This window comes from Agrobacterium sp. ST15.13.015 (genome assembly GCF_027871645.1).
In the GTDB taxonomy this organism is placed as follows: Bacteria; Pseudomonadota; Alphaproteobacteria; order Rhizobiales; family Rhizobiaceae; genus Agrobacterium; species Agrobacterium leguminum.
Map to the genome: position 1 here is coordinate 56597 of NZ_JAQAHF010000015.1, position 57671 is coordinate 114267.

Annotated in this window: 49 protein-coding genes (2 of these 49 running past the window's edge); 32 read left to right on the forward strand and 17 right to left on the reverse strand. The window is 61.2% G+C overall.

The window, feature by feature from the left end:
- The 14 genes from PIB16_RS21130 to PIB16_RS21195 all read left to right on the forward strand — a co-directional run.
- On the forward strand, window positions 1–464 hold the 3' portion of the coding sequence (locus PIB16_RS21130; RefSeq protein WP_003521976.1) for an RraA family protein. It extends 202 nt beyond the left edge of the window; the window shows 464 of its 666 coding nt (coding positions 203–666); the start codon falls outside the window, past its left edge; the stop codon is at window positions 462–464.
- A gap of 62 nt (window positions 465–526) precedes the next feature.
- Window positions 527–1567, forward strand: a complete 1041-nt coding sequence (locus tag PIB16_RS21135) for an ABC transporter substrate-binding protein (protein ID WP_065654920.1) — start codon at window positions 527–529, stop codon at window positions 1565–1567.
- A gap of 277 nt (window positions 1568–1844) precedes the next feature.
- Window positions 1845–2918, forward strand: a complete 1074-nt coding sequence (locus PIB16_RS21140; RefSeq protein WP_065654921.1) for an ABC transporter ATP-binding protein — start codon at window positions 1845–1847, stop codon at window positions 2916–2918.
- Window positions 2915–3793: an ABC transporter permease gene (locus PIB16_RS21145; protein ID WP_003521979.1), complete on the forward strand. Its 879-nt coding sequence runs from the start codon at window positions 2915–2917 to the stop codon at window positions 3791–3793. Before PIB16_RS21140 ends, PIB16_RS21145 begins: the two co-directional genes overlap by 4 nt.
- A 12-nt stretch (window positions 3794–3805) precedes the next feature.
- Window positions 3806–4600 (forward strand): ABC transporter permease, encoded by a 795-nt coding sequence (locus tag PIB16_RS21150; protein WP_065654923.1) that lies wholly within the window; start codon window positions 3806–3808, stop codon window positions 4598–4600.
- 144 nt (window positions 4601–4744) lie between these two features.
- On the forward strand, window positions 4745–6142 hold the full coding sequence (locus PIB16_RS21155; RefSeq protein WP_065654965.1) for an NAD(P)/FAD-dependent oxidoreductase: 1398 nt from the start codon (window positions 4745–4747) through the stop codon (window positions 6140–6142).
- Complete coding sequence (locus PIB16_RS21160) at window positions 6139–7359, forward strand: NAD(P)/FAD-dependent oxidoreductase (protein WP_065654924.1); 1221 nt, start codon at window positions 6139–6141, stop codon at window positions 7357–7359. Before PIB16_RS21155 ends, PIB16_RS21160 begins: the two co-directional genes overlap by 4 nt.
- Window positions 7359–8804: an FGGY family carbohydrate kinase gene (locus PIB16_RS21165; protein ID WP_065654925.1), complete on the forward strand. Its 1446-nt coding sequence runs from the start codon at window positions 7359–7361 to the stop codon at window positions 8802–8804. The genes PIB16_RS21160 and PIB16_RS21165 overlap by 1 nt, the downstream gene beginning before the upstream one ends.
- A 142-nt stretch (window positions 8805–8946) precedes the next feature.
- Window positions 8947–9762, forward strand: coding sequence for a DUF2189 domain-containing protein (locus PIB16_RS21170; protein WP_065654926.1), 816 nt, complete (start codon window positions 8947–8949; stop codon window positions 9760–9762).
- 289 nt (window positions 9763–10051) lie between these two features.
- Window positions 10052–10867, forward strand: a complete 816-nt coding sequence (locus PIB16_RS21175; protein WP_065654927.1) for a cytochrome c oxidase subunit II — start codon at window positions 10052–10054, stop codon at window positions 10865–10867.
- Between the two features lie 54 nt (window positions 10868–10921).
- Window positions 10922–12700, forward strand: a complete 1779-nt coding sequence (locus tag PIB16_RS21180; protein ID WP_065654928.1) for a cytochrome c oxidase subunit I — start codon at window positions 10922–10924, stop codon at window positions 12698–12700.
- Entirely contained in the window at window positions 12697–13401 is a 705-nt protein-coding gene (locus PIB16_RS21185; RefSeq protein ID WP_271046305.1) for a cytochrome c oxidase subunit 3, read from the forward strand. Before PIB16_RS21180 ends, PIB16_RS21185 begins: the two co-directional genes overlap by 4 nt.
- Before the next feature lie 12 nt (window positions 13402–13413).
- Window positions 13414–14139: a heme-copper oxidase subunit III family protein gene (locus tag PIB16_RS21190; RefSeq protein WP_065654930.1), complete on the forward strand. Its 726-nt coding sequence runs from the start codon at window positions 13414–13416 to the stop codon at window positions 14137–14139.
- A gap of 14 nt (window positions 14140–14153) precedes the next feature.
- Complete coding sequence (locus PIB16_RS21195) at window positions 14154–14486, forward strand: cytochrome C oxidase subunit IV family protein (protein ID WP_065654931.1); 333 nt, start codon at window positions 14154–14156, stop codon at window positions 14484–14486.
- Window positions 14487–14502: 16 nt separating this feature from the next.
- Here PIB16_RS21195 and PIB16_RS21200 read toward each other — a convergent pair whose 3' ends face one another.
- Entirely contained in the window at window positions 14503–15549 is a 1047-nt protein-coding gene (locus PIB16_RS21200; protein WP_065654932.1) for a GlxA family transcriptional regulator, read from the reverse strand.
- 85 nt (window positions 15550–15634) lie between these two features.
- Here PIB16_RS21200 and PIB16_RS21205 point away from each other — a divergent pair, with 85 nt between their 5' ends.
- The 6 genes from PIB16_RS21205 to purU all read left to right on the forward strand — a co-directional run bounded on the left by PIB16_RS21205 (window position 15635) and on the right by purU (window position 23167).
- Window positions 15635–16888: a sarcosine oxidase subunit beta family protein gene (locus tag PIB16_RS21205; protein ID WP_104679855.1), complete on the forward strand. Its 1254-nt coding sequence runs from the start codon at window positions 15635–15637 to the stop codon at window positions 16886–16888.
- A gap of 10 nt (window positions 16889–16898) precedes the next feature.
- A complete protein-coding gene (locus PIB16_RS21210; protein WP_003504489.1) occupies window positions 16899–17219 on the forward strand; it encodes a sarcosine oxidase subunit delta in 321 nt (106 codons plus the stop codon).
- A complete protein-coding gene (locus tag PIB16_RS21215; RefSeq protein ID WP_065654934.1) occupies window positions 17216–20206 on the forward strand; it encodes a sarcosine oxidase subunit alpha in 2991 nt (996 codons plus the stop codon). Before PIB16_RS21210 ends, PIB16_RS21215 begins: the two co-directional genes overlap by 4 nt.
- A 116-nt stretch (window positions 20207–20322) precedes the next feature.
- A complete protein-coding gene (locus tag PIB16_RS21220) occupies window positions 20323–20877 on the forward strand; it encodes a sarcosine oxidase subunit gamma (RefSeq protein WP_065654935.1) in 555 nt (184 codons plus the stop codon).
- A gap of 17 nt (window positions 20878–20894) precedes the next feature.
- The gene (gene glyA, locus PIB16_RS21225) at window positions 20895–22163 is read left to right on the forward strand and encodes a serine hydroxymethyltransferase (protein WP_065654936.1); all 1269 of its coding nucleotides are present in this window, start codon (window positions 20895–20897) and stop codon (window positions 22161–22163) included.
- A gap of 119 nt (window positions 22164–22282) precedes the next feature.
- A complete protein-coding gene (purU, locus tag PIB16_RS21230) occupies window positions 22283–23167 on the forward strand; it encodes a formyltetrahydrofolate deformylase (protein WP_081307782.1) in 885 nt (294 codons plus the stop codon).
- 77 nt (window positions 23168–23244) lie between these two features.
- On the opposite strand, the gene PIB16_RS21235 is transcribed toward purU, so the two are convergent.
- A complete protein-coding gene (locus PIB16_RS21235; protein WP_065654937.1) occupies window positions 23245–24474 on the reverse strand; it encodes an MFS transporter in 1230 nt (409 codons plus the stop codon).
- Between the two features lie 121 nt (window positions 24475–24595).
- Here PIB16_RS21235 and PIB16_RS21240 point away from each other — a divergent pair, with 121 nt between their 5' ends.
- From PIB16_RS21240 to PIB16_RS21285, 10 genes are all read left to right on the forward strand, one after another.
- Complete coding sequence (locus tag PIB16_RS21240) at window positions 24596–25189, forward strand: TetR/AcrR family transcriptional regulator (RefSeq protein ID WP_020812322.1); 594 nt, start codon at window positions 24596–24598, stop codon at window positions 25187–25189.
- 130 nt (window positions 25190–25319) lie between these two features.
- Window positions 25320–25769, forward strand: coding sequence for a DUF1801 domain-containing protein (locus tag PIB16_RS21245; RefSeq protein ID WP_271046306.1), 450 nt, complete (start codon window positions 25320–25322; stop codon window positions 25767–25769).
- 260 nt (window positions 25770–26029) lie between these two features.
- Entirely contained in the window at window positions 26030–27082 is a 1053-nt protein-coding gene (locus PIB16_RS21250; protein WP_065654939.1) for an NAD(P)-dependent alcohol dehydrogenase, read from the forward strand.
- Between the two features lie 366 nt (window positions 27083–27448).
- Window positions 27449–28333, forward strand: coding sequence for an AraC family transcriptional regulator (locus PIB16_RS21255; RefSeq protein ID WP_271046315.1), 885 nt, complete (start codon window positions 27449–27451; stop codon window positions 28331–28333).
- 97 nt (window positions 28334–28430) lie between these two features.
- Window positions 28431–29342 (forward strand): ABC transporter substrate-binding protein, encoded by a 912-nt coding sequence (locus PIB16_RS21260; protein WP_271046307.1) that lies wholly within the window; start codon window positions 28431–28433, stop codon window positions 29340–29342.
- A 71-nt stretch (window positions 29343–29413) separates the two neighbouring features.
- Window positions 29414–30916 (forward strand): sugar ABC transporter ATP-binding protein, encoded by a 1503-nt coding sequence (locus PIB16_RS21265; RefSeq protein ID WP_271046308.1) that lies wholly within the window; start codon window positions 29414–29416, stop codon window positions 30914–30916.
- Window positions 30906–31883 carry an ABC transporter permease gene (locus tag PIB16_RS21270; protein ID WP_003522011.1) on the forward strand — a complete coding sequence of 326 codons (978 nt, stop codon included), beginning with the start codon at window positions 30906–30908 and terminating at the stop codon, window positions 31881–31883. Before PIB16_RS21265 ends, PIB16_RS21270 begins: the two co-directional genes overlap by 11 nt.
- 39 nt (window positions 31884–31922) lie before the next feature.
- Window positions 31923–32654: an SDR family oxidoreductase gene (locus tag PIB16_RS21275; RefSeq protein ID WP_271046309.1), complete on the forward strand. Its 732-nt coding sequence runs from the start codon at window positions 31923–31925 to the stop codon at window positions 32652–32654.
- A 90-nt stretch (window positions 32655–32744) separates the two neighbouring features.
- Window positions 32745–34355: an FGGY-family carbohydrate kinase gene (locus PIB16_RS21280; protein WP_271046310.1), complete on the forward strand. Its 1611-nt coding sequence runs from the start codon at window positions 32745–32747 to the stop codon at window positions 34353–34355.
- A gap of 57 nt (window positions 34356–34412) precedes the next feature.
- Window positions 34413–35138, forward strand: a complete 726-nt coding sequence (locus PIB16_RS21285; protein ID WP_271046311.1) for an SDR family oxidoreductase — start codon at window positions 34413–34415, stop codon at window positions 35136–35138.
- Window positions 35139–35233: 95 nt separating this feature from the next.
- Here PIB16_RS21285 and PIB16_RS21290 read toward each other — a convergent pair whose 3' ends face one another.
- Complete coding sequence (locus tag PIB16_RS21290; protein ID WP_003522015.1) at window positions 35234–35530, reverse strand: PRC-barrel domain-containing protein; 297 nt, start codon at window positions 35528–35530, stop codon at window positions 35234–35236.
- 275 nt (window positions 35531–35805) lie between these two features.
- Here PIB16_RS21290 and PIB16_RS21295 point away from each other — a divergent pair, with 275 nt between their 5' ends.
- Complete coding sequence (locus PIB16_RS21295; RefSeq protein WP_104679858.1) at window positions 35806–36942, forward strand: polysaccharide biosynthesis/export family protein; 1137 nt, start codon at window positions 35806–35808, stop codon at window positions 36940–36942.
- 11 nt (window positions 36943–36953) lie between these two features.
- Here the strand turns inward: PIB16_RS21295 and PIB16_RS21300 are convergent, their stop codons facing one another.
- The 14 genes from PIB16_RS21300 to tssA all read right to left on the reverse strand — a co-directional run bounded on the left by PIB16_RS21300 (window position 36954) and on the right by tssA (window position 55624).
- Window positions 36954–37859 carry a protein kinase domain-containing protein gene (locus tag PIB16_RS21300; RefSeq protein WP_104679859.1) on the reverse strand — a complete coding sequence of 302 codons (906 nt, stop codon included), beginning with the start codon at window positions 37857–37859 and terminating at the stop codon, window positions 36954–36956.
- A complete protein-coding gene (gene tagF / locus PIB16_RS21305; RefSeq protein WP_104679860.1) occupies window positions 37846–39252 on the reverse strand; it encodes a type VI secretion system-associated protein TagF in 1407 nt (468 codons plus the stop codon). The genes PIB16_RS21300 and tagF overlap by 14 nt, the downstream gene beginning before the upstream one ends.
- An 82-nt stretch (window positions 39253–39334) precedes the next feature.
- Window positions 39335–42814 carry a type VI secretion system membrane subunit TssM gene (gene tssM, locus PIB16_RS21310; RefSeq protein ID WP_065654947.1) on the reverse strand — a complete coding sequence of 1160 codons (3480 nt, stop codon included), beginning with the start codon at window positions 42812–42814 and terminating at the stop codon, window positions 39335–39337.
- The gene (tssL, locus tag PIB16_RS21315; RefSeq protein WP_065654948.1) at window positions 42811–44313 is read right to left on the reverse strand and encodes a type VI secretion system protein TssL, long form; all 1503 of its coding nucleotides are present in this window, start codon (window positions 44311–44313) and stop codon (window positions 42811–42813) included. The genes tssM and tssL overlap by 4 nt, the downstream gene beginning before the upstream one ends.
- Window positions 44310–45650: a type VI secretion system baseplate subunit TssK gene (gene tssK / locus PIB16_RS21320; RefSeq protein ID WP_059761087.1), complete on the reverse strand. Its 1341-nt coding sequence runs from the start codon at window positions 45648–45650 to the stop codon at window positions 44310–44312. The genes tssL and tssK overlap by 4 nt, the downstream gene beginning before the upstream one ends.
- Window positions 45640–46845: a type VI secretion system-associated FHA domain protein gene (locus tag PIB16_RS21325; RefSeq protein ID WP_065654949.1), complete on the reverse strand. Its 1206-nt coding sequence runs from the start codon at window positions 46843–46845 to the stop codon at window positions 45640–45642. The genes tssK and PIB16_RS21325 overlap by 11 nt, the downstream gene beginning before the upstream one ends.
- A gap of 4 nt (window positions 46846–46849) precedes the next feature.
- Complete coding sequence (tssG, locus tag PIB16_RS21330; RefSeq protein ID WP_065654950.1) at window positions 46850–47854, reverse strand: type VI secretion system baseplate subunit TssG; 1005 nt, start codon at window positions 47852–47854, stop codon at window positions 46850–46852.
- Between the two features lie 9 nt (window positions 47855–47863).
- Window positions 47864–49645, reverse strand: coding sequence for a type VI secretion system baseplate subunit TssF (tssF, locus tag PIB16_RS21335; RefSeq protein ID WP_065654951.1), 1782 nt, complete (start codon window positions 49643–49645; stop codon window positions 47864–47866).
- Window positions 49638–50147: a type VI secretion system baseplate subunit TssE gene (gene tssE / locus PIB16_RS21340; protein WP_065654952.1), complete on the reverse strand. Its 510-nt coding sequence runs from the start codon at window positions 50145–50147 to the stop codon at window positions 49638–49640. The genes tssF and tssE overlap by 8 nt, the downstream gene beginning before the upstream one ends.
- Window positions 50140–50964, reverse strand: a complete 825-nt coding sequence (locus tag PIB16_RS21345; RefSeq protein WP_065654953.1) for a type VI secretion system accessory protein TagJ — start codon at window positions 50962–50964, stop codon at window positions 50140–50142. The genes tssE and PIB16_RS21345 overlap by 8 nt, the downstream gene beginning before the upstream one ends.
- Window positions 50961–52355, reverse strand: a complete 1395-nt coding sequence (gene tssC / locus PIB16_RS21350) for a type VI secretion system contractile sheath large subunit (protein ID WP_271046312.1) — start codon at window positions 52353–52355, stop codon at window positions 50961–50963. The genes PIB16_RS21345 and tssC (PIB16_RS21350) overlap by 4 nt, the downstream gene beginning before the upstream one ends.
- 55 nt (window positions 52356–52410) lie before the next feature.
- Window positions 52411–53892 carry a type VI secretion system contractile sheath large subunit gene (gene tssC, locus PIB16_RS21355; RefSeq protein WP_035263814.1) on the reverse strand — a complete coding sequence of 494 codons (1482 nt, stop codon included), beginning with the start codon at window positions 53890–53892 and terminating at the stop codon, window positions 52411–52413.
- A gap of 99 nt (window positions 53893–53991) precedes the next feature.
- Window positions 53992–54501 carry a type VI secretion system contractile sheath small subunit gene (tssB, locus tag PIB16_RS21360; RefSeq protein WP_035263819.1) on the reverse strand — a complete coding sequence of 170 codons (510 nt, stop codon included), beginning with the start codon at window positions 54499–54501 and terminating at the stop codon, window positions 53992–53994.
- Window positions 54502–54568: 67 nt separating this feature from the next.
- Entirely contained in the window at window positions 54569–55624 is a 1056-nt protein-coding gene (tssA, locus tag PIB16_RS21365) for a type VI secretion system protein TssA (RefSeq protein ID WP_081307783.1), read from the reverse strand.
- Between the two features lie 220 nt (window positions 55625–55844).
- On the opposite strand from tssA, the gene tssH reads away from it, so the two are divergent.
- On the forward strand, window positions 55845–57671 hold the 5' portion of the coding sequence (gene tssH, locus PIB16_RS21370; protein WP_065654956.1) for a type VI secretion system ATPase TssH. Its footprint extends 828 nt past the window's final position; only the first 1827 of its 2655 coding nucleotides appear in the window; its start codon is at window positions 55845–55847; its stop codon lies off the right edge, out of view.

The window sequence follows — 57671 nt, forward strand, 5'->3', positions numbered from 1 at the left end:
ACCTGACGCAACTCGTGCGTCCGGGCGATATCGTTCTCATCGACCGTTGTGGTGATACGCGTCACGCCTGCTGGGGCGGCGTCATCACCAACACCATGAAGATGGCCGGCGTCAAAGCCGGTGTCGTCGATGGCCCGGCGACCGATTTCTCGGAATTTACCAAGGTAGACATGCCAATGTGGTGCCGCGGCCCGTCGCCGATCACCACCAAGATCCTTGGTCTGGAAGGCGCGATCAACGTTCCGATCAGCGTCGGTGGCCAGATGATCAATCCGGGCGATGCGATCCTGTGCGATGAAAGCGGCGTTGTCGCCCTTCATCCGAGCCAGGCCCGTGCCATGGCGGAACGCGCCATCGGCATGCAGGAAGCCGAGATCGTGCTTCTGGAACGCCTGCGCAACGGCGAGAAGCTGCCGGATATTTCCGGCGCCAACAAATTCGTCCAGGCGAAGCTCAGCGCCTGACACAATCTTTCGGGTGGCGGATCCGTTCGCCACTCCCAATAACAATAGAGGAGAACAGGACAATGAAGAAATCGATACTTCTGAGTGGGATTCTCATGCTTGGCGCGGCGGCCCTGCCGGCGCACGCCCAGCAGACCGTGACGTTCCTCGGCTATAGCGGCCTTTTCCAGGAGCGTTACACCAAGGCCGTCATCGAGCCTTTCATGGCCGCCAACCCGGATATCAAGGTAGACTATTTCCCGCAGCAGGGTTCCGCCGCCATGCTCGGCTCGCTGCGCGCCCAGAAAGCTGCTCCGCAATCCGATATCGCGCTGATGGACGTCTCCGTCGCCAAGACCGGCACGGATGAAGGTCTGTTCGACAAGGTCGATGAAAGCGTTACCAAGAACGTTGCCGACCTCTATCCGAACGCCCGCTTCGAAGGCGTCGCCGGTGTCGGCGTGACCTTCGACAACCTCGTTCTCATCTACAATACCGATGCAATCAAGACCGCACCGGATAGCTGGAATGCCCTGAAAGACAGCGCCTTCAAGGGCAAGATCGCCATGCTGAGCGCTCCTGACATCGTCGGTATCGGTACGACCATCATCATGGACCACATGAATGGCGGCACCGACTTCATCAAGAATATCGACGCCGGCATCAATGCCATGGCTGAAGTCGCGCCGAACGTCCAGACCTGGGAACCGAAGCCGGAAGTCTATCCAACTGTCGTCAACGGCCAGGTGTCGCTGGGCGTGGGCTGGAATGCCCGCAGCCAGGTGAATGCCGATGGTTCCAAGGGCAAGATGAAGGTCGTTCTTCCGAAGGAAGGCACGATCCTGCAGATCAATACGCTCAATCTCGTCAAGGGCGGCCCGTCGTCCGAGGCGGCCCGCAAGTTCATCGATTACGCGCTGAGCCCGGAAGCCCAGGCCGCCTTCACCGCCGCCATGTATTATGCGCCGACCAACGCCAAGGCCACGGTGGCTCCCGATGTCAGCGATCGCACGGTCGTCAAGGCGATGGACAAGGTTATCCCGGTCGACTGGATCGGCCTCTCGAAGGTTCGTGACCAGATCACGCAGGACTGGCGCCGCAAGGTCATCCCGCTCAGCCGCTAAGGCTTTCGCGTCTCTGTCGTGAAAAATGGCAAGTCTTCCGCATCCCCTTCGGGCGGATGCGGAAACGGCATAGGCCCCGGCTCATTTCCTCCGTCGGTGTTGGGATCGATGGAGGGGTGGGTGGCCCGAAGGCCTGCTTGGGGAAAGCGCCGCGCAGAGTGCAGGTGAATTTCCGCCGCGATTGCATAGATCAAGGGACAGGGCATGTCCGCGACCCCGCCGGGATGGGACATGTTCTGGAGAAAGGCAAAAAGCCAGAATGGGAACTTCAGACATCATGCAGCCAGGATTTCTCTCGATTCGTTCATTGACCAAGCGCTACGAAACCATGGTCGCCGTGGATAATCTCAATCTCGAGATTCCCAAGGGCGAACTGGTTGCCTTCCTCGGTCCATCCGGCTGCGGCAAGTCGACATCGCTGCGCATGATTGCCGGCCTTGCCCCCGTGACGTCGGGTTCGATCCTGATCGACGGCAAGGATGTGACCCAGCTTGCTCCCTACAAGCGCGATATCGGCCTCGTTTTTCAGAGTTACGCGCTTTTCCCGCATATGACGGTTCTCAAGAACGTCATGTTCGGTCTTGAAATGCGCAAGGTACCGGCTGCCGAAGCGGAACGGCGTGCACGCGAAGCGATTGCCATGGTGCGGCTGGAAGGGCGCGAGGATCGCCGGCCCGCCCAGCTTTCCGGCGGCCAGCAGCAGCGCGTCGCACTGGCGCGTGCACTGGTCATCCAGCCCTCCATCCTTTTGTTTGACGAACCTCTTTCCAATCTCGACGCCAAGCTGCGCGACGAGATGCGCTCTGAAATCCGCCGCATCCAGAAACAGCTCGGCATCACCTCCATCTTCGTCACCCATGATCAGGTGGAGGCGCTCAGCATGTGCGACAAGGTTGCCGTGCTCAATGGCGGGCGTCTGGAACAGCTCGGTACGCCGCATGATCTTTACGAGCGCCCGGCAACGGCTTTCGTCGCCTCTTTCGTCGGCCGCACCAACAGGCTGGTCGGAAACGCGGTCGGCGATCACATCACGGTCGGGGATGCGGTGTTGCGTGCGCCCGGCTCGCACAGTGGCAAGATCGACCTTATGGTACGGCCGCACCGTATGGCCATGACGGTTGCCGGTGACGCCGCACCCGATTTCGAGGGGGCGCCGGTCAATCGCATCGCCGGTGAGGTTCGCGATGTCTATTATGCGGGCGATATCCTTCACTACGAGATCGCCGCGGGCGGACAGACATTGTCGGTGGAGCGCGCGACTTCCGGCGGGGAAACACCTGTGGCGGCGGGCAGCGCGGTCAGCCTAGTCTGGCGGGTGGAGGACACGCTGGTCTTCGGAGCAGGCCAATGACAGCGGCGGTCATGATCACGGCTCCCGGCAGCCGCACATCCTCCATGGTGTTTCTCGCAACGCTTCTTCTCGGGCCGATCATTGCGGTCAATGGGCTGGCCTTCGTCATGCCCGTCTTCAACCTGCTCCTGCTTTCCTTCCGTGAAAGCCTTGGCGGCGGCGGTCTTGGCGAAGCCCACACGCTCGACAACTGGTCGTCCACCCTGACCGACGGTTTTTATATTGAACTGATCGGCCAGAGCATCCTGACCAGTCTTCTGATCACGGTTCTCACACTCATCGCCTCCTATCCCATCGCGCTTTATCTTCACCGGGCGCAGGGCCGCTGGAAGACGCTGCTGCTGGTGCTCGTCATTTCGCCGTTGCTCACATCGGCCGTGGTGCGCACCTATGGCTGGATCGCGATCCTTGCCGATGACGGCCTCATCAACAACATCCTCTTAGCGCTCGGTGCCGAAAGCGGCGTGCGGTTGCTGTTCAACAAGGTCGGCGTCGTCATCGGTCTCACGGAAATCCTGATGCCCTATATGATCCTGGCGCTGCTTGCCGGTTTCGGCAGGCTCGATCCGCGTGTCGAAGAGGCGGCGGAAACGCTCGGCGCATCGCCATGGAAGGTATTCTGGCGGATCATCGTGCCGCTCACCATGCCCGGCGTCGCGCTTGGTTGCCTGCTTTCCTTCGTTCTCGCCGTCAGTTCGTTCATCACCCCCAAGCTGCTTGGCGGCGGGCGCGTCTTCCTTCTCGCGACGGAAATCTACGATCAGGCCATCGTGACGCTCAACTGGCCGCTCGCCGCGACGCTGTCGATGATCATCCTCGTGATTTTCGGCGCTGCCCTGGTGCTCTATTCCCGGCTTCTGCGGGCCATTCTTTAAAGGAGATCGAAGATGGAAGAACGTCCCGCTCCGCTGGCGCTGAAAATCGTCGCCTTCATCATGTTCCTTTTCCTGCTGGCACCCGTGGTTCTCGTCGTGCCGATCTCATTTTCAGCCGATAGCTACATGACCTTTCCTCCCTCCGGCTGGAGCCTGCGCTGGTATGTCGATCTCATGCATAATTCGAAGATGATGGGAGCGCTGGGCACCAGCACCCTTCTCGCCATCATCGTCACCGTGCTGTCCATGCTGATCGCCCTGCCGGCCTCCTATGCCATCGTTCGCATGCGGGTCATCGGCGCGGACGCGCTTCTCGCCTTCTTCACCGCGCCGCTGCTGCTGCCGACCATCGTTCTCGGCCTCGCGATCCTGATCGTCTTTGCCGGTGCCGGCCTGCTAGGCACCTTCACCGGTCTGGTGATCGCCCATCTCATCATCGTGCTGCCCTATGCGCTGCGTGTTCTCACCACCTCGCTTGCCGGCCTGCCGCTGATTTTCGAGGAGGCTGCTTCGACACTCGGGGCATCGCCGCTCACGGTCTTCCGACGCGTGACCATGCCGATGATCGCGCCGGGTGTCGTGGCGACGGCGGCACTTTCCTTTCTGGTGTCGTTCGATGAAGCGGTAATTTCGCTGTTCCTCACCGGCCCGCGCATCACCACGCTTCCCGTCGCCATGTATCAGCATGTGGAAACGCAGGCCGATCCGCTCGTTGCGGCCATTTCCGTTCTCTTGATCGTGCTCACCCTTGCCGTCGTCCTCATCGTCGACCGCACGGCGGGCTTGACCAAAACTTTCGTGAAATAAAGTCGTGGGGCTGCCGGCTGGCGCTGGCTGCCCCTACTGGCACAGGCGCGAATTTCACTCCCGTTTATGAACGCTGCTGCTGCATCGGCGCGATCCGTCGCGCCTGCTGATTTCGCTTTGAAAGACGAAGGCAAAGGGAAGGCCATGGCTGAAACCCCCTCCACGGAATTTGATGTCGCCGTCATCGGCGCCGGTGTGGTCGGTTGCGCGGTCGCCCGCCGTTTCGCGCTGGCCGGTGCGAAGGTGGTGGTCATCGAAAAAGGCCCCGATATCCTCTCCGGCGCCTCCAAGGCCAATAGCGCCATCCTCCATACCGGTTTCGATGCGCCAGAAGGCAGTCTGGAATTGGAACTGGTGAAGGCCGGCCGGGAGGAATATCTCTCCATTCATGCGCAGATGGGCCTCAGCCTCGTCGAAACAGGCGCGCTGGTCTGCGCCTGGAACCCGGACGAGGCGGAAAAACTGCAGGCGATTGCCGATCAGGGGCGGCGCAACGGCATTGCCGGGCTTGAGCTTCTCACAGCGGGGCAGGCTCGCGAAACCATGCCGGGCCTGTCCGACCGCCTTGTCGCCGCGCTCGACGTTCCGGGTGAACATATCATCGATCCTTGGTCCGCACCGCTTGGCTATCTTACGCAGGCGGTGGCGCTCGGCGCGCAGCTGGTGCGCAACGCGGAAGTCCTGTCCGGTGCGTTCGACGGCGCGTGGCGGATCGAGACGACGGCCGGCGTTATCCTTGCCGCAAGCATTGTCAATGCCGCCGGGCTGTTCGGCGATATTGTCGACGCGCGTCTGGGGCTTTCGCCGGACTTCGCCATCAAGCCCCGCAAGGGGCAGTTCGTGGTGCTGGACAAGGCTGCCCGCCGGCATGTGCCGCGCATCGTCCTGCCCGTTCCGACCGAAATCACCAAGGGCATCGTCGTGTGCCCCAGCGCTTTCGGTAATGTTCTCGTCGGCCCGACGGCGGAAGAGCAGGAAGACCGGGAGCGCGCGACGGTCGAGACGGCGACGCTGGAAGCACTGCTGGAACGCGGCGCGGAGATCGTTCCGGCGCTTGCTTCCGTTTCCGTAACCGCCGTTTATGCCGGTCTGCGACCGGCGTCTGAAAAGAAGCATTACCGCATTTCCGCCCGGCCGGACCGGCGGGCGATCACGCTCGGCGGCGTTCGCTCCACGGGCCTCAGCGCCGCACTCGGTCTGGCGCAACATGCGCTGAAGCTTCACGAAGGTTTCGGCACGCATTTTGTCTCACCGCCCTCAGTTCCCGACGTGACGATGCCCAACCTGACGGAAACCTGCGAGCGGGACTGGCAGCGTGCCGATCACGGCGAAATCGTCTGTCATTGCGAACTCGTCACCCGTCGCGAGATTGAGGCGACCTTTTTAAGCCCGGTGCCGCCGGGCGATTTCGGTGGGCTGCGGCGCCGCACCCGCGCCGGCATGGGCCGCTGCCAAGGCTTTTATTGCAACGCGCGGCTGGCCGCGATGACGGGCGACCGCCTGGCGATCCCGCTTGCCGTTCACGAGGGAGGCGACCGATGAGTGCGGATGTCATCGTGGTCGGCGGCGGCCCGGCGGGCGTGGCGGCGGCGCTGGAGCTGAAAGCGCGCGGTATCGCCCGCGTGATGATCCTCGAGCGTGAGCCGGCCCTTGGTGGCGCAACCCGGCATTGCCTGCATTCGCCCTTCGGCATGCGTGAGTTCGGACGCGTCTATTTCGGCCCGGCCTATGCGCAACGCCTGCAGCGGCAGGCGCAGGATGCGGGTGTCGATATCCGCACCGGTCATTCCGTGGTGGAACTCGGGCAGGATGGCGCGCTGCTGGTGACGTCGGCGCGCGGCGTCGAGACGCTGAAGGCCCGGCGTATCGTGCTTGCCACCGGCGCTCGGGAAAAACCACGCTCCGCGCGTCTTCTGCCCGGCGACCGGCCGGTGGGTGTGGTCACCACCGGCACGCTGCAATCCTATGTCGCCTTTCACGGCATCATGCCCTTTCGTCGGCCGCTCATCGTCGGTTCGGAACTGGTTTCCTTTTCCGCGCTTCTAACCTGCCTGACGCATCGCGCCCGGCCTGTGGCGATGATCGAGCCGGAACCGCATCCGCTGGCGCGGTCGCCTTTCCATTGGTTTCCGCGACTGGCCGGGGTGCCCTTTCATTGTGGCGCGGTACTCACGGATATTCGCGGATGCGGCCGGGTCGAAGAAGCCGATATCCGTCTGGCGGACGGTCGCATCCTGACGGTTCAATGCGACGGTGTTCTGCTCACCGGGCGGTTCACGCCGGAGGCAGCGCTTCTCAATGCATCCCCCGTGGATGTTGCGGCAGGCAGCGCCGGGCCGCTGATCGATCAGGACGGACGGATGCCCAACCCGATATTCTTCGCCGGCGGGAATGTCTTGCGAGCCGTGGAAACGGGCGGCTGGGCGTTTCGCGAAGGCCGTCGGGTTGGCGCGGCGGTGGCTGACGATCTCGCCCGGGAACCATGCGGCGCACCGGGGGTGCCCGTCACCTTCGCCGATCCGCTCAAGCTGGCGGTTCCCGCCATGTTGCGGCCGGGTGGGCTCGACAGACCCGCATTTCGCGATTTTCAGCTTCGTTTCACCAGACGTATTCAAGGCCGGCTTTCGCTTCATCTCGACGGAACGGACGTGTGGAGCAAGACCGGCCGTTGGCGTCCTGAACGCCGTGTGCTGGTGCCCATTCCCGGCGCTGCGTTTGAAGCGGGGCAGATTGCTTTTCACTTTCAGGAGGCCAATTGATGCGCATTGCCGCAATCGATCAGGGAACGACATCGACCCGGTGCCTTGTGGTGAGCGATGGCGGCACGGCGGAGGTCGTGGCCAGCCGGCGTCACGCACAATTTTATCCGGCCGCCGGCCATGTGGAACATGATCCGGAAGAACTGCTGGGCAACATCCGCGCAGTGCTGGCTGCCGCCGGGCCGGTGGATGCCATCGCCATCGCCAATCAGGGCGAGAGTTGCCTGGCGTGGGATGCCGTGAGCGGCGAGGCGCTGTCGCCGGTCATCGTCTGGCAGGATGCCCGCACCGCCGAAGCGCTCTCCGCCCTGCCGCCTTCGGCAACGGATCGTTCGAAAGAGATTTGCGGGCTGCCGTTAGATCCCTATTTTTCGGCCAGCAAACTGGCCTGGCTGGTCAGGCACAATCCGGCAGTGGCACAGGCACGCGCGGCAGGCCGTTTGCGGCTGGGCACCACCGATGCTTTTTTTCTGGACCGGCTGACGGGCTGTTTCCGCACCGACCTTGCAACGGCGTCGCGCACGGGTCTGCTCGATCTTTCAACCGGAGACTGGAGCCCGGAACTCTGCGCGCTTCACGGCGTGCCGCTGGATTGCCTGCCCACAATCGGCCCTGTCGATGGTGGCTTCGGCGCGGTTGACGGAACGCCCATCCGCGTTTCCATCGTCGATCAGCAGGCAGCGCTTTATGGGCATGGCTGCCGCAAAGCCGGCGATTGCAAGACAACCTTCGGAACCGGGGCCTTTCTACTCGCCGTTGCCGGTCACGGGCGGCCGTTGACGGGAGAGCTTCTGCCGACCATTGGCTGGCAAATGCAGGGGGCGCCTGTGGTTTTCGCCATCGAAGGCGGGATCTATGATGCCGGCGCGGCGCTCGAATGGGCGAAAAAGATCGGCCTCTATGCTGAAAATGCCGAACTCGACGGTTTCGAGGGACCATCGGCCATTCGCCGCGGCCTTGTCTTCGTGCCCGCCCTTTCGGGCCTTGCCGCGCCCTATTGGGACAGGCAGGCGGTGCCTTTGTTCATCGGCATGGACCACGCGACCGAGCGGCGTGACATGGTGCGTGCCGTGCTGGAAGGCATTGCCCTGCTGACGGCACGGTTGATCGAGGCGGCATCGGCCGTCGCCCCCATAGGCGACACGATCTCCATCGATGGCGGCTTGTCGAACAGCCGTTATTTCGCCCGCTTTCTGGCCGCCGCCAGCGGCCGAACCATTTGCGTGCCCGCCATGCGCGAGCTGACGGCGCTCGGTCTGGCGGAACTGTGCGGCGTCGATGTCGCGGCCCTGCGAGGCGATGCCGAGATATTCGCGCCCGACGGATCGGTCGATGCCGAAGACCATGCCCGCTTCGCACGCGCCATAGACAGTGCACGGAGCTGGCAACGATCCAAAACCTGCACGAGTGCGGTTCTGCCGACCGTGCCGGCAGCGGGCGTCTGATTTCTCCAATTTAAAGAACAGGCGACAAAGGCGACAGAATTTGATAAATTACAAAACAGCCGGTTGCGGTTTGACGCGTCGATAGAAGTCACCGAGCGTTCCTGTACCGCCAGCCGGATCATGGCGCAGGAGGAGAAGTGCTATGACGGCATTCCATGTCATGGCCGGTGCGAGTGGCGAATTTGCCCGCCCGGAAGTCCGCAAGATTGGCATCCCGGATATTGTGGATGCGTTGAAGCTGGGACTTGAGGACTTTAAAGAAAAGCCGTCCCACTATGTTTTTCTCTGTCTTATGTATCCGATCGCCGGCGTTTTTCTGGTGATGTGGAGTTCCGGCGCCAATCTGCTGCCGGTTATTTATCCGCTGATGTCGGGTTTTGCACTGATTGGTCCGATCGCGGCCATCGGGCTTTATGAAATCAGTCGACGACGCGAGCAGGGGTTGGATAGCTCGTGGCGGCACGCACTGGAGGTTCGGCACTCTCCGGCCCTGCCGTCGATCATCGCGGTCGCCGTCATGCTTTTCGTGCTTTTCGTCGTCTGGTTGATTGTTGCGCAGAGCATCTACACTGCGACTTTCGATGCGACCGGTCCGGTCTCGCTCTCCACCTTTCTGTCGGACGTATTGACGACCTCGCAAGGTCTCTCCCTCATCGTCTGGGGCAATCTGGCCGGTTTCGTTTTTGCGGTCGTCGTGCTGGCGACAACGGTGGTGGCGTTCCCGTTGCTGCTCGACCGGGATGTCGGCGCAGTCGCGGCGGTGGATGCGAGCATCCGCGCCACGCTTGCCAACCCGGTTCCGGTGGCGCTTTGGGGATTGATCGTCGCGGCCTTGCTCGTCGTCGGCACGATCCCGGTATTTATCGGCCTCGCGGTCGTCATGCCCATCCTCGGCCACGCGACCTGGCACCTCTATCGGAAAATGATCGTGTCCGATTATCCACGCCGTACGCCCTGAATTCATAGAGGAAATCTATCCGTAGATCATCCTTACTGCCGTTGCGGCCCCGCTGAGGAAGCCGCAGCGGTTGGGATGACCATGGAGAGTGCGGGGATGCCATGTGGTATCGTTTCTTCCGATCTGTCTGCTTTCCGCGAGTGCCTTCCTGATTGAGGCCGTAGTACAGGAAGGGGACCCTGCCGCAGGCGCTACCATAATTGCTCGCCCGATCAATTTATGAGATAATTCTAATATACCTCGCGATGGAGTTGTAGAAGTATTCGTGGCCGGGTAACGGGAGGAGACGATGGCTGTCGTTGTGATTCTCGTTCTGCTGGTGGTGGGATCGATCGTATTCCACCTGCTAAGCCCGTGGTGGTGGACGCCGATAGCCTCGAACTGGAGCTATATCGACAATACGATCATCATCACTTTCTGGATCACCGGCTTCGTTTTCTCGGCCGTTGTGCTGTTCGTCGCCTATTGCGTGTTCCGCTTCCGGCACCGCGCCGGAAACCGGGCGGCATACGAGCCCGAAAACAAGCGCCTGGAATGGTGGCTGGCGGGCGGAACCGGGGTTGGGGTGGCTGCAATGCTTCTGCCGGGCCTCTTCGTATGGAACCAGTTCGTAACCGTACCGGACGGTGCAAGCGAAGTGGAAGTCGTCGGTCAGCAATGGCAATGGAGTTTCCGGCTGCCGGGAGCGGACGGACGGCTCGGGCGGGCGGATACGCGCGCTATTGGACCCGGCAATCCGCTCGGCCTGAACAGAAATGACCCCGCCGGAATGGACGATGTCATCGTTGAAGGCGGCGAGTTGCATCTGCCCGCCGGCAGGCCGGTTAAAATGCTGCTGCGCGCGGTCGATGTCGTGCATGATTTCTACGTGCCGGAGTTCCGGGCCAAGATGGACATGATCCCCGGCTCGGTCACCTATTACTGGTTCACGCCGACCCGGACGGGAACTTTCGAGGTTCTCTGCGCGGAACTGTGCGGTGTGGGCCATCCGCAGATGCGCGGTACCGTCGTCGTCGATACCGAGACCGATTATCAGGCCTGGCTGCAGCAGCAGCCGACTTTCTCGAAACTGCTGGCTTCGGCGGAAACGTCGGTGGCCAGATGAGCGCCGTGCAGATTGGAAGGGAAGGCCGCATCGGGGGAACAGGGAGGATGGAACATGGTCGAGATTGGATCCGGCGCCGGGCAGGTCATTCAGCCCGCTGAAGTCGAGGACGTCGAGCTTTATCACCCGAAAAACTGGTGGACGAAATATGTCTTCAGCCAGGATGCCAAGATCATTGCCATTCAATATTTCCTGACAGCCATCGCAATAGGCATGGTGGCGCTGGTGCTTTCCTGGCTGATGCGGCTGCAGCTCGCTTTTCCCGGCTATTTCTCCTTCATCGATGCGGAACATTATTATCAGTTCATCACCATGCATGGTATGATCATGGTGATTTACCTGCTGACTGCATTGTTTCTCGGCGGTTTCGGCAACTACCTGATCCCGCTGATGCTCGGCGCGCGCGACATGGTGTTTCCCTATGCCAATATGCTAAGCTACTGGCTCTACCTCTCCGCCGTCCTTGTGCTGGTGGCCGGTTTCTTCGCACCCGGCGGGCCGACGGGCGCAGGCTGGACGCTCTATCCGCCGCAGGCGCTTCTTTCTGGAACGCCGGGCGGGCGCGACTGGGGCATCATCCTGATGCTGTCATCGCTGATCCTGTTCATCATCGGCTTTACTTTGGGCGGGCTGAATTACGTCGTCACCGTGTTGCAGGGACGCACGCGGGGCATGACGCTGATGCGCATGCCACTGACGATATGGGGCATATTCACGGCGACGGCCATGGCGCTGCTCGCTTTCCCGGCGCTCTTCGTCGCCGCGGTCATGATGCTGTTCGACCGGCTGCTCGGCACGAGCTTCTTCATGCCGGCCATCGTGGAGATGGGCGAACAATTGAAGCAGGATGGCGGCAGTCCCATCCTGTTCCAGCACCTGTTCTGGTTCTTCGGCCATCCGGAAGTCTATATCGTCGCACTTCCCGCCTTCGGCATCGTCTCGGATCTGATCAGCACCCATGCGCGCAAGAATATCTTCGGCTACCGCATGATGGTCTGGGCGATCGTCATCATCGCGGCGCTGAGCTTCGTCGTCTGGGCGCATCATATGTATGTCAGCGGCATGAACCCGAATTTCGGGTTCTTTTTCGCAACCACGACGCTGATCATCGCCGTGCCGACGGCGATCAAGGTCTATAACTGGGTGCTGACGCTCTGGCGCGGCGATATCCATCTCACCCTGCCGATGCTGTTTGCGCTCGCCTTCATCGTCACATTCATCAATGGCGGATTGACGGGTCTCTTCCTCGGTAATGTCGTCGTCGATGTGCCGCTTTCGGATACGATGTTTGTGGTCGCCCATTTTCATATGGTGATGGGGGTCGCGCCGATCATGGTGATCTTCGGTGCGATTCACCACTGGTATCCGAAAGTCACGGGCCGGATGCTGAACGAGGCGATGGGGCACGTCCATTTCTGGATCACCTTTCTCGGTGCCTATGCCATCTTCTTCCCGATGCATTATCTCGGGCTGATGGGTGTGCCGCGCCGCTATTATGAGCTGGGCGAAACCGCCTTCATTCCAGATTCGGCGCACACGTTGAACATATTCATCACCATGGCCGCGCTCATCGTCGGTGCGGCTCAACTGCTATTCGTGTTCAATCTCGAGTGGAGCCTGCGCTGGGGCAAAAAGGCGGTCGGCAATCCGTGGCGGGCCACGACACTGGAGTGGCAGACGCCGCAGACCCCGCCGGTTCATGGCAACTGGGGCAAGGAACTGCCGGTCGTTTATCGCTGGCCATATGATTACAGCGTGCCCGGCGCGGCTGAGGACTTCCTGCCGCAAAACCAGCCGGCTGCGGCCGGGCCTTCCGAAAGAGCTGTGTCATGAGCGCCATCCTCGTCTTCATGGCCGGGATCGCCGGCATCATCGGCTGGTGGATGGCGCGGCAGCGGCTGGCCTCGAAGCCCTGGCTGGAAGTCGGTCTGGCAGGTGATGCGCCGCAGATGCAGGGATCGTCGGCGACAATCGCGAAAGTCGGACTTGGGATATTTCTGGCGGTTGTCGGTGCCTTGTTCACCTTGCTCATCAGCGCCTATCTCGGCCGCATGGGCGGCGCCGACTGGTGGGGTATCCCGATCCCCAGACTGTTATGGGTGAACACCGCGGCGCTTTCCGCCAGCAGTCTGGCGCTGCAATGGGCGAAAACTGAAATCCGTCCAGATCATCGCGGCAGGCTGAATGCGGCTCTTGTGACAGCCTTTGCGACGGCTGTTTTCTTTGTCGCCGGTCAATTCCTGGCGTGGCGGCAACTCATCTCCGCAGGCTATGTTCTGGCGGATAACCCATCGAACAGCTTCTTCTACATGATCACCGGCCTGCACGGCCTGCATATATTGGGCGGGCTCTTCGTGCTTGGACGCACCGCAATCCGTGCCCGGAGCGAGCCCTTGTCGGCAAGGATGCGCCTGAGTGTGGAGCTGTGCGCCATCTACTGGCATTTCATGCTGGCCGTCTGGCTGGTCCTTTTTGCGCTTTTCGCCGGCTGGGCAAACAGTTTCGTCGATCTCTGCCGTCAATTGGTCACCTGAGGAGTGTCGATCATGGCCGCATCCATAGAGGAAAGACCGGTAAGTGATCCGCATCTGCGGCCGGCGGGACTGCGCGGCGCCGCCGCCGATCTGTCATCGGACCAGCGGGCGTTCAAGAACGTCTCCTGGGGCAAGGCGATGATGTGGATATTCATTCTGAGCGATATCTTCATTTTCGGCTGTTTCCTGCTGGCCTATATGGCGGCGCGCATGTCGGCCACCGCGGCCTGGCCCAATCCGAGCGAGGTTTTCGCGCTCACGATTGCCGGCCGGCACATTCCGCTGATCCTGATTGCCATCATGACCTTTGTTCTCATCAGCAGCAGCGGCACGATGGCCATGGCCGTCAACTTCGCCTATCGCCGCGACCGTCGCAGAACCGCAGCGCTGATGGTGGCGACGGCGGCGCTTGGAGCGACATTCGTGGGAATGCAGGCATTCGAATGGAGCAAGCTGATCGCGGAGGGCGTTCGCCCCTGGGAAAACCCGTGGGGTGCGGCGCAGTTCGGTTCGGCTTTCTTCATGATCACGGGCTTTCACGGCACCCATGTGTCCATCGGCGTCCTGTTTCTTCTCATCGTCGCGCGCAAGGTGTGGCGGGGAGATTTCGATGAAGAAAGGCGGGGGTTCTTCACCAGCCGCAAGGGGCAATACGAGATCGTCGAGATAACCGGGCTCTACTGGCACTTCGTGGATCTGGTGTGGGTCTTTATCTTCGCATTCTTCTATCTGTGGTGAGTGAGGATGGCATCATGGCACAGCAACAGTCACAACAGGGACAGCAGCATCCGATAAGACTTTACATGGTGGTCTGGGGACTGCTTTTCGTCCTCAGCGCCTTCTCCTATATGGTCGATTATCTTGGCATTCAGAGCTATCCGAGATGGTCTCTCATCATCCTGTTCATGATCCTGAAGGCGGGGCTGATCATGGCGATTTTCATGCACATGGCCTGGGAACGGCTGGTCCTGGTCTACGCCATCCTGCTTCCGCCGGTTCTTGTGCTCGTCTTCGCAGCCCTGATGGCCTCGGAATCCAGCTATACGGCTCTTACCCGGGTGACCTTCATGGGTGCGGGTTCCTAGAACAGAGGCAGGATGTTCAGGATTGTGGAAGCAGCACGCCGACGGCGAATTCCTCTTCGGTTGCGACGTGGCCGGCCTGAGTCTTGCGATATTCGCTGGGGGTGAAACCGCGCTCGGCTCGTAGCGTGCGGGAAAGGTGCGGCGCATCGCAAAAACCGGTGGCGAGCGAAATCTGGGTGATGCTGTCACGCGTCGTGCGCAGCAGCGACAGAGCGCGATCCAGTCGAAGCTCGAGATAGACCTTCGAAGGCGTTGCGCTGAGGTCGTTCAGGAAACGCCGTTCGAGGCTGCGGCGGCCAAGGCCGAGATCATTCGCCAGTTCCAGCACGGTTCTCGGCACCTCGATATTCTGCTGCATCCGCAGGATTGCTTTTTTGACGAGGGGATCGTTGGCCTTGCGCGTGCTCTGCTGGCCGGGTTGAGGCTTTTCGCCGCTCAGCGCGCTGTCGATCATCATGATGTTGAGGCTTTTGATGGCGGCGGACTGGCCGACATGACGCTCGACGAGGAAGGCTGCCAGATGCGCTGCGCCGTGGCCACCGGAACAGGTCAGCCGGTCGCGGTCGATGACGAAGATCTGGTCGGAGATCATCTGGACGGTATCGAAACGGTCGAGAAAATCCTGACGGTGGAACCAGCTTACGCAGCAGCGATAACCATCGAGCAGGCCGGCCTCGTGCAGGATGAAAACGCCGGTGCATAGCCCGACGATGGGAACGCCCGCCGCCGCCCGTTCTTTCAGGAAGCGCAGCGCCTCCTGCGGCAGGGCGCTGTGATCGCTGATCAAACCGCCGACAACGACGATATAGTCGTAATGCCCGGCGTCCATCAGCCGCGTATCCGGCTGCACCTTCACGCCGCAGCTCGACTGCACGCTGCTCATGGTCGCCGAGAGCACCGACCATTCGCACAGGATAGGCCGTGAACGGTCCGCCTCATCGGCCGCAAGGCGCAGCACATCGACGAAATTCGCGAAGGCCGACAGCGTGAAGCGGTCGGCAAGCAGGAAGGCGACGCTGAGGCGTTTTCTGGCGCGGGGTGAGGTCATGACGCAAATATTCATGCAAACAGACGCGATTGTCCAGCCGGGGCGCGGCAAATGCTCCTAGCTTTTGCGACACGAGATTTTCCAACCATCGGGTCCGCTCATGACGCGTTTTAATGCTTTCAATCTTTTGCAGAATGCCCTGACCGGCCACAAGAACTGGGACGAGCAGTGGCCCGACAGTCAGCCGAAAGCCGAATATGACGTGGTCATCGTCGGCGCCGGCGGCCATGGTCTGGGCGCTGCCTATTATCTGGCCAGCCAGCACGGCATCACCAATGTCGCCGTCATCGACAAGGGCTGGCTCGGCGGCGGCAATACCGGCCGCAACACCACGATCATCCGCTCGAACTATCTCTATGACGAGAGCGCCCGTCTTTACGATCACGCCGTCGATCTGTGGGAGAACTTGAGCCAGGAATTGAACTACAACGTCATGTATTCAAGGCGCGGCGTGCTGATGCTGGCGCATAACGTCCATGACGTGCAGAGCTTCAAGCGCCACATCCATTCCAACCGTTTGAACGGCGTCGACAATCGCTGGCTCACCCCGGAAGAATGCAAGGAATACTGCCCGCCGCTCAGCATTGCGCCGAATGCCCGCTATCCGGTCATGGGCGGCGCGCTTCAGGAACGGGCCGGCACGGCGCGCCACGATGCGGTCGCCTGGGGTTATGCGCGCGGCGCTGCCGCCCGCGGCGTCGATATCATCCAGAACTGCCCGGTCACGGCCATTCGCCGCAATGCCGATGGCTCGGTCGCGGGCGTCGAGACGGCGAGGGGCTTCATCAAGGCGAAGAAGGTCGCGGTTTCCGCCGCCGGCCACACCTCGGTCGTCATGGACACGGCCGGCGTGCGCCTGCCGCTCGAAAGCTATCCGTTGCAAGCGCTGGTGTCGGAGCCGATCAAGCCGATCTTCCCCTGCGTGGTCATGTCGAACGCGGTTCACGCCTATATCAGCCAGTCCGACAAGGGCGAGCTGGTGATCGGTTCAGGTACGGACCAATATACCTCCTATTCGCAGCGCGGCGGCCTGCCGCTGATCGAGCATACCATCGCGGCCATCGTCGAGATCTTCCCGATCTTCAACCGCATGCGGATGCTGCGCAAATGGGGCGGCATCGTCGATGTGACGCCGGATCGCTCGGCCATTCTCGGCAAGACGCCGGTTGCCGGCCTTTACGTCAATTGCGGCTGGGGTACCGGCGGTTTCAAGGCCACGCCCGGCGCTGCCCATACCTTCGCCTGGACCATCGCCAAAAACGAACCGCACCCGATCAACGCGCCTTTCACGCTGGAACGCTTCCGTTCCGGCCGCCTGATCGACGAGGCCGCCGCCGCAGCCGTGGCGCACTGAGGATACGACGATGCTTTTGATCCGCTGCCCGTATTGCAACGAAACACTGCCGGAAGCCGAATTCACCTATGCCGGGCAGGCCCATATTACCCGCGCCGCCGATCCCTCGTCGCAGACCGATGAGCAATGGGAAGAATTCCTGTTCATCCGCGAAAACGTCAAGGGCCCGCATTTCGAGCGCTGGCGGCACCTGCATGGCTGCGGCCGCTTTTTCAACGCCGTGCGCGACACGGTGAGCGACCGTTTCCTCACGACCTATCGGGCGGGCGAGCCGCGTCCTGAACTTTCTTCCCTGACCCGTGCACCAGCCAGTTCCGAGGTGTCGAAATGAACTCTTATCGCGTTTCCGGCCGTGGCCGTGTGGATGCCGCCCGCTCCGTGAGCTTCACCTTCGACGGCAAGACCTATCGCGGTGTGAAGGGCGATACGGTCGCCTCCGCACTTCTCGCCAATGGCGTGCATCTGATGGGCCGCTCGTTCAAATACCACCGCCCGCGCGGCCCGGTGGCGGCGGGTTCCGAGGAGCCGAATGCGCTGATCGGCACCCGCCGCGGCGCCGGACGTTTCGAACCGAACACCCGCGCCACGGTGCAGGAAATCTGGAACGGGCTGGAAACCACCTCGCAGAACAAATATCCGAGCCTGAAATTCGATATCGGCGCGGTCAACGACATGGCCTATATGCTGTTTTCGGCGGGCTTCTATTACAAGACCTTCATGTGGCCGAAGAGCTTCTGGAACAAGGTCTACGAGCCCTTCATCCGCGCGGCTGCGGGTCTCGGCGTTTCGCCGACGGAGGAGGACCCCGACACCTATGCCTCGCGCAACCTGCATTGCGATGTGCTGATCGTCGGCGCCGGTCCCGCGGGTCTCGCGGCAGCGCGTGCGGCGGCGGTCGATGGTCTGAAGGTCGTGCTGGTCGATGAAAATGCCGAAGCCGGCGGTACGCTTCTGTCCGAGCCGCAGGCGAAGATCGACGGCAAGCCCGCATGGAACTGGCTGGCGGATGAGTTGAAGGCGCTGAAAGAGCGCGGCGTCAGGGTGATGACCCGCACGACGGCGATTGCCTATTACCACCAGAACATGATCGGCCTTTGCGAAAAGCTGACCGACCATCTGGAAACCGTGCCGAAAGATACGCCGCGCGAGCGCCTGTGGCGCGTTCGGGCGCGCCAGGTGGTGCTGGCGCAGGGCGCGCTGGAAAAGCCGCTGGTCTTCCACGGCAACGACCGTCCGGGCGTGATGCTGGCGGGGGCTGCCCAGACCTATCTCAACCGTTACGGCGTCAAGGTCGGTAACCGGCCGGTGGTGGCGACGAGCCATGACAGCGCCTGGTATGCCGCCTTCGATCTTCAGGGCGCGGGTGCCCGTGTTCAGGCCATTGTCGATACCCGCGCCAAGGTGCGCGAGGAACTGGTGAACGAAGCGCGCGCGCTCGGCATTCCGGTCAAGCTGTCGCATACGGTCACGGCGACCTCGGGCCGGCTGCGGGTCAAGTCCGTCCGGGTCAATGCGGTTAATGGCGCGTCGGTCGGTGCGGGACAGGAGATTGCCTGTGATGCGGTGCTGATGTCGGGCGGCTGGACGCCGTCGCTGCATCTCTTTTCCCATACGCAGGGCAAGATCGCCTGGGACGATGAACGGACTACGTTCCTTCCTGCCCTCACTAACGAGGATTGCGTCATTGCCGGGGCCGGGCGAGGGCTGTGGGGCATCGAGGCCGCGTTGAAGGACGGTGCGGAACGGGGTCGCGACGTCGCCGCCGCACTCGGCAAGGCCGCCAATAGTTCCAGCCATGCGGTGGAACATGACCGTACCGGCAGCGGCGTCTCGCACACGGAACTGCCGAGCGACCGCGATGCCGGCAAGGCCAAGGCTTTCGTGGATTACCAGAATGACGTGACCGCCAAGGATCTGCGGCTTGCCGTGCGTGAGGGCATGCGCTCCATCGAACATGTCAAGCGCTACACCACCAACGGCATGGCGACCGATCAGGGCAAGATGTCCAACATCAACGGTCTCAACATCGCGGCGGAAGCACTGGGCAAGCGCCAGCCGCAGGTGGGACTGACCACCTTCCGTCCGCCCTATACGCCAACGACCTTCGGAGCGTTTGCGGGTTATCACCGCGGCGCGCATTTCGAAGTGACGCGCAAGACGCAGATCGACGGTTGGGCCGAGGAGCACGGCGCGGTTTATGAGCCGGTCGGGCAATGGCGTCGCGCCTGGTATTTCCCGAAGCCGGGTGAAGACATGGATGCGGCGGTCAGCCGTGAATGCCGGGCGGTGCGCCAGAGCGTTGGCATTTTCGATGCCTCGACGCTCGGCAAGATCGAGGTGGTCGGTCCCGATGCGGTCGAGTTCATGAACCGCATGTATACCAATCCCTGGACGAAGCTTGCCGCCGGCCGCTGCCGTTATGGCCTGCTGCTCGGCGATGATGGCTTCATCCGCGATGACGGCGTCATCGGCCGCATGACCGAGGACCGTTTCCATGTCACCACCACAACCGGCGGCGCCGCCCGCGTGCTGAACATGATGGAGGATTACCTCCAGACCGAATGGCCCGATCTCAATGTCTGGCTGACCTCGACCACCGAACAGTGGTCGACCATTGCGCTGAACGGCCCGAACGCGGCGAAGCTGCTCGCGCCGCTGGTGCAAGGCATCGAACTGACGGAAGAGGCTTTCCCGCACATGTCCTGCGTGGAATGCACCGTTGCCGGCATGCCGGCGCGGTTGTTCCGCGTCAGCTTCACCGGCGAGATCGGCTTCGAGGTCAATGTGCCGGCGCCGCTCGGCCGCAAGCTCTGGGAAATCCTGTGGGAGGCCGGCCAGCAATATGGCATCACGCCTTACGGCACGGAAACCATGCATGTGCTGCGCGCCGAAAAGGGTTACATCATCGTCGGCCAGGACACCGATGGCACGGTTACGCCCTATGATGCGGCGATGGGCTGGGCCGTGGGCAAGAACAAGCCGGATTTCGTCGGCAAGCGCGGCCTTGCCCGCCCCGATCTCGTCGCCAAGGGCCGCCGCCACCTCGTCGGTCTTCTGACCGAAGACCGCTCCAAGCTGGAAGAGGGCGCACAGATCGTCTTCGATGCGAAACAGCCTATCCCGATGAAAATGGTCGGCCACGTTACATCATCCTACCATTCGGATGCGGTTGGCCAGCCGATCGCGTTGGCGCTGGTGGAGGGCGGTCATGAGCGTATGGGCGAGACCGTCTACATCCCCATGCTGGATCGCACCATTGCCGCGAAAATCACCGGAATGGTCTTCGTGGATCCCGAAAATACCCGCCTGAAGATTTGACTAGCGCATATCCGGCGAACACAAGTTCGCCGGATATGCTATAACTCTTTGTTTTTGCGCATTTTCCGGACGTAAAGGCGAATTCGCCTTTACTGGAAATGCTCTAGGAGATGACAATGAACATGCGCGTTTCCTCCCCCGTTCCCGGCACGCTGGCCGAGAGCAAAGCAGCCCGGGTCAGCATTCTGGCCGCGCAGGCGCGGCTGTCGCTGCGGGCGCGCGGCGATCTCGCCCCGCTCAACGTCGCCCTTGGCCTTACCCTGCCGGACCGGATCGGCCTCCGCGCCGCTTCAGGCGACATCGAAGTCCTGCGCCTTGGCCCCGACGAATGGACCGTGCTTGCACCTGTCAGCGCGGTCGACGGGCTGATCGCCGCCTGCGCAGGCGTTTACGCCGGCCATCCGCATAGTCTCGTCGATATTTCCGGACGAGAAGTGACGCTCCTGATCGAAGGTCCGCAGGCTGCCGAATTGCTGACGCTGGGCTGCGCCCGCGACATCGACACGATTGCCGTCGGCGAGGGACGCCGGACGATTTTCGATGGCGTCAGCGTGGTGCTCTGGCGCGATGCGGAAAACCGTTTCCGCATGGATGTCTGGAACAGTTTCGTATCGCATCTTGGCCATCTGCTTGAAACCGGCTGCAAGGAACTTGCGGCGGACATCGCCTGATCTCGAAGGAGGAAACAATGCTCAACCGACTGTCGCATAATACCGTTTCGGACACGGTGATCGCCGACGCCATCGCCGAGGAACTCGACCGCCAGAAGACGCAGATCGAGCTGATCGCTTCGGAAAACATCGTTTCCGCCGATGTTCTGGCGGCACAAGGCTCGGTGCTGACCAACAAATATGCCGAGGGCTATCCCGGCAAGCGTTATTACGGCGGCTGCGAATTCGTCGATAAGGTCGAGGCGGTCGCCATCGACCGGCTGAAGCAGCTCTTCGGCGCGGAATTCGCCAATGTGCAGCCGCATTCCGGCGCGCAGGCCAATCAGGCGGTGTTTCTGGCGCTGCTTCAGCCCGGCGACCGGATCATGGGGCTTTCGCTGGCCCATGGCGGCCACCTGACGCACGGTTCGCCGGTCACCATGTCCGGCAAATGGTTCGATGTCGTCTCCTATGAGGTCGACGCCGAAACCCATCTGATCGATATGGAGAAGGTGCGGGCACGGGCGCTGGAGACGAAACCAAAGCTTATCGTGGCGGGCGCATCGGCCTATCCGCGCCAGATCGATTTCGCCGGCTTCCGCAGAATAGCCGACGAAGTCGGCGCTTATCTGATGGTGGACATGGCCCATTATGCCGGGCTGATCGCCGGCGGCAAATATCCGAACCCCGTGCCGCACGCCCATGTGGTCACCTCCACCACCCACAAGACCCTGCGCGGTCCGCGCGGCGGCGTTATCCTCACCAACGATGCCGATCTCGCGAAAAAGCTCAATTCGGCGGTATTCCCCGGCAATCAGGGCGGTCCGCTGATGCATGTCATCGCCGCCAAGGCCGTGGCTTTCGGCGAGGCGCTGCGCCCGGACTTTGCGGATTACGCCGGTCAGGTCATCGCCAATGCGCAGGCGCTTGCCGCCGTGCTGACAAAGGGTGGTCTGGGGATCGTCTCTGGCGGAACTGATAGCCATATGGTGCTGGTCGATCTGCGCCCGAAAGGCGTGACCGGCAAGATCGCCGAAATCGCGCTGGAGCGGGCGGGACTCACCTGCAACAAGAACGCCATTCCCAACGATCCGGAAAAGCCCTTCGTCACCTCGGGTATCCGGCTCGGCAGCTCCGCCGGCACCACGCGCGGCTTTGGCGTCGCCGAATTCGAACAGATCGGTGCGCTGATCCTGCGTGTCATCGATGCGCTGGCGGCGAATGCCGAGGGTGACGCCGCAGTCGAGGCCGACGTGCGGGCGCAGGTCGCAGCGCTTTGCGACGCCTTCCCGATCTACGGTTCGTAAGCGGCCCTGCCGGGCTTCGGCAAGTCTCAATCGCCGTCCTGGCAACGGCCGGCGGTCATCGGCAATCGGCGCAAAAGCGCGGGCGATCCGTCCGCGCGGCAAAGACAGGGGAGCAGGATTTGATCACCTATATCATGAAAGTCGCGTGTCCGGCGCGTAGCGGCATCGTCGCCACCGTCTCCGGTTATCTTGCCCGGTCCGGCTGCAACATCAACGACAGTTCGCAATTCACCGACCAGGAGACGGGCCGCTTCTTCATGCGGCTGAGCTTCGTTTCCGAACAGGGATCGGGACGCGATGCACTGCTTGACGGGTTTGGTTCCGTCGCGGCCGATTTCGATATGGATTATGATATTCATGACCTTTCGCGAAAGACGAAGGTCATCATCATGGTCTCGCGCTTCGGCCATTGCCTGAACGATCTGCTCTATCGCTCCCGCATCGGTGCGCTGCCTGTCGAGATCGTCGCCGTAATTTCCAATCATCTGGATTATCAGAAGCAGGTGGTGAATGAGGATATTCCCTTTCACCACATTCGTGTCACGCCGGAAAGGAAGCCCGAGGCCGAAGCCGCGATCCTGCAGGTGGTGCAGGATACCGGAGCGGAGCTCGTCGTGCTGGCGCGCTACATGCAGGTGCTGTCGGACCGGCTGTGTCAGGAAATGTCAGGCCGTATCATCAACATCCATCATTCCTTCCTGCCGTCTTTCAAGGGCGCCAACCCTTACAAGCAGGCCTATGAGCGCGGCGTGCGGCTGATCGGCGCGACGGCCCACTACGTCACCGCCGATCTCGATGAAGGGCCGATCATCGAGCAGGATACGATCCGCGTTACCCATGCCCAGAGCGCGATGGATTATGTCAGCCTCGGCCGGGATGTGGAAAGCCAGGTTCTTGCACGGGCCATCCACGCCCATATTCATCACCGGGTCTTTCTGAACGGAAACAGGACGGTCGTCTTTCCCGCCTCTCCCGGAGAATATGTGTCCGAACGCATGGGCTGAATGCGCAATTCCAGCCCATGAAAATTCGGGTTTATCCCGAGCGGCTTCTCGCCCGGGATGGCCTTGATTCTCTGTCCTTACTCCGCGGGCTGCTGCATTGCAGCTACCGGGCCGGACCGTATGCGATCTCCGGAGAGGCTGCGCTGCCCGAGCGCGATGATGGCGACTGTCGAAAGGCTTGCGGCGACGGACACCCAGAAACCGTTATCCGGGCCGAAATTGTCGATCACCCAGCCGGAGACGAAGGCGCCGAGCGCCATGCCGATACCGATGCCGGTCATCACCCAGGTCACGCCTTCCGTCAGCATCGATTCCGGCACGCGGCGCTCGATCAGGCCGAATGAGGTGATGAAAATCGGCGAGATTGCAACGCCGCTGAGGAAAACGGCGAAAGCGAGGAGTGCTACCGAGGTGTTGGCGACAAGCAGCGGCAGGGCGGTGAGTGCAAGCACGCTGACGGCGATCAGCAATTGCCGTTGCAGTGGCATTTTGGGGTTGAGCGCGCCGAGAATGAGGCCGACCACGAAGGAGCCAATGGCATAGACGCCGATGACGAGGCTGGCGGCTTCCGGTTGACCAAGCGCCTTGGTGATTGCGACGGCGCTCACCTCGGCCGTGGCGAAAGTGGAGCCGACGAAGATCAGCGCGAGCGTGATGATCTGGACCGGCCGCAGGAAGATGGCCGAACGCTGCCGGCGGCCGCTTTCAACCGGCCGCACCTTGGGCTCGGTCGCGCGTTGCAGAAGGAAGGCAAAGGTGCCAAGCGCCAGGAAGGTGGTGCTGATCATCATGCCCGCTTCCGGAAAGAGCGAAACCGCAAGGCCAACGGAAAGCGAGGCGCCGGAGATGTAGACAAGTTCGTCGGCGGCGGATTCAAAGGCGAAGGCGGTGTTCAACTCCGGCCGGTCGCGGAAGATTTCCGTCCAGCGGGCGCGCATCATGGCGGGAATGCTCGGCATGGCGGCGGCGAGGAAGGCGGAAAGGAACAGTGTCCAGGCGGGCCATCTCTGATTTGTCGCGATAATCAGCGCCGCAAAGGCGATGACCGAGACGATGGTGGCGGGGATGAGGACCTTGCTCTGCCCCTTGCGGTCCACCAGCCGGGAGATTTGCGGGGAGAGGGCGGCATTGGTCAATGCGAAGGTTGCCGAGACGGCGCCGGCCAGCCAATATTCGCCATGAGTCTGGGAAAGCATGGCGACGATGCCGATCGGGGCCATGGCAATGGGAAGGCGGGCGAAGAAACCGGCGGCGGAAAAGCCTTTTGCGCCTGGAGCCCGGAAAATTTCTCTGTATGGATTAGACATCGGGATGCACCTTGTTCTAAGGGTGTCCACCACATACATACGTGGCGTATGTGAATGAGATAATTGCATACGACGCGTATGTCAACTAATATACGCGTCGTATGTGGAAAATGGAGAAGAAATGCGCAAACCTCGCAGTGAAATGATTGCCGAGACGCGGGCGAAGCTTCTGGCTGCCGGCCGCAAGGCCTTTGGCAGCATCGGTTATGCGGAAGCGTCGATGGACGACTTCACCGCCGAAGCCGGTCTCACCCGTGGCGCGCTCTATCACCATTTCGGCGACAAGAAAGGCCTGTTGCTGGCGGTTGTGGCCGAGATCGATGCGGAGATGACGAAGAGGCTCTGTGACATCTCCTCGAGGGCCGCGACCCGATGGGAGGGTTTCGTCGAGGAGAATGTCGGTTATGTGCGCATGGCTCTCGAACCGGAAATCCAGCGGATCATGTTTCGTGACGGGCCGGCCGTGCTCGGCGATCCGTCGCGCTGGCCGAATGCCAATGGCTGTATCTCGGCTGTCGCCCGAAGCCTGGATGCGCTCCGGGAAGAAGGCACCATCGGCGACATCGATCCGGAGGCATGCGCCCGCTTCATCAATGCGGCGAGCAGCAGCGCCGCCCAATGGATAGCCAATTCCGACGACCCGGAAACGACCTCGAAACGGGCTGTCGGAAGTTTCCGAACCTTTCTGGAGGGGTTGCGGGTCAGGAAAGACTGACCCGCAAAGCTGCCGATCTGTTATTCCGCGTCGGCTGGGCGATCATCACGGAAAATGTGTAGAAAGATCTGGAATAGACACAGATCATGTTATTGGTAGCACTTGTTGTGAGACCCATGAGGCCAAGGTGATGGTCGGCAAGAAGTCAGACAAAGTCTCCCGAAGCAAGCCATCGGTTGCGACGCCGAAGCTTCTGTCGGGTGGCAATCCTCAGATTGCAAAAGGATATGGCGACACCCCGGTGCAGGCCTATATCGCCGCCATGCCGGGTTGGAAAAGCGCGGTGGGTGGCCGTATCGACAGGTTGATCGAAGGTGTCGTGCCCGGTGTGCGCAAGGCTGTGAAGTGGAATTCGCCCTTTTACGGCATGGAGGACGACATCTGGTTCCTCAGCCTTCACTGCTTCACGAAATATATCAAGGTGACCTTCCTTAACGGCGCATCCTTGCAGCCCTTGCCGCCCGGCACTTCCAAACATCCGAAAGTCCGTTACCTCGATATCCGCGAGGATACGTTCGATGAAGCGCAGTTCGTGGAGTGGGTGAGGCAGGCAAGCGTGTTGCCCGGCGAAAAAATGTGAGCGAACGGGTTTACCGGTCCCAGAGGCTTTCAAGCACGCGATGATCGCGAAATGGGCGGACGAATCATGCCGGTTTTCCTGCCTCTTGAGGATAGTGTCGCGCCGCGGATGATGAGAAATCGCGGGCTGTCCGATACAGTTTTTCCGGAGCGAAGAAAAACCGGCCGTTCCGGCCGATTTCTGTTTACTTTTGCCGGGGTTGCACGCCATCACGCTCACTGAATTCGCTGCCAGACGTATCGCAAACCACGGAGGATGAGATGAAGGCACTGGTGCTGGAAGAAAAGGGCAAGCTCTCGCTCAGGGATTTTGACATTCCGGGTGGAGCAGGATCCGGTGAACTCGGGCCCAGGGATGTGCGCATCCGCACCCACACGGTCGGTATCTGCGGCTCGGACGTCCATTATTACACCCATGGCAAGATCGGTCATTTCGTCGTCAACGCGCCGATGGTGCTCGGCCATGAAGCGTCTGGAACGGTGATCGAAACCGGCGACGAGGTGACGCATCTGAAGGTGGGCGACCGCGTCTGCATGGAGCCCGGCATTCCCGATCCCACATCGCGCGCCACCAAGCTCGGCATCTACAATGTCGATCCGGCTGTCCGCTTCTGGGCGACGCCGCCAATCCATGGCTGCCTGACGCCCGAGGTCATTCATCCCGCCGCCTTCACTTATAAGCTGCCCGACAATGTGTCCTTCGCCGAAGGCGCCATGGTCGAACCTTTCGCCATCGGCATGCAGGCGGCGCTCCGGGCACGTATCCAGCCGGGCGATATCGCTGTCGTCACTGGAGCTGGTCCGATCGGCATGATGGTGGCGCTGGCGGCGCTTGCCGGCGGTTGCGCCAAGGTCATCGTTGCCGATCTCGCCCAGCCGAAGCTCGATATCATCGGTGCATATGATGGCATCGAAACCGTCAACATCCGCGAACGCAATCTCGCCGAGGCCGTCTCGGCGGCGACCGACGGCTGGGGCTGCGATATCGTCTTCGAATGCTCGGGCGCAGCACCCGCCGTGCTCGGCATGGCAAAGCTGGCGCGGCCGGGCGGCGCGATCGTGCTGGTCGGCATGCCTGTCGATCCGGTTCCGGTCGATATTGTCGGCCTGCAGGCCAAGGAACTGCGGGTCGAAACGGTTTTCCGTTACGCCAATGTTTACGACCGGGCAGTTGCGCTCATCGCCTCCGGCAAGGTTGATCTGAAGCCGTTGATTTCCGCGACCATTCCCTTTGAAGACAGCATTGCCGGTTTCGACCGTGCGGTTGAAGCACGGGAAACGGATGTGAAACTGCAGATCGTGATGCCGCAGTAACGAAGCCAGCCGCTGATGATTGAGCGGCAAAGACGTTGCGGAAAAGTATGAGTGTGGCCTGCCGGCATCCGGCGGGCCACACGTCAAAATTTCACCAGAAATCCTATTCGGTTGCGCATTGTTTGAGCGCATCACGGCAAATTGAGCGAAAAAATCGCCGCCTTCGCCGCGTCCGTAATCAGTCCTATCGGGCGGCTATTCATTTCTCGACAAAAATGAGTCAAAAAAGTATCAGCAATTTCTTCGGCGTGATGTGGATGTTTAGCCACGGCCCGCCCTATGCTCCTCATCAACGCCTGGGACGAGCCATAAAGAGGAATGGCCCGCTCCGTGAATGCGGCGGACGTATGAATGGGAGGAACTATGATGCAGCCCGATCTGGAACTGGTGCACATCCGCAAGGGCGAATCTTTCGCTGCTTGGCGGCATGGCTATCCGTTCCGCACCGTGCGCTGGCATTATCATCCCGAATATGAAATTCATCTGGTCGTCGCGACATCCGGCACCTTTTATATCGGTGATTTCGTCGGCCGCTTCGGCCCCGGTCAGCTTATCATGACCGGCCCCAATCTCCCCCAGAACTGGATCAGCGAGATCGAGTCGGACGAAATTGTGCCGACACGTTCCCTCGTGATCCAGTTTCCGGAGAGCTTTATCGAAGATGCCTGCTCCTCCATGTCCGAGATGGAAGTGGTGCACGCGCTTCTGGATCGCAGCCGTCGCGGTATTCTCTTTGATGATGAGACGAGCGATCGGGTCCGTCCGCTGATCCTTCGGCTTATCGAGGCGCAGGGCCTGACGCGTCTGGCGCTTTTCTGGGAAATTCTTGATCTCTTGGTCAATGCGTCGACATCCGAGGTGCTGGCAAGCCTGAGCTACGAGCTTGATCTGACGGGCATTGGCGATAGCGGCATCAACCGCGCTTTGTCGCATCTGCGCGAACATCTGACCGAGCAGGTCGAGGAAATCGATCTGGCCGACATGGTGGGCCAGAGTCCGAGCGCCTTTTCCCGCGCCTTCAAGCGCCATACGGGTACGACGCTGGTGCGGTATCGCAATCAGTTACGCATTGATCTCGCCTGCCAGATGCTTTTGGCGGATCAGGATGTGAAGGTGGCGGAGGTCTGCTACGATGTTGGCTTCTCCAACCTTTCCAATTTCAACCGGCATTTCCTCAAACTCAAGGGAATGTCACCGTCGAGGTTCCGAACCATTTTTGCAGCCCAGAAGGCAGCTGTGATGGCGGAGTAAACCAGCGACACATCGCCAATTTCTAAGAATTCGGGCAGAGGTCTGTCCGGAAACGGGCACCTGTTGCCCCAACTTTCCTAATGGGAGGAAGAGTGAGATGAAAATGAAATCCAAGTTTCTGATGGCGACAGCCGCAATTGCAATGATGGCCGCTCCGGCGCTGGCGCAGGAAAAGCTGAAGATCGGCATGACCTTCCAGGAGCTGAACAACCCCTATTTCGTGTCGATGCAGGAAGCGCTGAAGGAAGCCGCAGCAAGCATTGGCGCTGACGTTGTCGTGACCGATGCCGGCCACGATGTGGCCAAGCAGATTTCTGACGTTGAAGACATGCTGCAGCAGAAGATCGACATTCTGCTTCTGAACCCGACCGACAGCGCTGGCATCGAAGCCGCCGTTCACGCTGCCAAGGCTGCCGGCGTAATCGTCGTTGCTGTTGACGCCAACGCCAACGGCCCGGTCGACACCTTCGTGGGCTCGAAGAACCGTGACGCGGGTTACAAGTCGTGCAAGTATCTCGGTGACGCGCTCGGCGGCAAGGGTGAAGTCGCCATTCTCGACGGCATTCCGGTCGTTCCGATCCTGCAGCGCGTCGAAGGCTGCAAGGCGGCTCTCGCCGAATTCCCCGAGATCAAGCTGGTCGATACGCAGAACGGCCGTCAGGACCGCTCCGTTGCTCTCGGCGTCGTTGAAAACATGATCCAGTCGCGTCCGAACCTCGCCGGTATCTTCTCGGTGAACGACGGCGGTGCGATGGGCGCTCTGGCTGCGATCCAGGGTTCCGGCAAGGACATCAAGCTGACCTCGGTCGACGGTGCTCCGGAAGCTGTGAAGGCGATTGCCGAGGGTGGTCCTTTCATCGAAACCACCGCGCAGTTCCCGCGTGACCAGGTTCGCGTTGGCCTTGCCATGGCGCTCGCCCAGAAGTGGGGCGCTCGCGTCGTGCCGAAGGAAGTCCCGATCGACGTTATGGTCGTCGACAGCAAAAACGCCGGCGAGTTCAGCTGGTAAGAACTCCTCCCAAGCCCCGTCCCCATCTAGTATGGGGGCGGGGTTAAATCCCGACCATTGAGGAGGGTGAAATGCTGGAACTGAATGGAATAAGAAAAAGCTTTGGCAAGATCGAAGTCCTGCGTGGCGTCGACCTTGAGGCGCGCGCCGGCGAGGTGCATGCGCTTCTGGGCGAAAACGGCGCCGGCAAATCGACGCTGATGAAAATCCTGTGCGGCATTTTGCAGCCATCCGAGGGAACGATCCGCATCGACGGCAAGGATCGCCGCTTCGCCAATTACGATGAGGCGATCGCCGCCGGTGTCGGCATCGTGTTTCAGGAATTCAGCCTGATCCCTTATCTCAACGCCGTTGAAAACATGTTCCTTGCCCGCGAAATTCGCGGGCCGCTGCGCCTTTTGAACAAGGGCGCGATGCGCAAGCGCGCAGCCGAAATCATGGGCCGGCTCGCCGTGGATGTTCCGCTGGACGTGCCGGTGCATCGCCTGTCCGTCGCCCAGCAGCAATTTGTCGAAATCGCCAAGGCGCTGTCGCTCGATGCCCGCATTCTCGTGCTCGACGAACCGACCGCCACGCTGACGCCTTCCGAGACCGAACATTTGTTCAAGGTCATGCGTGAGTTGCGCCGTCAGGGCGTGGCAATCATCTTCATTTCGCACCACCTCGAAGAAATATTCGAGATCTGCGACCGCATTACCGTTCTGCGCGATGGCGAATTGATCGGCTCGTGCCTGACCTCGGAGGTCGATAACGATCGGTTGGTGGAGATGATGGTCGGCCGGCGCATTGAGGCCAGCTTCCCGCCCAAGCCGCAACTTGATCCTTCCGCCCCAAAGGTGATCGAAGTTGAAGAGCTGCAACTGAAGAAGGGCGGTCCTGTCTCGCGTTTCGCGCTGCGCAAGGGCGAAATTCTTGGTTTTGCCGGGCTTGTCGGCTCGGGCCGTACGGAAACTGTTCTCGCCATGCTCGGGGCGCATTCAGCCTCGCGTCGCAAGATCAAGCTCGATGGTGTGGAGACGCGTTTTTCCGGCCCCGATGATGCGCTGATGCGCGGCATTGGCCTGCTGCCGGAAAGCCGAAAGGAAGAGGGACTGATCACCAGCTTCTCCATCCTGCAGAATATCTCGCTGAACAACTACGGCAAATACCGCAAGGCCCATTGGTTCCTCGATCTCAAGAAGGAACTGGAGTACACGACAAAAGCAATGGCGCAGGTGCAGGTGAAGGCACAAGGGCCTTATGCACGTGTCGATACCTTGTCCGGCGGCAACCAACAAAAGATCGTCATTGCCCGCTGGCTGAACCACGATATGCGTGTCTTGATCTTCGATGAGCCGACACGCGGCATCGATGTGGGTGCTAAGGCGGAAATCTATTCGCTAATGCGCGAATTCGCCGCCAAGGGTTACTCGATCATCATGATCTCCTCGGAACTGCCGGAAGTGATCGGCATGTCCGACAGGGTCTGCGTCTTCCGCTCCGGCGGCATCGTCGCCACGGTCGAGGGAGACGACATCAATTCAGAAACAATAATGACAAACGCCACCACCGGGAGAGTTGAACATGTCGCTTGATGCAAACACCGGCGTTGCCGCGAAAACGGGCGGTTTCAGTCTCAGTGCCATGCTGCGCTCACCGCTTGCCCTGCCGCTGGCGGGTCTTATCGTCGTATCGATCCTCATGGGGCTTGCGAGCGACAATTTCTTCAGCGTTAACAATATCATGAATGTGCTGCGACAGGTTTCTGTCGTCGGTATTCTCGCCGTCGGCATGACCTTCGTCATCCTCACAGGCGGCATCGACCTGTCGGTCGGCGCTGTCATGGCGCTGATCGGAACGCTGTCCGCGGGCCTGATGGTGAACACCGGCCTCTCGCCTGCAATTGCCCTGCCGGCCGGCCTGTTCATCGGTCTCGGCATCGGCATCTTCAACGGGGCGCTCGTCGCCTGGGGCAAGATGCCGGCGATCATTGTCACGCTCGCCACCATGGGCATGGCACGTGGCCTCGGCCTTATCTATTCCGGCGGCTATCCCGTCAGCGGTATTCCGAGCTGGATTTCCTGGTTCGGCGTCGGCCGCGTCGGCATCGTTCCGGTTCCCGTCATCATCATGGTGGTGATTTATGCGGTGGCATGGGTGCTGTTGCAGCGCACGGCGTTTGGTCGCCACGTTTATGCTCTCGGCGGAAACGAGTTGGCGGCCCGTCTTTCGGGCGTGAAGACCCAGCGCGTCAAGCTCGCCGTCTATGGCATTTCGGGTGTGACGGCCGCTTTTGCCGCGCTCATCCTCACCGGCCGCCTGATGAGCGGTCAGCCCAATGCCGGTGTCGGCTTCGAACTTGATGCCATCGCAGCTGTCGTACTTGGCGGCACGGCGATTGCCGGCGGCAGAGGTCTCATTCTCGGCACGCTCATCGGCGCGGTGCTGCTGGGCATTCTGAACAACGGCCTCAACCTGATGGGCATCAACCCCTATCTGCAGGATGTCATCAAGGGCGGCATCATCCTGCTGGCCATCTATATCGGGCGCGAATGGCGCTAAGCCGGCCCGTAAACATCTTCATAAAAGCAGGAGAATTAAATGTCTGAATCGCTGCAAGGCAAGATTGCGGTCATCACCGGCGCCGCATCCGGCATCGGGCTTGCCACAACGGAAGCTCTGTTGGAACAGGGCGCAACCGTGGTCATGGTCGACTGGAACGAGAAAGCCTTGAATGATCTGGTCGCCAAGCTCGGCGACCGCGCCATCCCGCAGGTCACCAATCTGCTCGATGCCGACAGCTGCAACGCGATGATCCTCGAGATCCTCAAGAAGGTCGATCATATCGACATTCTCTACTGCAACGCCGGCACCTATATCGGCGGCGATCTAACCGAGACGACGCCGGAAGCCATCGACAAGATGCTCAATCTCAACGTCAACGCCGTCATGAAGAATGTTCATGCCGTCGTACCCCACATGTCGGAGCGCAAGACCGGCGATATCATCGTGACCTGCTCGATTGCCGGTCACTTCCCGACCTATTGGGAGCCGGTCTATTCCGGCTCGAAATGGGCGATCACCAGCTTCGTGCAGGGCATGCGCCGCCAGATGATCCCGCACGGCGTGCGCGTTGCGCAGGTCTCTCCGGGTCCCGTCGTTTCCGCACTGCTGGCCGACTGGCCGGAGGAAAACCTCCGCAAAGCCAAGGAATCCGGCAGCCTCATCGATGCAAGCGAAGTGGCCGATGCCGTCGTCTACATGCTGACGCGCAAGCGCACCGTCACAATCCGCGACATGCTGGTCTTGCCGACCAACTTCGACCGCGTTTAAAAAACCTCTCGAGCGGCGGGAAAACCGAAAACGGTTCCGCCGCTCAAATCTGTTCAAACACCGGATGATCCGCTCCGAGGAGTATCGCAAATGGCTTCCTATCTCGTTGGTGTCGATGTCGGGACCGGCTCGGCGCGGGCCGGTGTCTTCGATATCGCGGGCAAGCTTCTCGCCACCGCCAAGCGCCCGATCAGCATGCATCGCGAAGATGGCGGCATTGCTGAGCAATCGAGCGCAGAGGTCTGGCAGGCGGTTTGCGACAGTGTGCGTGAAAGCGTTTCGCGCGCTGGTATCGATCCGGCTGAGGTCGCCGGTATCGGTTTTGACGCGACCTGCTCACTCGTAGTTCGTGGCCCTGGCGATCAGACCTTGCCGGTTGGCGATGCCGCTCATCCCGAACGCGATATCATCGTCTGGATGGATCACCGTGCCGTTGAACAGGCGGAGCGCATCAATGCGGGCGAATACGCCGTCCTGAAATATGTCGGCGGCCGTATTTCTCCTGAAATGCAGACGCCGAAGCTTCTGTGGCTTCGGGAAAACCGGTCGGATATTTATTCCCGGGCCGAGCACTTCTTCGATCTCACGGATTTTCTGACATGGAAGGCATCCGGCGCGCTTGATCGCTCTGCCTGCACTGTTACCTGCAAATGGACCTATCTCGCCCACGAAAACCGCTGGGATGCGGAATATTTCGCCAAGATCGGCCTTGGAGATTTGGCGGAGCAGGGCTTTCGCCGCATCGGTGAAAGCGTCGTCCATCCCGGCACGGCGCTGGGCGCTGGGCTAACCGAAGATGCCGCAAAGGCTATGGGGCTGGTTGCTGGTACCGCCGTTGCGGCGGGCCTGATCGATGCCCATGCCGGCGGTGTCGGCACTGTGGCTGCCGGCGGTGATGCTTCGAAATGCCTCGGTTATGTCTTCGGCACTTCCTCCTGCACCATGACCACCACTGCCGAACCCGCTTTTGTGCCGGGTGTGTGGGGTCCTTATTATTCCGCGATGGTTCCCGGCGCATGGCTCAATGAAGGTGGCCAGTCTGCTGCCGGTGCGGCCATCGATTATCTGGTGCAATTGCACCCGGCCTTTGCCGAGGCGAAGGCGCTTGCCGACAAGGAAGGCAAAGCCCTGCCGGTATGGCTCGCGGACCGTGCCATCAGCCTTGCCGCATCCGCTTCTGCCGCCGCTGATATCGCTGAAGATTTTCATGTGGTGCCGGAGTTTCTTGGCAACCGCGCGCCCTTCGCCGATCCGCATGCCCGCGCCGTCATCGCCGGTTATGGCATGGAAACGGGTGTGGATTCTCTCGTCGCGCTCTATGTGGCCGGGCTTCTCGGCCTCGGCTACGGGCTTCGCCAGATCATCGAAACGCAGGCCCGCAACGGTGCGCCGGTGGAAACCATCAGCGTTAGCGGCGGCGCAGGTGCCCATCCGCTTGCCCGGCAGTTGCTGGCCGATGCGACCGGATTCCCGGTCGAACTCACTGAATGCGAGGAGCCCGTCCTTCTCGGCTCGGCTATGCTCGGCGCGGTTGCCGCCGGAACCTATCCGGACCTGATGGCGGCGATGCCCGCCATGTCGCGTATCGCCAGCTGTGCGGCTCCCGATCCCGCTTTCCAGAAGGTTCATCAGGCACGCTACGACGCCTTTCTTGCGTTGCAGAATGCAGCGCGCGCCATTCGCGCCGCCAGCCACTCCTGAACCGCGTCACAAGCTTAGATCATCCGGCCGCATCGGCCGCAAAATAACGAGGGTTCCATGCAGTTTTCCGGAAAATCCGTCATCATCACCGGCGCAGGCAAAGGCATCGGCCGCGCCTGTGCGCAGTTGATGGCCGCGCGCGGCGCGGAAGTGATTGCAATCAGCCGCACGCAATCCGATCTCGACAGCCTGAAAAGCGAAATCGGCGGCCGTTCGATCCGCGTCGATCTTGCCGATGTCGCGGCCACCCGCGCCGCCATGAAGGAAGCGGGCCCTTGCGATTTCCTGATCAACAGCGCCGGCATCAACGTGCTCGAAAGCGTACTGGATATGAGCGATGCGGGTTATGAAGCCGTCCTCGGCATCAACCTGCGCGCGGCTTTGGTCGCATGTCAGGAATTTGCCCGCGCCCGCGTTGCAAAGGGCGGCGGCGGCGCCATCGTCAACATCACCTCCATCGCCGGTCACCGCGGTTTTCAGGATCACCTCTGCTACGCGGCCTCCAAGGCCGGGCTGGAAGGGGCAACCCGCGTTCTTGCCAAGGAGCTTGGCCCGCATGGCATCCGCGTCAACGCGGTTGCACCGACCATCACCCTCACCGAACTGGCCGCGGAAGCATGGAACGATCCGGCGAAAAGCCAGCCGATGATGGTTCGCCATCCGCTCAACCGGTTTGCCGAAGCGGAAGAGGTGGCTCAAAGCATAGCGCTGCTCCTGTCGGATGATAGCCGCATGATTTCCGGAGCCGTATTGCCGGTCGATGGCGGTTTCCTCGCCGTTTGATGTGCGTAGGGGAAGTCTGACGCGCAAACGCCTGCCCGAAATAAAAGAACGCCCGGCAAACAGCCGGGCGCTCCTCTTAATGAATGACAACGCTGTTAATGACGATGCTCGGGCATGTCCTTCAGCTGGTCCTTGGTCCATGAAGTGACCGCGTGGACATCGCCGTCCTCATCCCGCATGAAATCAAGATCGCTGAGCGGTACTGCGACCGGCTTTGCGCCGATACCAAGAAAGCCGCCGACATCGATGATGGCGGTGCTGCCGGCCCCAACGCCGTGGACATGATCCACCTTGCCGACCTTGTGATCGTCTGCACCATAAACGGTGGCGCCTTCAAGAACGGAGGGCGTCAGTTCGGTTTCAACCAGGCGTACGTGATTGGTGTGATCCATTGTTCTTGCTCCTGTCTTGGTTTGCAGAAAACAAACTCCTCGACTGCAAAACCGTTCCATCGAATGTCGACGGGCCGGTGCCAGTCGCTGAGGACCGGTCATTTCTCATCGGTACATTGTTGGGGTTTGCGACGGGCGTTTCCGAAAAGGTTGCGGAATGGTCACACCTTTTCTCCGGAAGACAAGTTTTCGCTAAATTGCAACCGCTAAAGTTGTTGCGATGACGTGTCTGGATGTTATCTCTGCGTCAGGTTGAATCATCAAGGGGATGAGGGATGAAAAAGTTGGGGGCGGTTTTGCTGGTGGCTCTTTTGAGCGCATGTGCAAAGCCATCTGACGGACCGACCGCAGGCAATATCCGATCTGCGACTTTCCCTCGAACCAACGAAAAAATCCCCGTCATAGAGCTGGCGAATGCGCCGGCGGCCACGGTTTCCGCCGGAAGCCTGCAGAATGCCTCCGGCCCCGGCCTCACAGCACTTCGAAACACCGGTTACAACGCCCAGAGATTGCGTCGCGGCGACGTGATCGACATCACCGTGCTCGATACGGGCGAAGACGGGCTTTTCTCCCCCACGCAAAGCAAGACGCTCAATCTCGGACGCTTTACGGTGGACCAGAGCGGATCGGTGAATATCCCCTTCGTCGGCAAACAGAGGGTGGTGGATTCGACGCCCGAGGGGCTGCAATCGCAGGTCGTTGCCGGGCTCAAGGGATCGGCCGTGAACCCGCAGGCCGTCGTCACCGTCGTCGACAAGCCGACGAGCGCCGTCATGCTGAGCGGTGCGGTGAAAACCCCCGGAAAAATAACGCTTACCGCCCGTCAGGAGCGGGTGCTCGACGCGCTCAATCAGGCCGGCGGCCCGACCGTCGCTCCGGGCGCTGCCACGGTTACCGTCGTTCGCGGCTCGCACAGGGCGAGCGCGCCGCTTGACCGCGTCATGCGGGAAGACCGCCAGAATATCCGCCTGTCACCGGACGATCAGATCATGATCGATGGCGATGCAGCGAGCTACACCGCGCTCGGCGCTTTCAAGAGCGCCGGCGAATTCCAGTTCGAAGCCGGAAAACTCACGCTGGCGCAGGCTGTCGGCCGCGCCGGCGGATTGCTGGATGACCGTGCGGACGCGCGCAATGTCTATGTCTTCCGCAACGAGATCATTCAGGTGCCGTCGGCAACCGCATCGGGCGCGAAAGGCCCGGTTGCGACGGCCACGACCATGCGGCCGGTGATTTATCACGTCAATATGCGCGATGCTTCCAGCATTGCCCTCATGCAGCTCTTCCAGATGCAGAAGGGCGATGTGCTCTATGCCAGCAACGCGCCGCTGGTGGATTCGGCCAAGCTCCTGACCGTGTTCCAGAAGAGCGTGCCGACGGCGGCAGCACCGCTTCCCGGCAGCGGCAACTGACCAATGAGGCGCTACAGAAGCTGTAGCGCTTCCATCGCCGATTGCGGCCGCGACGCGGGTTCGTCCTGGCAACAGGCGTCCGCAAAGTCCGCCAGCCTTTGCGTTGTTCGCATCTCATCTATAGCGATAAGCCGCCGGGCAAGCCTCCCCACGGAGAATATATCCTGATCCGGCTTTGCGGTTGCGTCGCGCATCCGTTCCGGTGCTGCAAATTCGCGCGAGGCGGCAAAGCTCATGCCCCGATCCGCGTGTTTTTGGCCAATCTCCAGCGCAATGCCGAAATCGCCAAGTCTGCCCGTTTCGAAACCGCCGTCCTCCAGTAGAATATTGGCGGGCGTGACATCGCAGTGGACATATCCCCGTGCATGCATGGCGCTCAGCCCTTCCAGCATGCGGCGAAGGATTGTGATCGCCTGCGGCGCGCTAACCGGCGGCTGCGATGCAAGCGACGCCAATGATTGCTGGAACCACGGCTGCAACAGGCCCGGCCGGCCATCGGCCAGTCTCAGCAGCGCCGATGTTTCCACCAGGCAAGGATGGCGCAATGTCAGGCCGAGCTGCGCCTCCTCGCGTAATCTTTGCAGCAGCGCCGCGTCGTTTCTCAACGCCGGCGGCGTGGTTTTCAGGGCGTGAAGGGAGCCGAGATCGCGGTGCCGCACCTGCAGCAGCAGCGTGTTTTCGCTTTCGTAGGCAATCCGTTCAAGGGCAAAGCTGTCGGCGATCCAGTCGGGTTTCGCGTCGGAAAAATGCGAGATTTTCCGATCCAGCGCATTTCTGACCTGATCGATCAGGTCTTTCTGTTCTTCGGTGGGCCTTTCCCGCGTGCCGTCATGGCGGATGGTTTGCCACAGATCGGAAAAGCGCTCGGCGACCTGCGGGTAGGCAGGCCCGTCGCCCGGTTGTTTACCCTTGCTCAAGCCGGTTTCCAATCACGATGGCGCTGACATTCTCGCGTGCGTCCTCGATCAGCGCTTCCTGGATCAGGGCGCTGGCGCAATCCTTGATCGGGGTGTTGCCGACAATCTCGGCAATGGCCCGCTCCTTCAGGATTTGTACCAGCGGATAGCTGCATAGGAGCAACCTGTCCTGCGACCCCCAGTCTTCCCCGACGATATCCGGCCGGAATTGCTGGGAAAGGCCGACACATTGCGAGAGCTGCCTTTTCATGCCGACAACGACGTGATCGCGCGAAAGCTGATGCATGGTTCCGTTTTTCAGGAGATAGGCGCGCGCGTCGCCGGACCACAGGACGCTCAACCTGCGGCCGATAATGGAGGCAATGATGACGCTCGCCATCGGCCTGCCGTCGGCGCCCATGGTTTGCCGGGACAGAAGCAGGCTGTTGACGGTGCCGAGCTTTCCCCTGATCTGCTGCGCCATCACCTCGGGGTTTTCGGCATCGGGCGTCTCGGCAAGAATATTTGTGGCCAGACGCGCTGCTTCCACGGCGCTGTGCGTGTCTCCCTGTCCATCTGCTATGGCGAAGAGGGCAGGGGTCTGGGAAACGAAAAGCGAATCCGCGTTCAGGGAAAGCCGTGTTCCCGGGTGCGTGGCATAGCTGTAGATGACCGATGACGGCTGTTCGGTTGCCGGTGCGGGCGCGGGCGTCATCACGGGCGGAGTTTTGTGCTTCGCACTTTCCTGCCCCTGTACGGGTGTCGAGCCGTCCTCTTCGCCCTTGCCTGCCATGTCGCTGAAGAGGCGCAGGAAATCGGAAGCTTTCGGTTTGCCGTCGAATTTGAGGCCGCGGGCGCGGCGGCTGACGGGATCGATGCGCCACCAGAGGCTGGTCGGCACGCGGCTGCGCACCATTTCCGGCGCGTCATCCTCTTCCCGTGGTTTCGGCAGGCGCAGTTTTTTAACGGAGGTGTTAAACCGGGACATGTCGAAATCGCCCGTCATGGATGTTTCGGCCAGCGCCTCGGCGGCCATGAACCAGGTGTCGTCGAGATAGAGCGTTCTCGGATGTTTCCGGAAGCTATTGAGCTGGGCAATGATGGCAAGCGGATATTTGCGCCCCACCCGGTCTGCACTGGGCACCAGCACGCCGGCATAGGCGCAGTTTCCCCATATGCCGCTTTCGATGATGAAGCGTATGGGCGGCGATGACGTAAATATTTCGGGCCATCGGCCTGAAAACAGGTCCGCGCAGGCGTGCAGGCCGGATCGCATCCAGTCGTCAAATGTCCCGATCAGCTCCCGTTCAAGCCCATCGGAGATGAAGTCGCCATGGCTGGGGACCTTGCCGAAGAAGCCGATGCGGTCGCTTTCCGCTGCGGTTTCCGCGGGCCTCGATGCCTGATTGGCCATCAGTCGTTATTGACCGCGGTGCTTTTCGTCGTTGCTTTCATCATAGATCCCCTCCTTAAAAAAACGGTGCGCCGCCCCGCCGCTAAAATTGCGCGGGGCAGGCAAAGCCGGCGATGGCGTCCAGCCTGAACGGGTTGAGAACCGAGCCGAACTGAATATCGAATTCGGCAGCTTGAGCGCCATTCGCAAATCGCACCCGCAGCAGGTCGCCCGACTGGTTTTCGATATCGGCGCCGTCGAACAGCCGGAATGGCGACCAGTCGCCGTTTTCGGTTTTCGCCTGCTGCCAGCCGCCCGGCTGGAAGGCGATGCGCGATAGGCTCGCCGTGTTTTCACGCGAGGGCCAGGTGATCGATTTTGCCTGAATGGGGCCGTGATAATAAACCACCCGCTCGCCTTCGATTTCCAGCATCACCGCGCTGGAGGCATTGGTGAGCGAAACGGGTTTGACATTGATCGACACCGCCGGCGTCTCGCTGCCATTCGGGAAAAAGGCGCGCGAAATCTTGTCGGCATTTTCGAACTGGGCGACGGCGCTGCTTGGAATGCCGGCGGCGCCGAAAGTGCCTTTCCAGCTCCAGGGGTTGGTGGTCTTGTCGACAAAGGCTTCCATGCGCTGTTTGAAGAACGACTGGAAAACCCCGGTCGGCCCGAAGAGACGGGTGAAATCCGCGATGGCGACATCGCGGGAAGACGACCTGTCGAAAGGATAACGCCCGGTCACGATGGAAGAGCACAGCGATGCCGCATCGGCCGCCCAGAGTTCGGCAATGCGGCTGCGGGCGGATTTGACCGCAAGCGAGCCGACATCCGCCGCCACACCCGCCACCCACACATCGAGGGGCGCCGGCAATTCACGGGCCTGCTGCAACAGATCCTGATTGGCCTTGGTGAGTTGACTATCCACGTCGAACACCTTGGCGACTTCATCGGAGGTGGTCGCCGAGCGGGCAAGCTGCTCGTTCAGCATCTTGAAATGCGCGAGCAACTGTTCCGATGGCGAGCCTCCGGCCTTGCCGCCATTGGCCTGCTCGCCCGTTGTGGTCGCGCCCTTCGCCGCCAGCATGTCCCGCAGTCTCGCATAGGGATCGGCCGCGTTTACCGTGGCGGCCAGAACGGCTGCGGTCGCGTCGCCTTCAGCGGCGGAGGCGAGGGCGGCGGGGTTTGCTCCGGGGCGCAGATCGGTCGCCTCCGCGATCGATCTGGCAGCCTCCACCACGATATTGCGTTCATTGGCAAGCGCGCGGGTTGTTTCCACGGCGTCGCCAAGGGTCTGGGACGGCTTGACCCGAAGGTCGGCCAGCGTATCGGCCCATTTTTTCTCGAAACGGTCGAAATAGATTTGCAGCGCGGCCTGCGCCACCTGCTCGACCGTTGCGCCCCGGAGTGCATCATCGGAACCGCGCACCCACCCTTCGGAAAGTGCGATGCGCGCCGCATGGGCGACCTGCGGAATGACGACGCTGCGATATCCTTCCGCCGTGAAAAGACCTTCGATGCCTTCCGCCATCGGCGCTTTGCTGCGCCGCTCGAAGGCGCGCTCTCCCAGCGGGCCGAAGGCCGTGGCGGGTGTCCATTCCATCAGTTCCCGCGCCTGCGGAAGACCGGCGAGAATATCATAGGCGCGCGTGCCGACAGCCTGGTTGCGGATGGTTTCACGGGCAGTTGCGATGAGCCGTGCGTCTAGCTCAATCGGGGCGAGCACGCCGTCTGCAAGCGCTTTTGCATGCCGGTCGAGCGCTTCTCTGGCCGCCGCCCTTCCATCGCCGGGATAGAGCGATGCGAACATCTGGTGTGTCTGCACGGTCAGGAAATCGGGGTCCAGCGCACCCATGCCGCCGAGCATTCCATAGAGCTTCAGCGAATTGAAGGTGCGCGTGACATCCTTTTCGTCCTTGAGCTGTTTCTGGAGCTGCACGATCATGCGCGGCAGGAGCAGGGCGTTGAGTGCGCGCTGATAGGCGTCACGCTGCCGTCCGGCGATCTTGTCTTCCTGATCGAGCCCGAAGCTGACATTCCACACTCTCTCGCGGGCAAAGCCGGAATTGACATCGCGCAGATTGTCGAGCGCCGGAAGGATGCGGAGAAAATCGGCGTCTGAAACATCGCGCACGGGAATGCCCTGAACGAGTTGTTCATAAGCGCCAAGTTTGCGATCCGCTTCGGCAAGCGCCTGCGTATTGGCGAAATAGGTGAAAATCCAGCCGGTGAAGACGATGGCGACCGCGGCGGCCGATACGCCATAGGCGATGCGTCGCACCAGCAATTGCCGTCCGGAAAGGCGCTTGTCGCGCATCACCAGCGCGGCTTCGGGGAAGATGACATCCTTGAACAGCCGCGACAGGAAGTAGCTTCGGCGGGTTCTGGCCGCTGCGGGAGACCTTTCCGTTTCCGGCTGCGTTCCCGAAGCGAGATAAACGCCACGCAAAAGCGGGGCTTCGATCAGCGGAGACCGTGCGCAAAGTTCGGTCAGGGCCTCATGGAGCCGGTCTTTCAACCGCGCGAGTTCGGCAGGGAAACGGAAGATGCGCCCGCGCGTCTCGGCATTCTGCTCCTGCTGCAGGCGCTCGATCAGCATCGCATCGACCCGCTGTTGCAGCAGTTCGAACTCTTCCGTCAGGCGTTGCGGCAGGTTCTCGGCGGTATAGCTCTCATCCAGCTTGAAGGTGGTGCCCCATACCTGCTGGCGGTCGGTCTTGTTGAAACCGTCGAAAAACTCCACGAAACCATGCAGCAGATCGGCCTTGGTCAGCACGATATAGACGGGAACGCGGGCATGCAGATATTCGTCCAGTTCCGAAAGCCGCTGACGTATGGAGCGCAGTTCCTGCCGTTGTTCCTCGGGATCGCGGGTGAGAAGATCGGGGATGGACAATGTCACCAGCGCGCCGTTGATCGGCTGCGACCGGCGATAGCGTCTCAGAAGGCCGAGGAAACCTTCCCAGCCGGCTTTGGATGAGCCATCGAGGTCATCCTGCGTGGTGTAACGGCCGGCGGTGTCGATCAATATCGCCTCATCGGCGAACCACCAGTTGCAGTTGCGCGTGCCGCCAATGCCCTTTACCGCGTTTTCGCCCAGCGCATCGCCAAGTGGAAATTGCAGGCCGGAATTGGTGAGCGCCGTCGTCTTGCCGGAGCCGGGTGCGCCGAAGATCACGTACCAGGGAAGGTCGTAAATATAACCGAAACGCTTTTTCGTGACCCGCCGCAGCAGCGCCAGCGCTTCCTTGAGACGCATCTGGATCTCGCCGACTTCGGCCTGGCGGTTGGCCAGGGCTTCGCGCTCGATACTGTCGACGAGTTCTTTGTCCTGCTTGCGCCCGCGATAAATGGTGACGGCGATATAGATCAGCCATATGGCGAGAACGATGCCGATGGCGATGAGCCGGGCTTGCGTCGTTCCCAATGGCTTGAAATCGCCCAGCGCGACCAGATAGCCGTAAAACCAGATGACGATGCAGAGCGCGACCACCCACAATAGCGACAGGAAACGGCGGCCGATGAGAGCGGCATAGCTCTCGACATAGGATCGGATCGTATAAAAATAGCTCAATGGATTCATGGCTGTGCCTCTTGCGGCTGCTGTCCCGAACTGTTCTCTATGGTCGGCGAGAGAATGCCGGCGTCGCTCAGTTTTTCATCGGGATTGGTCAGGACCATGATTTCCGTTCTGCGGTTGATCTGGCGGCCTTCTTCCGTTTTGTTGTCGGCGATCGGGTCGCTGTCGGCACGGCCTTCCGTCAGGATCGCTTCCGGGCCGGCAAATTGTGAAAGAATGTCCCCGACCGCCTTGGCGCGGGCTTCGGAAAGGTGCCAGTTGGACGGAAACTCCACCGTCTTGATCGGCACGGTATCGGTATAGCCGATGACGACGGCGCGGAATTTCTCAGCCGCAAGCGCACCGCCGATGCGCTGGATGAGATCGCGGAACTGCGGGCTGACATCCGCGCTGCCGGTGGAGAACAGTCCCGAATTGTTGATGCGAATGCGCAGCCGCCCGTTTACATCCGCCAGCGTGACAAGCTTCTTTTCGACTTCCGGCTGAAGGAAGGCCATCAGCTTTTCAAGCCGGGAGGGTTGCCGTGGCTCTACCGTCTTCGGCGGTTCCACGACCTTCGGCGTTTCGACCTGCGCCGGTGGCTGGGGCGGGCTTGCGATCAGCACGCTCGGCGTCTCGTTCGGCGGCAGATGGGCGAGCCTCTCGAAAGTGACATCGGATGCGTTGTTGAGCGACAGCGTGAAGAAGAGATAACCAAGCGCGAAGGCAAGTGCCATCAGGGACAGCAGGGTCCACAGCGCGGCCATCGTGCGCAATGGCGTATGGCGGGCTTCCACGCCTTTCCAGTGCGGCGAAAGCTCCCGTTCGAAGGTGCCGTATTGGCCTATCAGCGTCTTGTAGAGGCTGTCGCGGATGCGCGAAAGCTCCAGTGCACCCTTTGGTGAAACGCGGGTGCGCCCTTCGAAAGCCAGCGACAGGCACAGATAGATCAGCAGCAGTAGATCCTTGCTGGCGCCGGGCGACTGATGGAAATGGTCGAGAATGTCGAAAACCCGGTCGCCGCCGGTGACATCGTTGTGGAAAGTGGAGACAAGGCCGGAGCGCGCCCAGCCTGCCCGCACGCCCCAGGGTTTGCTCAGAACCACATCATCCACCGTGGCGCAGACGACATAATGCGCCGCCCTTGCCCGCTCGGGGCTGATGCGGGCGGAAGCGAGATCGCGCTCATAGCGGGTGATCGCCTCAATGCAGGCGCGGCGAAGCTGATCGGGATCTGGCTCCGCATCGCTGAAGCGCAGGAGATGCGCTAGGTTGAGGAGGGGAGCGGCCGATTGCACGAGCGTCGGCACATCGCCGCCGCCGAAATGGAAACCGGAGAGCAGCTGATCAACCGGCATGGCGGCCGCGCTTGCCTTCGGTCGCCCGGCCGGCCCGTCGGTCTCGACAATGTCTTCGAGGATCGCCGCCATGTTGCGGGCGTTCTGGTTGCGTCTGCGGCTTTCCTCGGTGATTTCGACCACCGTTGGCAAATCCTGCCAGGAAGAGGGGTTTTCCTTGCTCATTCGCGTAACGCCCACATTTCCATCTCAAGCCCGGGGAACTCGCCCGCCAGATGCAGGGCAATCGCGCCGGAGGTCTCAAGCTGCTTCCAGAGGGGTGATTGCGTGTCGATCTCGAAATAGACGGTGCCGGACCGATAGGGCAATTGCCGCGGCAGGACCGGCAGGGAGCGCACGGGAATGCCGGGCAGCGCCACGTTGACCAGTTCGGAAATCCGCTCCACCGGCCCGACCTTGATCTGGGCCGGCAGGCGGCGGCGAATGTCTTCGGCGGCCATATCCGCGCGCACGGCAAGCACGAAACCGGCATCGCGCAGCAGCGTGCGGTCGTGGATAGTGCCGACGCGGACGCCGTGGCGGCGCTCCACCAGCTCGATCGCAACGGCCGCCTGTTCCAGGACCGCTGACAGCGATGTGCGCAGATCGTCAAAAACCGCCCCGAAGGTGGCTTTCAAGTCCTCGTGCCGATAGGGCGGGAAATCCGTCGCGCGTTTTTTGTCCGTGGTGAAGGTCGCAAGCTCGCCGGCAAGCTGGATGCAGTCTTCGTAAAAACGGATTGGGTGAAAACGCGTGGCGTTGGCACAGCGATGCGCCAGCAGCGGATCGGCCCGGTTGAGGATTTGCAGCAGGAAATAATCGCCCACTTCCGCCGTTCCCCTGATCGTCGGGTCGCCGATGCGTTCGGCAATCGCCTGGGCGCGGTGGCGCACGATTCCCAGAAGCTCCGTCAGCAATTCGTTGAGGCGGGGTGCCGCCGCGCAGCTGAGGCTCGGAGGAATGAAATCCGGGTCCAGAATGACCGCGCGGTCTGAGCGGACCTCGATGACCCTTGCAAGACCGATGAGATCGTAACCGGAAAGATCGTCGCCGGTTTTCAGGAATTTCAGGCTGAGACGGCCGACATCGATGGGGGCCACGAAATCCGTCTCGATATTGGTGTCGGAGACCTCATAGCTTGAGGCGGTGAAGCGCACATTGTTCGCATCGTTGCGGCCGCTGGCGGACATGTCGGCCTTGCCCGGCTGCCGGGCCGGCAGGGCGAGATAGATAACGGCGTTCTTGACGCTTTCGTCGAGATCGAGCGGCGGCGGCAGGTCGGAATCCTCCGGCGCCTCGAAGGGCGTTCCATCGGGAAGAACGCCGCGCAGGTTCGACAGGGCGAATTGCCCTATCGACAGCGCGCTACGGTCCACGCCGATTTCGGCGATGCCCCACGGGTAGGGCGAGAGGTTGCGCGTGGTGTTGCGCACCAGCCGTTCGGTCCATCGGTCGGATTGCTGAAAATGCTGAACGCGAAGAAACATGCCCTCGCTCCAGGCAACACGGTTCTCATGTCTCATCGTGGTTGTTTACCCCCGTTGCATCGGCCGTTATCGCGTCAGGTTCCTGCGTGGGCGCGGCCTCACCGCGTGCTGCCCGCTGCAGGAACTGCCTGACCGGCAATGGACGGCCGTTTTCCTCAAATTGCTTTTTGTAAGCGGACCAGTAATCGGTCTTCATGATCAGCCCCTGCCAGTCGCGGCGCTCGATTTTGGCACGAAGATCGTTACCGGCATCGACGGATGCTTCGAGAAGCCTCGGCTCGAGTTTTTGCGTGCAGCCGTGGATCAGGGTTTCCAGAGAGGCGGCGAGCCGCCGTTGCTGGCGGATGAGCGTTTCCACCCGCCCGCTCAGGGAGGCTGACGAACCGTGGCCGGTGCGCTCGCCTTCAATGTCGAGAATGGCCAGACAATCGGCGCTTTCCTGCTCCAGCGCGGTCAGAAGATCGCCGATCTCCTGCGCGGTCGAAGCGTCCGCAGCCGAGGCGCCCTCTGGGGTCAGCTCTTCGTCTGCTTCCGGGAAAACGCTGTCGAAATCCTCGTTACCTGAGGCCGAAACCGGACGAGAGATCATCACCGGCGTGTTCAGCGCGTCGGTATGTTCGTGTTCGCTGCTCGCAACCGGCTCCTCGTCCCAGTTATCAGGCAGAACCGCGCCAATTCCGCGCGCCGCGGGCGGTTCGCTCCACCCGATCTCGACATTTCGCGAAATGGATTTCGCCTTCCGCTTCGCGCCCTCGCGCCATGTTTCGGACCAGTCGTCGGCGGAGGCGGTGTTGCCCATCACGCCGCCGGCCGAACGGCCATTCGGGGCGATATCGGCAAGGATCGCCGAAATGGTCAGCGGCTCGTCACTCATGCGCAGGGAAGTGTCGGGATCGGAAAAATCCAGCTCGGCATCGCCGCTGATGGCGACCTGGAAAACCTGCCCGCCAATGTTGATTTGCGAACCGTCGCGCAGACGCGCGCTTTCGCCTTCCAGCAGCAGGCGGCCATCGACCAGCGTGCCGTTCGCGCTCTGGTCAAGGATCGTAAAACCTTCGCCATCGCGGCTGAGCGTGCAGTGCAGCTTGGAAACGCGCCGCTCATTGTCATCGATCTGCCAGTCGCAATCGCGAGACCGGCCGATGACGCGGCGGCCGCGCTCGAAGCTCCACTGACTGGCTCTTGCGGCTCCGATATTTCGTGTGTCCTTGAGTGCAAGCTTCATATCCATGCCCTCACGCGGAAACCGCCGAGCCTTCGCGCTCGGTCACCACAGCATCGGCGCTGTCTTTTTCTGCGGGCGCCACGCGAGCCCAGCTATTCCAGCCGAGGCGGGCGGGGGCATCGGACTGGCCGAGGCGGCAAAAGGGAATGTCCTCCTTTTTCAGGATCACCTGCACATCGAAATGCAAGGCGCTTCCGACGAACAGGCGTGTCAGCGAAAATATCTCCGCAAGCCGTTTCGATCCGGGCGTCAGAGCCAGATAATCCGCGTAGGCGACGGGACCGATCACGATCCGGAAACCGCCGCTCATATCTTCGACAGCGCTTCCCGCCGTCGTGTTCTGTCCGAGCCTCAGCCCGGATGGCTGTCCGAGCTGGCTTTGTTCGTGAAGCGGCAAAGCCACCCATCGCCGGCGAAACTGTTCGACATTCACCGGAAGTCCCGTGAATTCACAAAGCATGGAGGTCAGGGCCGAGACATTGCGGTTGCGGCCGGCCAGAAGGCCGCTGAACCTAAGGAGCGCATCTTCGCTCACGCCTGCCTTTTCCACCAGACCGGCCGTGCGGAACCCGGTGAGTGCAAGCAGGGTTTTGCGAAAACCGTTCTCCCTCTGATCGGCCGACCAGCGCAATCCCCTTGCAAGGCGGTATTTTTCCGTCGCGGATACGAACAGTTCGCTGAACCTTGCGGCGAACAGATTGAAGAAGCTCGCCAGCGCGCCGGAGCGATTGCGCTCTTCCCGCTGCAGCAATTCGCCATAGGCCGGCGGCAGCGAACCGAGCGGCCCGACAATGGGCGCGAAGGCGGATTTCAGTTCGGCCTGGCCGCGTTTGTGGTTGAAACCGCTGATCGCCAGCGGGGTCGGCTGTGTTCCGCCATGAGCGCCGACGACAATCCCGTCATCCGCCGAAACCAGCTGGGCGACGCGAAACGCGGTGGCGGGCTCAAAACGGCCGGGATCGTCGCTGAGAAGCGCCGCCTGCCGGTCTTTCATGGTTGGCGTCTGCTGTTCCATCCCGGTCTCCTAGAGCAGCGGCCGGTCGGCCGCGCGGGCCGGCCAGCGGGCAATCGGTTTGGAGTGGCCGCGCATCGTCGCCGTCAGCCGCGTGAAACTGTTGATCGAGGTGTAGAGCCCGAAGAAATGATTGAGGACATTGGCGAAAACAAATGCGGCGGGCCGCGCTATCAGCGCGGGATCGAATTCCACGGTGATGTCCGTTCCCGGCACCATGGCCGAGCCGATCCGGGCGTGGGAATTCTGCGCCTCGACATTGCTGATCGCCTCCACCAGCTGCCGGGTCTCCGGGCTGTCCCTGAAGGAATAGAGCGAGAGAATGTCCTTCAGCGGCGCGCCGCCGCTGTCGGTGAGGGAGAGATGGTTGAGGAGGAGATGCGAGATCAGCCGCCATTCACGCGCGGAGCGCTCGTTGACGCGGATCGCCGCCGTCGGCGGCATCAGCGCATGGATGGATTTTATAGCCTCGTTGCCGGACGAAAGCTGCAGGAAGGGGTGGCCGCCGCCAAAGGGAAGCTGGCTCGGCAGTTCACGATTGATGCACAGCGTATCGATGCTCGCCACCATGTCGAGCGGTCCAAGCGGTCCGCGCTTCTGATCCACGAAAGCGATGTCCGTATCGGAAGAACCATCGTCATCGAAACGGCGCTGTATCTGCCAGAAAACGTTTGCGCCGTTATTGCGCTGGGTGCGGCCGAAGAACGGGGAGGTCTTTTCCGTCTGCCCGGAACGGCTGGTCAGTTGAACGTTTTCGACGGCATAGATTTCGCGGGTCCGCTGCCGCCGTGCATCCGGCAGCAGCCGGTATTCCGTGCGCGTGCCATCGAGGCTGAGCGGTTCGCAGCTTTGTTTGAACAGGTTGATGACCGGCGAGGCGTTCAACACGAAATCCCGGACCGACACCATGCGCTCAAGCTGCGTGTCCGCCGCATCCAGATAGATGTAAAGTTCGCAATCGCCGCCGCTCCATTTTTGTAGCCCGTCGATATCGAGAAAGAGAAATTTCTGCGGCAGCGCGAAGAATTCCGTGAGAAGCCGGTATCCGTCAAAACTGTTGGCCGGATAGGGCAACATGGCCTGATCGCGCGTATAGCCGGATGGCGTGAGATTGCCGGCGGGCAGGAAAACGGCTTCCTTGTCCTCGGCGTGCCGCGCAAGCGCCATGCCCACGCAATGATTTGTCAAAAGCTCGTAAAGGGCCGTCGCCTGCTGCCATGCGGCGGACAGAAAAATCTGAAGCTTCGTCAGGCCCATTTCGGGGAAAGTGCCGCCGCGCGGCGCCGTGCTGCGCAGCGAAAGCCGCAGGCAGCTGGCGGCGCCGGCAAACGAGGCCGAAAAAGGCGCGTCGATCGGCTGGCCGGACAGCGTTGCGGCTGCGATTTGCAGCGGCGCGATTTCCACTGCCTGCGTGGTGCGAAAACGGCAGCTTTCACCGCCCACCGGCTCGGCAAGGATTTCGCTGTGCCGGGGAAGTGTCTGCACGGTTGCGAGCGCCGTGCTTGGGGTTAACTGAACCACGCTCATGGATGGGATCGGCGCAAGATAATGCGGGTAGAGCGTTTCCAGGAGGCTGTCCGACAGTTCGGGAAACTCGTCGTCCAGCTTCTGGCGCACGCGGGCGGCGGAATAGGCGAAGCTCTGGATCAGCCGCTCGACATGCGGATCGTCGGCCACATCGCCCGTCATGCGCAGCCGGCCGGCGATCTTCGGAAACGCCGCCGCAAAACGCGAAGCGCGTTTTCGGAGCGCGAAGAGTTCATCATTGTATTTTTCGAGAAAGCCGTCAGCCATTCGTCGCCTCCACCAGGAAACGCTGCGTGGACGGATCGATCCGGGATTCGAAGCTGATCGGCGGCATGCCTTCCTGAAGGCGGAAACTTGCCTGTATGCGCATGCGAAGCGCCCGGTCGCCATCCGTGCGGTTTTTCAGGATCGTCACATGCACGTCGGCAAGGCGGGTTTCGAACAGGGAAATCCGCCGCTCGATGCTGCGTGCAAGCCGCGCCTTGGAGGCGTCGGTCACCAGATTGGCCGAAAGAATGCCGTCCACGCCATAGCTCACCAGCGCATCGGACAGTTCCTTCAGCGCCGCCGGCGGACCGGCGGGGTTACGACGGGTATTGAGCAATGCCTCGAGATCGCGGCGGATCACCTCGCGCATCTCGCGCGCCTGATCCTTCAGACTGACGAGCATATCCGTTTCCGCATCCGGCGCGTCATCGAGCAGCCGGTCCAGAACGGAGCGTGACAGCGTTCTCTGCCGCGCGCGATATTGCTCGAGCGGATCAACCACGGGCGATCTGCCTTTCATCGTCGGAGGCGGCGGAAAGGGAACCGATCTCGTGGAACGGCACCACATCGTCGCCAATCAGCAGGCAGCGCTGGCCTTGCCCGGTTGCCAGAGGCTGGTCTTCCTCGCTCCATCGGGTTTCCCGGCCGAGGAGGAGGCCGACATCGTCCTTCGCACAGTGATAGATGGCCGGAAGCAGCACGGAGGCGACCGCGCCGTCGCGCAACGTCAGCTCAGCCCCGCGAAAAGCGAGGTCGCGCGGGCGGCTCATCGGGTCGATGGCGAGGCTTTCTACGCGGCCGTAGTCGATCCACAGGTAGCGGCCGCCATTGGTCAGCACCTCCAGCGCATGCGGAATCCGGTCGTCCAGATCGCGAATATCGCCGGCGCTTTTGCCGTTGCGGCCGATTGGTACATTGCCGCGTTTTTCATCGAGTTCAGCCAGTGCGGTTCTGGCGGCATCCGCATCGCCGCTGCGTGCGGCGATATTCGCCCGGATGGCCAGTTGATCGAGTTCGGACGGACCGCCGGGGAAATCCGGCACCGCGCCGGTTTCGAACCACGCATTGCGTGCGGCCATGGCGCGCAGCTGGTGGCGAAAGAGGGAAAAGCCGACGCTTTCCTGCGGCGAGAATGTTGCGGCCAGATTGCATTGCGCATCGGCCTTCTCGTAGTCGCCGGCAAGGACCAATAGGTCGATGTAGAAATGGCGGCCATCCTTGTCGGCGGGCTTCGTTTTGACGTGTTCGCGCGCAAGACCGATCGCGTCCTGCAGCCGGTCATCGTCGAGAAGGCGGGAAATATCGTCGCGCAGCGTCATGCGGGTATCCTTTGCGGCTCGGCTGAAGACCGGGATGCGGCGGCGGGCGGCATCATGGTTTCGGCAATGAGATGGAAGCTCGTGGAGACGTCATCGAGCTGGAAATGCGGCTGAAGGCGCACGGTGCAGGAGAATGTTCCGGGCTTGCCGGGAACCTCGAAGACGTTGATGCCGGCAGAACGCAGCGGGTAGCGCGTGCGCAGCGCCGCTTCAGCATCGTCATTGCCGAGCGTGTAGGAGGAAAGCCAGCCTTCCAGCTTCCGCTCTATCGTCGAGGCATCGCTGAGCTGGCCGATATCGTCGCGCATGATGACCTTGAGGTAGTGCGAGAACCGGGAGGCGCACAGCACATATTGCAGCATGGCCGCGAGGCGGGCGTTCTGTCTTGCCGCTTCGCTGGAATAATGGCCGGGTGCATGCAGGGACTGGTTGGCGTTGAAGATCGCCATGCCGGAGAGATAGGTGGTGGAGACGGGCACGATGCCGAGATCGGAAAATTGCTGTTCCTGTCCGGTCGTCAGCTGCACTTCGACGGGTGGCTGCGCGGAAAGGCCGTTGCTTTCGATGCCAAGATCGAGCGACGGCAATTGCCGGGAAGAGAGCATGCCGCCATCCACCGCGTCCTGCGTCACACCGCGCAGATCCGCAAACCAGCCGGAATCGACGAAATTGCGCACCACCACCGTTGCAAAAGCGAAGGCGGCATTGCCCCACAGCAGGGTCTCACCGCTTTCCGCCACATGCTCGCGGAATGGAAATCCGTCATCGCGCCCCCGCGCATAGGGCCTGTAGGGTGAGCGCAGCAAAACGCGTGGTGCGACAAGGCCGACAAAGCGGGAATCGTCGCGTGCGCGAAGCGCATTCCACCGCAGGCGCGATTTATCCTGCTTCAGCGAGGAAAAATCGTGAACCCGGCTGAGTTCGGCGAAGTCCTGCAGGCCGACGGCGGAAGGTGCCGCCGCCGCGACGAAGGGGCAGAAGGCGGCCGCAGCCACCATGCCGATCTGCGACAGCGTCGTGATGGAATCGGCGCCCTGAATATCATCGGGGGAAAAGGCGTAGTCGCCGATCAAAAGGCCGACCGGCTCGCCGCCCGGCATGCCGAATTCGCGATTATAGACGACTTCGAAAAGATGGCTCTGGTCGAAGTCGGTAGCGCGTTCCGTGTTGCGGGCAAGATCGCGCCAGCTGGCGTTCAGCAGCTTCACCTTGACGTCTGCGCCGCGGCCAGCCTCACGCACGACCATGGCCAGACCGCGCCATCTCGCTTCCATCGCCTGAAAATCAGGGTGGTGCAGAATGGCGTTCACCTGGCCGGTCAGCGCATCGTCGATGAGAGCGATGAGCTGGTCGGCGAAAATGCGGGCATCCGGAAAGGACTGATGCGCCATGAGCGGGCTCCGGGTGACGAACGGGGCCGGGGTGGCGGACCACCCCGGTCCGGGCTCAGTTCTTGGACGGAATACGGGCGACCATGCGCAGCGAGGTCGTCAGTTCTTCCATCTGCAACCAGGGCCGCATCCATGCGACCGCATTGTAGGCGCCGGGTTTGCCCGGCACTTCCTGCACGGTCACCTTGGCGTCGCGCAGCGGATATTTCGCCCGGCTTTCTTCGCCCGCTTCGTCATTGGCGTTGACGTAGTTGGCGATCCAGCGATTGAGCCACACTTCGCAATCGGACGCCTCCATGAAGGAGCCGATCTTATCGCGGCCCATCACCTTGAGGTAATGCGCGAAGCGCGACGTGGCCATGATATAGGGCAGGCGGGCTGAAACGGCGGCGTTGGCCGTGGCTTCCGGCTTGTCGTAGAGCTTCGGCTTATGTGCGGTCTGGGCGCCGAAGAATACCGCATAATCGGTGTTCTTGTAGTGGCAGAGCGGCAGGAAGCCGAGCTTGCCCAGTTCCGCGTCGCGGCGGTCGGTGATGCCCACTTCGGTCGGGCATTTCAGATCGAGATCGCCGTCATCGCTGGAGAAGACGTGCATGGGCAGATTTTCCACCCGGCCGCCATTTTCCGCACCGCGGATAGCCGTGCACCAGCCGCTTTTTGCAAAAGCGTCGGTCAGCTTCGTGCCCATGACATAGGCGGCGTTCATCCAGCAATATTCGTCATGTTGCAGATCGCCATTCACCGCACCCCTGGTTTCGTCATAGGCGAAATCGTCAATCGGGTTGGTTTTCGGGCCATAGGGCATGCGCGCCAGAACACGCGGCAAAGCGAGCGTGACGAAACGGGAATCGTCGCTTTCGCGGAAGCTGCGCCACTTGGCATACTCCACGGTGTCGAAAATCTTCTCCAGATCGCGCGGACGGGCGAGATCGCGATAATCCTCGAAACCGAACATGTGCGGGCTTGCCGCCGAGATGAACGGTGCGAAAGCGGCCGCCGCAATCGATGAAACGCCCTGAAGCAGCTGTACGTCATCGAAGGAATTGTCGAATTCGTAATCACCGATGATCGCGCCGAGCGGTTCGCCGCCGGGGGTGCCGAATTCGTCTTCGTAGATCGCCTTGAAGAGGCGGGACTGATCGAATTCCACGGCCTTTTCCAGATCGCGCGCCAGTTCCCGCTTGCCGGCGTTCATGACGCGGATCTTCAGGTTGACGCTCGTTTCGGAATTCTTGACGAGATAGTTGAGCCCGCGCCAGGTCCCTTCGAGCTTGGCGAATTCCGGCGCCTGCATGATGGCGGCGAGCTGTTCGGAAATCGTCCGGTCCAGTTCGGCAATGGCATGGTTGAGGGTGACGGTGAGGTTGCGGTCGTATTTGACCGTTCCCTTCAACGCCTGGTCTGTCAGCGTGCGCAGAAGATTTTGCGCGCGGTCCGGTTCGGTCTGGCGGGTTGCGGCAACCACCTTGGACAGCAGTCCCTGATCTTCGGCGGTCGTTGCCTGTGCTTCGTTTTTCAGCAGGCTTTCAGCGCTCATGTTTCAGTCCTTCCACATGCGGCTTTGAAAAAATGCCGCTTGAACAGTTGAAGCCCCGCAATCGGGGCCGTTCGGGGAGGTTTTCCTCCGCACAGGCGATTATTTGCTCGCGCCGTTCTTTTCCTTGAGTTCGGAAACCAGCGTTGCGAGATCGGTCTTGTTCTGCAGAATATCTTCCAGCATCCGCTCCAGATCTTCCGAACGGTCGGCCTTGGAAAGCAGGTCGCGCAGCTCGTTGCGGGCGTCCAGAAGCGCCTTGAGGGCGGGAACCTGCTGCACCACGGCGCCGGGTTCGAAATCGTCCATGCTTTCGAACTTCAGGTTGACCTGCATGTCCGTCCCGTCTTTCTGCAGCGTGTTGGCAACGGCAATGTTGAGGCCGGGCGTCATGCGGCGCATCACCTCATCGAAATTGTCGCGGTCGATCTGAACGAACTTGCGCTCGCCGAAAGGTTTCAGCGGCTGGGTCGGATTGCCCGAGAAATCGCCGAGAACGCCGACGACGAAGGGCAGTTCCTTGACCACCATCGCGCCTTCGGTTTCGACTTCGTATTTGATGTGGACGCGGGGCTTGCGAACCCGTTCCAGCTTTTCGTGTACACTTGCCATTTCAACCTCCTTGATGCCCCTTGGCATGGCTGACTGTTACGGGACGGTGTCTCCGTCCCTTGCCTCGTTATTTTCCGTTGTTGTCTCCACCGGGCTTGATCCCGGCGGCCGTCAGAACTGCATTGCGGGCCTGTGCCTCGGGCAGAAGCTCCGCCAGCAGTTCGGAAAAATCCATGCGTCCCCTGCGAACCAGCGTTTCGATGGAGAGCGAGATCGGCGAATGCGGTTCGGTTCGGCGAAAGTAACGCGCAACCGAAAGAAGAGTTTCAAACGCTTCATCGCGTGAAGATATGCCTTCCGGTGACGTCGCTGCTGTTCGTATCGCCGGTTGTCCGTTGTCGTTGGTTCCAGGAACCGCGGCTGCCGTCTGCTCGACCGGTGCCGGCTCCTGCTCGCGCCCGCCCAGCGTGCGAATGGCCGCAGCAGCTTCGATGAGCGTGTTGCGGATATTGGAACTGGGTGGCGCAGACTGGCCGCAGCGTTCGGAAAGAACCGCCATGATGGCGTCGAAGCTCGAGAGACAGGCGTTGACCTCGGCCAGATGGGAAGACATGGCGGCAACGCCTGCTTCCGACGCCAGCCGATACAGTTCTTCGCGCCGTTTGCTCTCGTTGGGTCGCTGCGCCAGCTGGAAATCCCAGAGGCTGTGCTCTCCAAATTTCCCTCCGGGGATCAGCGGCGCAAGCCGGAGCGGCTGCACAAGCGTTCCCTCGGTGCCGATGCCGTTCAATCCCGCAAAAGGTGCAAATTTTTCCTCATCATTATCGTCGCTGATGGAGCGCAATGAGTCCCAGTGGTTGTAAAAAAGATCGCCACAAAGCTCATAGATTTCTCGCAATCCAGGAAAGCCGCGCAGCCGCAGGCTTGCTTCGGCAAGCCACGCCAATATTTCTATGTCCTTGCTTTCGGAATATATAATCTGCAATCCAAGATTGCTGACACTGTCCCAGCTACTGGAAATCTTTAAGTTATCCTGTGGGGACGCGGCGCGCTCTTCTGTGCGCGCCTGGTTTCTTTCATCCTTAATTCTGTAGTATATTTCACGCGTTCTTGAATCGATGCGGATGTTTTCTCCGCAATCTCCAAAAAACTCTATATCTCTTTTAACATGCGGCGCGTTCAAGAGCAGTCTATCCCCAGAAAATAGTAATGGATTTTTCGTAGTTACTTCCCTTACGTAAGGCTATTCCTCAGACAGACTTATTCAAAATGTGTCTAAATTGTGGCGTCTACTGCCTAATCTAACCCGATAAAAAATAAACTTCGGGGTGGACAACCCGGTTTCATCATCATAGTTATTCCACGTCACGTTGTGGAATGAACCCGGGCAGGAGGCTCATTGCATGTCGCATATCGATCTCAATCGCCTCGTTGAAGCGCTTGAGCCTGACCTGCGCGTCACGCTTGAAGCTGCGGCTTCCGTTGCGGTGCGTATGGGGCACAGGTACGTGGATATCCCGCATTGGCTGCTGGCGGTTGTAGATGCCGGTATCTATGCGAAAACATTCGAGGAATTAAAAATTCCACTTCCGGTATTGCAGGCGGAAATCGGCCGCAGCCTGGAAGAGGCCGTGATCGGCGATGGCGAGGCTTTGTCGCTCTCACAGAACATTCTGACGGCGGGCCGTGAGGCATGGGTTCTCGCGTCGCTGGAGGCCGGGCGCGACCGCGTGACGCTTTGCGATCTGCTTCTGGCGATGGACGAGGAAACCTCGCTTCGCTCTTTCGTCCGCTCGGCATTTCCGTCGCTGAAGGCGATGGATCGCGCGGCTCTCGAACGCCTTCGCAGTTCGGTTGAAGACAGCAGCGGAAGAGAAGTTCCTGCCGCGGCGGCGGGTGCCGCGACGGCCGCCGGCCAGAACGATTTTCTGCGCCTTTACACCCAGGACATGACAGCCGACGCCCGGAACGGCAAGGTCGATCCGGTGATCGGGCGCGATGATGAATTGCGCCAACTCGTTGATATTCTTACGCGCCGTCGTCAGAACAATCCCATTCTGGTGGGTGAGGCCGGCGTTGGCAAAACGGCGGTCGCCGAAGCGCTGGCGCTCGAAATCGCTTCCGGAAATGTGCCGGAAAAATTGCGCAACGTCCGCCTGCTGAACCTCGATATTTCGCTGCTGCAGGCCGGTGCCGGCGTGAAGGGCGAGTTCGAGCGCCGTCTTCATGGCGTGATCGATGCGGTAAAACGCTCGGCCGAGCCGGTCATCCTGTTCATCGACGAGGCGCATGGCCTTGTCGGCGCCGGTGGTGCAGCCGGACAGGGCGATGCGGCCAATATTCTCAAGCCCGCTCTGGCGCGCGGCGAAGTGCGCACCGTCGCAGCCACGACCTGGAGCGAATACAAGAAATATTTCGAAAAGGATGCGGCGCTGACGCGTCGTTTCCAGCCCGTACATGTGCGGGAGCCGGATGAGACGACTGCGATCCGCATGTTGCGCGGTGTCGCCGACAGCTTCGTCAGCCATCATAACGTTGTGGTTCGTGACGAGGCGATTGTGGCGGCCGTGCAATTATCGGCGCGTTACATGCCGGCGCGGCAATTACCGGACAAGGCCGTCAGCCTTCTCGATACGGCCGCGGCCGCCGTTTCGCTGGCGCGGCAGACCCTGCCGGAACGGCTGCGCGCCATGGAAAGCGAGCGGCGTCTTCTGACCGATGAGTTGAACTGGCTTCTGCGTGAACCGCAGGATGACGAGATGCAGAGCCGTATCCACTCGATACGCGACGAAGTCGAGAAGCTCGAGAGCGGGATCGACGATCTGCGCGGCCGTTACGATGCGGAAATGGCTGAACTCAGCGAAGAGCAGCCCGTTGAAAACGGCGCATCGAATGTGTCGCGCCTGCGGCCGGCGGCTGAGACCAAACCGGCAAATGCCGAAAGACTCGTGCCGACGGTGGTCGACCGTGAAGCGATTGCATCCGTCGTATCGCGCTGGACCGGTATTCCGCTCGGAAAGCTTCTGGCCGACCAGATCGAAAGCGCGCGCACATTGGATGCGCGCATGCGCCAGCGGGTCGTGGGGCAGGATGCTGCAATTACCCGCATTGCCGATGCCATGCGCACCGCCCGTGCCGGATTGTCCGATCCGCGTCGCCCGCCCGCCGTGTTCTTCCTCGTCGGTATGTCCGGAACGGGAAAGACCGAGACGGCGCTGTCGCTGGCCGAT

Bases quoted from the DNA above. Each gene is read 5' to 3' on its own strand.
- PIB16_RS21235 (WP_065654937.1), bottom strand. From the start codon at position 24,474: ATGTCTAATCCATACAGAGAAATTTTCCGGGCTCCAGGCGCAAAAGGC.
- PIB16_RS21190 (WP_065654930.1), top strand. From the start codon at position 13,414: ATGGCCGCATCCATAGAGGAAAGACCGGTAAGTGATCCGCATCTGCGG.
- PIB16_RS21255 (WP_271046315.1), top strand. From the start codon at position 27,449: ATGCAGCCCGATCTGGAACTGGTGCACATCCGCAAGGGCGAATCTTTC.
- PIB16_RS21210 (WP_003504489.1), top strand. From the start codon at position 16,899: ATGCTTTTGATCCGCTGCCCGTATTGCAACGAAACACTGCCGGAAGCC.
- tssL (WP_065654948.1), bottom strand. From the start codon at position 44,313: ATGAGCAAGGAAAACCCCTCTTCCTGGCAGGATTTGCCAACGGTGGTC.
- PIB16_RS21285 (WP_271046311.1), top strand. From the start codon at position 34,413: ATGCAGTTTTCCGGAAAATCCGTCATCATCACCGGCGCAGGCAAAGGC.
- PIB16_RS21250 (WP_065654939.1), top strand. From the start codon at position 26,030: ATGAAGGCACTGGTGCTGGAAGAAAAGGGCAAGCTCTCGCTCAGGGAT.
- PIB16_RS21215 (WP_065654934.1), top strand. From the start codon at position 17,216: ATGAACTCTTATCGCGTTTCCGGCCGTGGCCGTGTGGATGCCGCCCGC.
- tssC (WP_035263814.1), bottom strand. From the start codon at position 53,892: ATGAGCGCTGAAAGCCTGCTGAAAAACGAAGCACAGGCAACGACCGCC.
- PIB16_RS21325 (WP_065654949.1), bottom strand. From the start codon at position 46,845: ATGGATATGAAGCTTGCACTCAAGGACACACGAAATATCGGAGCCGCA.
- tssF (WP_065654951.1), bottom strand. From the start codon at position 49,645: ATGGCTGACGGCTTTCTCGAAAAATACAATGATGAACTCTTCGCGCTC.
- tssB (WP_035263819.1), bottom strand. From the start codon at position 54,501: ATGGCAAGTGTACACGAAAAGCTGGAACGGGTTCGCAAGCCCCGCGTC.
- PIB16_RS21195 (WP_065654931.1), top strand. From the start codon at position 14,154: ATGGCACAGCAACAGTCACAACAGGGACAGCAGCATCCGATAAGACTT.
- PIB16_RS21145 (WP_003521979.1), top strand. From the start codon at position 2,915: ATGACAGCGGCGGTCATGATCACGGCTCCCGGCAGCCGCACATCCTCC.
- PIB16_RS21345 (WP_065654953.1), bottom strand. From the start codon at position 50,964: ATGACGCTGCGCGACGATATTTCCCGCCTTCTCGACGATGACCGGCTG.
- PIB16_RS21295 (WP_104679858.1), top strand. From the start codon at position 35,806: ATGAAAAAGTTGGGGGCGGTTTTGCTGGTGGCTCTTTTGAGCGCATGT.
- PIB16_RS21200 (WP_065654932.1), bottom strand. From the start codon at position 15,549: ATGAATATTTGCGTCATGACCTCACCCCGCGCCAGAAAACGCCTCAGC.
- PIB16_RS21280 (WP_271046310.1), top strand. From the start codon at position 32,745: ATGGCTTCCTATCTCGTTGGTGTCGATGTCGGGACCGGCTCGGCGCGG.
- PIB16_RS21185 (WP_271046305.1), top strand. From the start codon at position 12,697: ATGAGCGCCATCCTCGTCTTCATGGCCGGGATCGCCGGCATCATCGGC.
- PIB16_RS21245 (WP_271046306.1), top strand. From the start codon at position 25,320: ATGGTCGGCAAGAAGTCAGACAAAGTCTCCCGAAGCAAGCCATCGGTT.
- tssG (WP_065654950.1), bottom strand. From the start codon at position 47,854: ATGGAACAGCAGACGCCAACCATGAAAGACCGGCAGGCGGCGCTTCTC.
- tagF (WP_104679860.1), bottom strand. From the start codon at position 39,252: ATGGCCAATCAGGCATCGAGGCCCGCGGAAACCGCAGCGGAAAGCGAC.
- PIB16_RS21260 (WP_271046307.1), top strand. From the start codon at position 28,431: ATGAAAATGAAATCCAAGTTTCTGATGGCGACAGCCGCAATTGCAATG.
- PIB16_RS21265 (WP_271046308.1), top strand. From the start codon at position 29,414: ATGCTGGAACTGAATGGAATAAGAAAAAGCTTTGGCAAGATCGAAGTC.
- PIB16_RS21165 (WP_065654925.1), top strand. From the start codon at position 7,359: ATGCGCATTGCCGCAATCGATCAGGGAACGACATCGACCCGGTGCCTT.
- PIB16_RS21155 (WP_065654965.1), top strand. From the start codon at position 4,745: ATGGCTGAAACCCCCTCCACGGAATTTGATGTCGCCGTCATCGGCGCC.
- glyA (WP_065654936.1), top strand. From the start codon at position 20,895: ATGCTCAACCGACTGTCGCATAATACCGTTTCGGACACGGTGATCGCC.
- PIB16_RS21240 (WP_020812322.1), top strand. From the start codon at position 24,596: ATGCGCAAACCTCGCAGTGAAATGATTGCCGAGACGCGGGCGAAGCTT.
- tssK (WP_059761087.1), bottom strand. From the start codon at position 45,650: ATGAGACATGAGAACCGTGTTGCCTGGAGCGAGGGCATGTTTCTTCGC.
- PIB16_RS21275 (WP_271046309.1), top strand. From the start codon at position 31,923: ATGTCTGAATCGCTGCAAGGCAAGATTGCGGTCATCACCGGCGCCGCA.
- PIB16_RS21290 (WP_003522015.1), bottom strand. From the start codon at position 35,530: ATGGATCACACCAATCACGTACGCCTGGTTGAAACCGAACTGACGCCC.
- PIB16_RS21170 (WP_065654926.1), top strand. From the start codon at position 8,947: ATGACGGCATTCCATGTCATGGCCGGTGCGAGTGGCGAATTTGCCCGC.
- tssM (WP_065654947.1), bottom strand. From the start codon at position 42,814: ATGAATCCATTGAGCTATTTTTATACGATCCGATCCTATGTCGAGAGC.
- PIB16_RS21135 (WP_065654920.1), top strand. From the start codon at position 527: ATGAAGAAATCGATACTTCTGAGTGGGATTCTCATGCTTGGCGCGGCG.
- PIB16_RS21150 (WP_065654923.1), top strand. From the start codon at position 3,806: ATGGAAGAACGTCCCGCTCCGCTGGCGCTGAAAATCGTCGCCTTCATC.
- tssC (WP_271046312.1), bottom strand. From the start codon at position 52,355: ATGGCGCATCAGTCCTTTCCGGATGCCCGCATTTTCGCCGACCAGCTC.
- PIB16_RS21140 (WP_065654921.1), top strand. From the start codon at position 1,845: ATGCAGCCAGGATTTCTCTCGATTCGTTCATTGACCAAGCGCTACGAA.
- PIB16_RS21270 (WP_003522011.1), top strand. From the start codon at position 30,906: ATGTCGCTTGATGCAAACACCGGCGTTGCCGCGAAAACGGGCGGTTTC.
- PIB16_RS21205 (WP_104679855.1), top strand. From the start codon at position 15,635: ATGACGCGTTTTAATGCTTTCAATCTTTTGCAGAATGCCCTGACCGGC.
- PIB16_RS21220 (WP_065654935.1), top strand. From the start codon at position 20,323: ATGAACATGCGCGTTTCCTCCCCCGTTCCCGGCACGCTGGCCGAGAGC.
- PIB16_RS21180 (WP_065654928.1), top strand. From the start codon at position 10,922: ATGGTCGAGATTGGATCCGGCGCCGGGCAGGTCATTCAGCCCGCTGAA.
- PIB16_RS21160 (WP_065654924.1), top strand. From the start codon at position 6,139: ATGAGTGCGGATGTCATCGTGGTCGGCGGCGGCCCGGCGGGCGTGGCG.
- PIB16_RS21175 (WP_065654927.1), top strand. From the start codon at position 10,052: ATGGCTGTCGTTGTGATTCTCGTTCTGCTGGTGGTGGGATCGATCGTA.